The organism is Rhizobium indigoferae (genome assembly GCF_034554815.1).
Classification (GTDB): domain Bacteria; phylum Pseudomonadota; class Alphaproteobacteria; order Rhizobiales; family Rhizobiaceae; genus Rhizobium; species Rhizobium leguminosarum.
In genome coordinates, this window is record NZ_CP140639.1 from 1 (window position 1) to 57,671 (window position 57,671).

45 protein-coding genes and 9 pseudogenes (1 of these 54 running past the window's edge) are annotated in these 57,671 nt (G+C 57.1%); 24 read left to right on the forward strand and 30 right to left on the reverse strand.

What is annotated here, in order from left to right; genetic code table 11:
• Positions 1-2 precede the first annotated feature (2 nt).
• The 3 genes and pseudogenes from U5G49_RS35280 to U5G49_RS35290 form a co-directional block, all read left to right on the forward strand.
• Positions 3-188 (forward strand): annotated as a pseudogene (locus U5G49_RS35280) (IS5/IS1182 family transposase); the annotation flags it as partial.
• 37 nt (positions 189-225) lie between these two features.
• Positions 226-463 (forward strand): annotated as a pseudogene (locus tag U5G49_RS35285) (rhizopine-binding protein); the annotation flags it as partial.
• Between the two features lie 632 nt (positions 464-1,095).
• Positions 1,096-1,329 carry a helix-turn-helix domain-containing protein gene (locus tag U5G49_RS35290; protein WP_284200568.1) on the forward strand — a complete coding sequence of 78 codons (234 nt, stop codon included), beginning with the start codon at positions 1,096-1,098 and terminating at the stop codon, positions 1,327-1,329.
• A 158-nt stretch (positions 1,330-1,487) separates the two neighbouring features.
• Here the strand turns inward: U5G49_RS35290 and U5G49_RS35295 are convergent, their stop codons facing one another.
• The gene (locus tag U5G49_RS35295) at positions 1,488-1,574 is read right to left on the reverse strand and encodes a short-chain fatty acyl-CoA regulator family protein (protein ID WP_322790969.1); all 87 of its coding nucleotides are present in this window, start codon (positions 1,572-1,574) and stop codon (positions 1,488-1,490) included.
• Positions 1,575-2,209: 635 nt separating this feature from the next.
• Here U5G49_RS35295 and U5G49_RS35300 point away from each other — a divergent pair.
• The 5 genes and pseudogenes from U5G49_RS35300 (at position 2,210) to U5G49_RS35320 (ending at position 6,976) form a co-directional block, all read left to right on the forward strand.
• Positions 2,210-3,160, forward strand: a complete 951-nt coding sequence (locus U5G49_RS35300) for a PLP-dependent cysteine synthase family protein (RefSeq protein WP_284200567.1) — start codon at positions 2,210-2,212, stop codon at positions 3,158-3,160.
• Positions 3,161-4,051: 891 nt separating this feature from the next.
• The gene (locus U5G49_RS35305) at positions 4,052-4,402 is read left to right on the forward strand and encodes a transposase (protein WP_082935752.1); all 351 of its coding nucleotides are present in this window, start codon (positions 4,052-4,054) and stop codon (positions 4,400-4,402) included.
• Positions 4,399-4,743: an IS66 family insertion sequence element accessory protein TnpB gene (tnpB, locus tag U5G49_RS35310; RefSeq protein WP_003592504.1), complete on the forward strand. Its 345-nt coding sequence runs from the start codon at positions 4,399-4,401 to the stop codon at positions 4,741-4,743. Before U5G49_RS35305 ends, tnpB begins: the two co-directional genes overlap by 4 nt.
• A gap of 74 nt (positions 4,744-4,817) precedes the next feature.
• Entirely contained in the window at positions 4,818-6,410 is a 1,593-nt protein-coding gene (locus U5G49_RS35315) for an IS66-like element ISRle3 family transposase (protein ID WP_130820205.1), read from the forward strand.
• A gap of 141 nt (positions 6,411-6,551) precedes the next feature.
• A pseudogene (locus U5G49_RS35320) lies at positions 6,552-6,976 on the forward strand (ACT domain-containing protein).
• A gap of 373 nt (positions 6,977-7,349) precedes the next feature.
• Here the strand turns inward: U5G49_RS35320 and U5G49_RS35325 are convergent.
• Positions 7,350-7,661 (reverse strand): hypothetical protein, encoded by a 312-nt coding sequence (locus U5G49_RS35325; protein ID WP_193446683.1) that lies wholly within the window; start codon positions 7,659-7,661, stop codon positions 7,350-7,352.
• A 540-nt stretch (positions 7,662-8,201) separates the two neighbouring features.
• Between U5G49_RS35325 and U5G49_RS35330 the strand changes: the two genes are divergently transcribed.
• On the forward strand, positions 8,202-8,864 hold the full coding sequence (locus tag U5G49_RS35330; RefSeq protein ID WP_193446704.1) for a transcriptional regulator: 663 nt from the start codon (positions 8,202-8,204) through the stop codon (positions 8,862-8,864).
• A gap of 133 nt (positions 8,865-8,997) precedes the next feature.
• A complete protein-coding gene (locus U5G49_RS35335) occupies positions 8,998-9,558 on the forward strand; it encodes a hypothetical protein (protein ID WP_193446684.1) in 561 nt (186 codons plus the stop codon).
• Between the two features lie 191 nt (positions 9,559-9,749).
• On the opposite strand, the gene U5G49_RS35340 is transcribed toward U5G49_RS35335, so the two are convergent.
• Positions 9,750-10,136, reverse strand: a complete 387-nt coding sequence (locus U5G49_RS35340; protein WP_193446685.1) for a hypothetical protein — start codon at positions 10,134-10,136, stop codon at positions 9,750-9,752.
• 347 nt (positions 10,137-10,483) lie between these two features.
• Here U5G49_RS35340 and U5G49_RS35345 point away from each other — a divergent pair.
• Positions 10,484-10,654, forward strand: a pseudogene (locus U5G49_RS35345) (TlpA family protein disulfide reductase); the annotation flags it as partial.
• A gap of 38 nt (positions 10,655-10,692) precedes the next feature.
• Here U5G49_RS35345 and U5G49_RS35350 read toward each other — a convergent pair.
• From U5G49_RS35350 to U5G49_RS37240, 3 genes and pseudogenes are all read right to left on the reverse strand, one after another.
• Positions 10,693-11,010, reverse strand: a complete 318-nt coding sequence (locus U5G49_RS35350; protein ID WP_284200615.1) for a hypothetical protein — start codon at positions 11,008-11,010, stop codon at positions 10,693-10,695.
• A 117-nt stretch (positions 11,011-11,127) separates the two neighbouring features.
• Positions 11,128-11,433 (reverse strand): annotated as a pseudogene (locus U5G49_RS35355) (transposase); the annotation flags it as partial.
• A gap of 602 nt (positions 11,434-12,035) precedes the next feature.
• A pseudogene (locus tag U5G49_RS37240) lies at positions 12,036-12,260 on the reverse strand (coproporphyrinogen III oxidase); the annotation flags it as partial.
• Positions 12,261-12,286: 26 nt separating this feature from the next.
• Between U5G49_RS37240 and U5G49_RS35360 the strand changes: the two are divergent.
• Positions 12,287-12,529, forward strand: a complete 243-nt coding sequence (locus U5G49_RS35360) for a hypothetical protein (RefSeq protein ID WP_193446686.1) — start codon at positions 12,287-12,289, stop codon at positions 12,527-12,529.
• A gap of 106 nt (positions 12,530-12,635) precedes the next feature.
• Here the strand turns inward: U5G49_RS35360 and rpoN are convergent, their stop codons facing one another.
• The 21 genes and pseudogenes from rpoN to U5G49_RS35465 form a co-directional block, all read right to left on the reverse strand.
• Complete coding sequence (rpoN, locus tag U5G49_RS35365; RefSeq protein ID WP_193446687.1) at positions 12,636-14,183, reverse strand: RNA polymerase factor sigma-54; 1,548 nt, start codon at positions 14,181-14,183, stop codon at positions 12,636-12,638.
• A 321-nt stretch (positions 14,184-14,504) separates the two neighbouring features.
• Complete coding sequence (gene ccoS, locus U5G49_RS35370; RefSeq protein ID WP_193446688.1) at positions 14,505-14,663, reverse strand: cbb3-type cytochrome oxidase assembly protein CcoS; 159 nt, start codon at positions 14,661-14,663, stop codon at positions 14,505-14,507.
• Positions 14,660-16,945 (reverse strand): cation-translocating P-type ATPase, encoded by a 2,286-nt coding sequence (locus U5G49_RS35375; protein ID WP_193446689.1) that lies wholly within the window; start codon positions 16,943-16,945, stop codon positions 14,660-14,662. The genes ccoS and U5G49_RS35375 overlap by 4 nt, the downstream gene beginning before the upstream one ends.
• Positions 16,942-17,427, reverse strand: a complete 486-nt coding sequence (locus tag U5G49_RS35380; protein ID WP_193446690.1) for a FixH family protein — start codon at positions 17,425-17,427, stop codon at positions 16,942-16,944. Before U5G49_RS35380 ends, U5G49_RS35375 begins: the two co-directional genes overlap by 4 nt.
• Complete coding sequence (gene ccoG / locus U5G49_RS35385; RefSeq protein WP_193446691.1) at positions 17,424-18,992, reverse strand: cytochrome c oxidase accessory protein CcoG; 1,569 nt, start codon at positions 18,990-18,992, stop codon at positions 17,424-17,426. Before ccoG ends, U5G49_RS35380 begins: the two co-directional genes overlap by 4 nt.
• Positions 18,993-19,160: 168 nt before the next feature.
• A complete protein-coding gene (locus tag U5G49_RS35390; protein ID WP_193446692.1) occupies positions 19,161-19,346 on the reverse strand; it encodes a hypothetical protein in 186 nt (61 codons plus the stop codon).
• Between the two features lie 11 nt (positions 19,347-19,357).
• Positions 19,358-20,221: a cytochrome-c oxidase, cbb3-type subunit III gene (gene ccoP, locus U5G49_RS35395; protein ID WP_193446693.1), complete on the reverse strand. Its 864-nt coding sequence runs from the start codon at positions 20,219-20,221 to the stop codon at positions 19,358-19,360.
• Between the two features lies 1 nt (position 20,222).
• A complete protein-coding gene (locus U5G49_RS35400) occupies positions 20,223-20,375 on the reverse strand; it encodes a CcoQ/FixQ family Cbb3-type cytochrome c oxidase assembly chaperone (RefSeq protein WP_017969139.1) in 153 nt (50 codons plus the stop codon).
• A gap of 8 nt (positions 20,376-20,383) precedes the next feature.
• Positions 20,384-21,118 (reverse strand): cytochrome-c oxidase, cbb3-type subunit II, encoded by a 735-nt coding sequence (ccoO, locus tag U5G49_RS35405; RefSeq protein ID WP_193446694.1) that lies wholly within the window; start codon positions 21,116-21,118, stop codon positions 20,384-20,386.
• A gap of 8 nt (positions 21,119-21,126) precedes the next feature.
• Positions 21,127-22,749 carry a cytochrome-c oxidase, cbb3-type subunit I gene (gene ccoN, locus U5G49_RS35410; RefSeq protein WP_193446695.1) on the reverse strand — a complete coding sequence of 541 codons (1,623 nt, stop codon included), beginning with the start codon at positions 22,747-22,749 and terminating at the stop codon, positions 21,127-21,129.
• 1,115 nt (positions 22,750-23,864) lie between these two features.
• Positions 23,865-24,965, reverse strand: a complete 1,101-nt coding sequence (locus U5G49_RS35415) for an aspartate kinase (protein WP_193446696.1) — start codon at positions 24,963-24,965, stop codon at positions 23,865-23,867.
• On the reverse strand, positions 24,962-25,987 hold the full coding sequence (locus tag U5G49_RS35420) for an aspartate-semialdehyde dehydrogenase (protein WP_193446697.1): 1,026 nt from the start codon (positions 25,985-25,987) through the stop codon (positions 24,962-24,964). The genes U5G49_RS35415 and U5G49_RS35420 overlap by 4 nt, the downstream gene beginning before the upstream one ends.
• 451 nt (positions 25,988-26,438) lie before the next feature.
• Positions 26,439-26,756, reverse strand: coding sequence for a ferredoxin III, nif-specific (gene fdxB, locus U5G49_RS35425; RefSeq protein ID WP_193446698.1), 318 nt, complete (start codon positions 26,754-26,756; stop codon positions 26,439-26,441).
• 13 nt (positions 26,757-26,769) lie between these two features.
• On the reverse strand, positions 26,770-27,120 hold the full coding sequence (locus tag U5G49_RS35430; RefSeq protein ID WP_193446699.1) for a hypothetical protein: 351 nt from the start codon (positions 27,118-27,120) through the stop codon (positions 26,770-26,772).
• Between the two features lie 25 nt (positions 27,121-27,145).
• The gene (gene nifN, locus U5G49_RS35435; protein ID WP_193446700.1) at positions 27,146-28,465 is read right to left on the reverse strand and encodes a nitrogenase iron-molybdenum cofactor biosynthesis protein NifN; all 1,320 of its coding nucleotides are present in this window, start codon (positions 28,463-28,465) and stop codon (positions 27,146-27,148) included.
• Between the two features lie 53 nt (positions 28,466-28,518).
• Complete coding sequence (nifE, locus tag U5G49_RS35440; protein ID WP_193446701.1) at positions 28,519-29,940, reverse strand: nitrogenase iron-molybdenum cofactor biosynthesis protein NifE; 1,422 nt, start codon at positions 29,938-29,940, stop codon at positions 28,519-28,521.
• 53 nt (positions 29,941-29,993) lie between these two features.
• The gene (gene nifK / locus U5G49_RS35445; RefSeq protein ID WP_193446702.1) at positions 29,994-31,535 is read right to left on the reverse strand and encodes a nitrogenase molybdenum-iron protein subunit beta; all 1,542 of its coding nucleotides are present in this window, start codon (positions 31,533-31,535) and stop codon (positions 29,994-29,996) included.
• A gap of 96 nt (positions 31,536-31,631) precedes the next feature.
• Positions 31,632-33,116 (reverse strand): nitrogenase molybdenum-iron protein alpha chain, encoded by a 1,485-nt coding sequence (gene nifD, locus U5G49_RS35450; protein ID WP_193446703.1) that lies wholly within the window; start codon positions 33,114-33,116, stop codon positions 31,632-31,634.
• 103 nt (positions 33,117-33,219) lie between these two features.
• Positions 33,220-34,113, reverse strand: coding sequence for a nitrogenase iron protein (gene nifH, locus U5G49_RS35455; protein WP_105009837.1), 894 nt, complete (start codon positions 34,111-34,113; stop codon positions 33,220-33,222).
• Between the two features lie 849 nt (positions 34,114-34,962).
• On the reverse strand, positions 34,963-35,985 hold the full coding sequence (locus U5G49_RS35460) for an IS3 family transposase (protein ID WP_322790970.1): 1,023 nt from the start codon (positions 35,983-35,985) through the stop codon (positions 34,963-34,965).
• Positions 35,916-36,065, reverse strand: a pseudogene (locus U5G49_RS35465) (transposase); the annotation flags it as partial. The gene U5G49_RS35460 and the pseudogene U5G49_RS35465, both read right to left, overlap by 70 nt.
• 381 nt (positions 36,066-36,446) lie before the next feature.
• On the opposite strand from U5G49_RS35465, the gene U5G49_RS35470 reads away from it, so the two are divergent.
• From U5G49_RS35470 to U5G49_RS35510, 9 genes are all read left to right on the forward strand, one after another.
• Positions 36,447-36,905 (forward strand): TlpA disulfide reductase family protein, encoded by a 459-nt coding sequence (locus U5G49_RS35470; protein ID WP_193444974.1) that lies wholly within the window; start codon positions 36,447-36,449, stop codon positions 36,903-36,905.
• Between the two features lie 413 nt (positions 36,906-37,318).
• Positions 37,319-37,891: a hypothetical protein gene (locus U5G49_RS35475; protein ID WP_193444975.1), complete on the forward strand. Its 573-nt coding sequence runs from the start codon at positions 37,319-37,321 to the stop codon at positions 37,889-37,891.
• Positions 37,892-38,445: 554 nt separating this feature from the next.
• Positions 38,446-39,720, forward strand: a complete 1,275-nt coding sequence (gene ectB, locus U5G49_RS35480; RefSeq protein WP_193444976.1) for a diaminobutyrate--2-oxoglutarate transaminase — start codon at positions 38,446-38,448, stop codon at positions 39,718-39,720.
• 294 nt (positions 39,721-40,014) lie between these two features.
• Positions 40,015-44,673, forward strand: a complete 4,659-nt coding sequence (gltB, locus tag U5G49_RS35485) for a glutamate synthase large subunit (protein ID WP_284199861.1) — start codon at positions 40,015-40,017, stop codon at positions 44,671-44,673.
• Between the two features lie 237 nt (positions 44,674-44,910).
• On the forward strand, positions 44,911-46,320 hold the full coding sequence (gene glnA / locus U5G49_RS35490; RefSeq protein ID WP_284199862.1) for a type I glutamate--ammonia ligase: 1,410 nt from the start codon (positions 44,911-44,913) through the stop codon (positions 46,318-46,320).
• 84 nt (positions 46,321-46,404) lie between these two features.
• Positions 46,405-46,725 (forward strand): thioredoxin, encoded by a 321-nt coding sequence (trxA, locus tag U5G49_RS35495; RefSeq protein WP_284199864.1) that lies wholly within the window; start codon positions 46,405-46,407, stop codon positions 46,723-46,725.
• Between the two features lie 300 nt (positions 46,726-47,025).
• Positions 47,026-48,276: a D-amino acid dehydrogenase gene (locus tag U5G49_RS35500; protein WP_284199865.1), complete on the forward strand. Its 1,251-nt coding sequence runs from the start codon at positions 47,026-47,028 to the stop codon at positions 48,274-48,276.
• A gap of 33 nt (positions 48,277-48,309) precedes the next feature.
• On the forward strand, positions 48,310-48,690 hold the full coding sequence (locus U5G49_RS35505) for a RidA family protein (RefSeq protein WP_284199867.1): 381 nt from the start codon (positions 48,310-48,312) through the stop codon (positions 48,688-48,690).
• Positions 48,691-48,801: 111 nt separating this feature from the next.
• Positions 48,802-50,277: an NAD-dependent succinate-semialdehyde dehydrogenase gene (locus U5G49_RS35510; protein ID WP_284199868.1), complete on the forward strand. Its 1,476-nt coding sequence runs from the start codon at positions 48,802-48,804 to the stop codon at positions 50,275-50,277.
• Positions 50,278-50,472: 195 nt separating this feature from the next.
• Here the strand turns inward: U5G49_RS35510 and U5G49_RS35515 are convergent.
• A pseudogene (locus U5G49_RS35515) lies at positions 50,473-50,759 on the reverse strand (alanine racemase C-terminal domain-containing protein); the annotation flags it as partial.
• Between the two features lie 97 nt (positions 50,760-50,856).
• Positions 50,857-51,753 (reverse strand): annotated as a pseudogene (locus U5G49_RS35520) (IS630 family transposase).
• Positions 51,754-52,037: 284 nt separating this feature from the next.
• Between U5G49_RS35520 and U5G49_RS35525 the strand changes: the two are divergent.
• Both U5G49_RS35525 and U5G49_RS35530 read left to right on the forward strand, forming a co-directional pair.
• On the forward strand, positions 52,038-53,219 hold the full coding sequence (locus U5G49_RS35525) for a M20 metallopeptidase family protein (protein WP_284199869.1): 1,182 nt from the start codon (positions 52,038-52,040) through the stop codon (positions 53,217-53,219).
• Between the two features lie 146 nt (positions 53,220-53,365).
• The gene (locus tag U5G49_RS35530) at positions 53,366-54,535 is read left to right on the forward strand and encodes a M24 family metallopeptidase (protein WP_284199871.1); all 1,170 of its coding nucleotides are present in this window, start codon (positions 53,366-53,368) and stop codon (positions 54,533-54,535) included.
• A gap of 93 nt (positions 54,536-54,628) precedes the next feature.
• Here U5G49_RS35530 and U5G49_RS35535 read toward each other — a convergent pair.
• Positions 54,629-55,716 (reverse strand): IS3 family transposase gene (locus tag U5G49_RS35535; RefSeq protein ID WP_193445991.1). Its coding sequence is split into 2 segments (ribosomal slippage): positions 54,629-55,455 and positions 55,455-55,716, totalling 1,089 coding nucleotides; the frame shifts between segments, so codons are not numbered across the junction.
• An 874-nt stretch (positions 55,717-56,590) separates the two neighbouring features.
• On the opposite strand from U5G49_RS35535, the gene U5G49_RS35540 reads away from it, so the two are divergent.
• Positions 56,591-57,671 carry the 5' portion of an ABC transporter substrate-binding protein gene (locus tag U5G49_RS35540; protein ID WP_284200519.1) on the forward strand. Its footprint extends 23 nt past the window's final position, so only the first 1,081 of its 1,104 coding nucleotides appear in the window; it begins with the start codon at positions 56,591-56,593; the stop codon falls past the right edge of the window.

A 57,671-nucleotide genomic window follows, 5' to 3' on the forward strand; every position in this document is an offset into this window, starting at 1 on the left:
ATGAATGGCAGTTCTCTAACAGCTACGGCAAACGCTCGCCGGTCGAAACGGCAATCGGGCGATACAAGTCCATCATCGGGCGGCGTCTGCGGGCGAGGTCGCGGCCTGGTGAGCAGACCGAAGTCGTCATCGGCTGCGCCGTTCTCAACCGCATGCTCGATTGCGCACGTCCGAAATCTGCCCGCCGCAAGGCAGCCACGGCACGATCGGCCGTTTCAAAAGACCGGCAAGGATTTGAGCAGGGTCGTCGTCGTGAGCGACGTCGATGCCACGCAGGACGCGCTTGCCGCCATGCAGGTGGGCGATCTCGACGTTACCGTGTTCCAGGATACCGCCGGCCAGAGCAAGCGCTCGCTCGATACCGCACTCAAGCTTGCTAAGGGCGAAGGGTCGAAAAGAAGATCTACATTCCCTTCAGCTCGTCACGCCTGCCAACGTCAAGGACTTCGTCACCAAGAACTGAGGCGAACACTAAACACGATGCGGGGTTTGCTCGCATCTTGGCGTTCGAAGTTGCACTATCCTTAAGTTGCCAAGACTATGAAAGACCCCTGAGCTCAGGCCGCGCTTGATCCCGATGCGCCGTTCTTCGGCGATCTCTTCAAGACGACGGCCGATCAACAGCGCCCGGCAAGTTTCTCACACGCTCTGGCCAAACCTGCGGGCCATGAGCGTATCGCGCCGAGGCAATTCTCGAATGTTTGTCCATCGCTCGCCGCTTGGAAATGATCAGTAGATCACTTCCCACGAGCTTCCCTTCCGGGGCGAACGCTCCTGCCAGATCGGAAGCTGCTTGTGGGCCTTCGTGAGTGCGCGCGGCAGCTGGGAGCTGGGAGCTGGGAGCTGGGAGCTGGGAGCTGGGAGCTGGGAGCTGGGAGCTGGGAGCTGGGAGCTGGGAGCTGGGGTTACCTCTCGTCCGCTGCCATGCAAGGGTTGTCCGCCCTGATCGCGTCAGACCTGTACTCCGCTGCGTAAACTGATAGAAAGAGCGCCCGCGGAGATCGAAGAAACTGTCCGTTGCCGGACGCGGTCGGCAGCGGTGGAACTAGAAAACGGATGCACGTTTTCCGGCCGCCAAAAGGAGCCTTAAACGACATGAACGTGGTCTCGAAGATTGCGAAATCCCCAGTTGCCCCTTCTGTTGGCGCTCTGATTGCAGAAGCTCGCCTGGCTCGCGGCTATTCGCTGGACGACGTCGCAGAAACCACTGGTTTGACTGTGGAAGAGGTGACAGCTCTGGAGAATGACGCGGATTTCGACGCGTCGAGGATCCGAAGGACCGCATCCGCTCTAGGGATTCTAGAAAAGATATGCGATGCGCCGCGCTGACATCGCTGAACAGCTTCTTCCACGGCTCAACTCTTCAAGGAAGATGGGTGCAGCAACTCACGGGTCGCGCTTCAATTGCATGCTGTTCAATTCCGGCGCAGTTTTCAGGGGTAGGGCGGGGGAACCTCGGCTGTGAGGTTCGATCACCAACCGACTCTTCAAGGGGGAATGGTGCGGCTGGCGCAGTTCTTTCGCTCGCAAATTCGGCATGAGATGCCGATCGGAGCGCGCGCGCCCGATTCCAGGGTTCAGCAGTCTCTCGGGAAACTTCGTGGGAATCCGCTGTATGATCTCGTTGGATGTTTTGCATCGAGCCAGGAACTCCTGCTGGCTCATGTCCATCCACTCAATCAGATCTCAGTGCAACTCAACAGCCCGTTGCAGAACTTCGCCCTTTCGAGCGAAGATGACGCAACAGGCAGATTGGAAGGATTGTTCGAGAACGGCCCTCCAGCTTTGCTGACCTGCTAAAATATGGCAATGTTGCTTATGTCTTTAGCAAGATTGCTAGCGTAGTTCTAAGTTAGGATGCTCGCCAAAAGGAGCCCACAATTTTGACGCGGCCAGGTTTCCAGGGATTTTGCCACTCGTTCGATCCGTTAAGGCCACGACATCCTGGATTATCATGGAGCGCTCAATCCGCCGGTTTTCCCCACCTCGATCTTTGCCTTCGACCCTCAGATACGGAAGTGACCGTTTTGCTGGTAGAGCGGAAGGCTACATCTAAAGCCGGGGCGGCCGTCCAACGGATTAGACCCCCGAAAACCATCCCGCAACGCACACCGGCACAGTTGACGCCCCATCGAAAACTCAACACGCGGTTCACCCGGGTGGCTTGCCCAATAGACGCTAGACGATCAACCGGAAGGACAAATAAAACATGCAACTGAGCCCCCCGCCACCCGTCGAGTCCGCGCTCAACGCTATTGGCAATACACCGGTCGTACGCCTGCGTCGCGTCGTACCGGACGGAAGCGCTCAAGTCTTTGTGAAGCTCGAGTATTTCAACCCGACAGGCTCGTATAAAGACCGCATGGCAAAATCCATCATTGAAGAGGCTGAGCGCCGCGGGGATTTGAAGCCAGGAATGACAGTAGTCGAGGCGAGTGGGGGAAGCACTGGGTCCTCGCTCGCCTTCGTTTGCGCAGTGAAAGGCTATCATCTCATCGTGGCCTCTTCAAAGGCCTTTGCCATGGAGAAGTTGCGTACCATGCGCAGCTTTGGCGCGACCGTTGATCTGATCCACAGCCCGTCCGGTGAAATCTCGGCCGATCTAATTCCGTCTATGATTCGTCACGCGCAGGAGGTCTCCAACCGGTCGGACTGCTATTATTCGGACCAGTTTAACAACCGTGACGCCTTGATTGGCTACGAGGAAATCGGCCACGAGTTGGTCACACAATTTCCAGACGGTATCGACGCCTTCTGTGGCGCAGTTGGTGTGGCCGGAATGACAATGGGCGTGGCAAGGATTCTGAAGTCGCGCTCAGCGTCGGTTCGGATCGTGGTTCTGGAGCCGGCCACTTCACCTGTCATATCGGAGGGGTGGGCCGGAACCCACCATGTCGAGGGCATAGGGGTAGGCTTCGTTCCGCCTTTGCTCAATCACGATCTATACGACGAAGCGCGCAGCATTCCGGAAGAAGAAGCACGCACTATGTGCCACCAGCTGGCACGGGAGGAAGGATTGTTGGTCGGTACGTCCACGGGCCTCAACGTCACTGCGGCGATTCGTTTGGCCATGGAGTTGGGGCAGGGTAAGACGGTCGTCACGGTCGCGAGCGACACCGGTCTAAAGTACATGAATGGGAAGCTTTTTGCAGATGCCTGACAACGGTCGAACGACGGCCGGGACGAGGCTGGACCTTCGGTTGAATTGGAACCTGCGCGACAAAACGGTTGGCCCCGGCCCCTAGGCAAACGCGCCCCTCGTTGTATCGGTGGCGCAGTTTTTTGGAGCATCCTGTCAATGGGGCAGGGAAGGTCCATGATCGTGCCCACGAGTAAATTTCACATTCCGTCCAGACTCTGCCACGACGATCGCCAATCTAAACGGCGTCGAAGCCCAAGCCTGGCTTGCCCACCTTCTTGCCTGCGTTGCCGATGTGTCCATCAGAAAGCTGATCAGCTGCTTCGGTCGAACTGGTAATCGACTCATTGAACTCTTAGGCGGCATAGTCTGCGGCCCTGACGACGGCTTACGGCCTAACATTGTCGCATGAGTGATTTTTACCCCGACCCCGACGCAGGAGCCACCCTGTGAGTTACCGCGACACTAAAGGATGCCGGCGCTGTCGAGAGGTAACGGACCGTTGGATTTATAGGGGCGCATCGCGAAAGATGTCCGGATGACGCCAAATTGCGGGAAGAGCGAGTAAAGCGAGCAGAACCTTGCTTCATACGTAGCCATGCCTCTAAGAAGGAGTCAGCGTTGTCGTGCGAGTGCCGTGCGGCGTGACGGAATATCCTCTCTCCAAATGGGGTAGGCCGGCACGGGTGACCGCGGACGATCAAGACCGCCAGTCTTTTCCTCAAGCGCTCTAATATGTTGCGGGACCGCCGAAGGCGTAATCCGAAGTACTTTGGCGGCCCGCTCATCGATCGTAAGCGACAAGCTGACCCCATCTGGCGTCAGATGCGTTGGCCGCTGTATTGCGGACAGACGATTCACAAACTGTGAGCTTCTATGTCTGCGCCTAGCTCTGGAACTAGAAACTTCCATATGATCGAGGCTGTTCCGGAACGGCTTGAGGGCGCCCCACGGCAATTTCGGCGCCGCTGGTCCGATGATTTTAAAGCGCGGGCTGTGGCTGAGGCAATGGAGCCCGGCGCAAGCGTCTCGGCCATTGCGCATCGCATCGGCATACATCCCTCGCAGCTATTTGGCTGGCGTCGTGATGCTCGTGACGGACAACGATCCTCCTCGCAAGATCGGGCTGGTCAGACAGAGACTGGGACGATTGGCACACGTGCGATGATCGAGCTTATCATCGGCGACGTCGTTATCCGGGCCGACGCAGATATCGGCGAAGCACACCTGCAGCGGGTGATCCGAGCGGTGCGGTCGGCATGATCCCGTCCGGCGTGAAGGTCTTTCTTGCGAGCCATCCCATCGACTTCCGAAAGGGGCCGGACAGCTTGCTTTCGCTGGTACGGGATGCTGGCAGTGATCCGTTCAACGGTGCACTTTATGTCTTTCGGGCCAAGAGAGCAGACCGAGTCAAGATCGTGTGGTGGGATGGCTCCGGCGTTTGCCTCTATGCGAAGCGGCTGGAAAAAGCCCAGTTCTGCTGGCCCCGGATCGGCCATCATCGCGTCCAGCTCAATCATGCCCAGCTTCTGGCTTTAGTCGACGGAATGGACTGGAAGCGGGTTCGATCCACGCCGGTGAAGCCTCCCGAGATTGTTGGGTAAAACCGCTGCGGCGAAGTGAATCAGGTCCCTGAAAACATGGGCGGAGCGCGGCAAAATATGCTCTGATCATACCCATGACGCGGCCCGAGATTGAGCTCCCGGATGATGTAGAGGCTCTCAAAGCCATGGTTCTTGCCATGGCCGCAAAAGCAGCCCGCGTCGAGGCTTTGGAGAAGCAGGTTGACGATCTAGAGGCCCGCAACGCGGACGCCGATGAGCGCATCGAGCGGCTGACGCAGATCCTGAAGGCTTTCGATCGCGCCCGATTTGGCCGACGCTCGGAAAGGCTTGCGTCATCCACCGTCGATGACGAGCAGCATGCCTTTGTCTTCGAAGAGATCGAGACCGGCATTGCGACGATCAAGGCTCAGGTCACGAAAGGCCGCGGTAGCGCGGACAGCAAACGCGCTCCGCGGCCACGCAAGGGCTTTGCGCCTCATCTTGAGCGCGTCGAGGTCGTGATCGAACCGGAAGAGCTTCCAGAACATGCAGGTAAGACCAAAATCCTGATTGGAGAAGACGTCTCCGAGCGGCTGGATGTCGTGGCAGCGAAGTTCCGTGTCATCGTCACCCGCCGGCCGAAGTATGCCTTTAGGAATGAGGATGGTGTCGTCCAGGCGGCGGCTCCGGCACATATCATCGAAGGTGGCATTCCGACGGAAGCACTTCTGGCCCAGATCGCCGTTTCCAAATATGCCGACGGGCTGCCACTCTATCGCCAGGAAGCCATCTACGCACGCGACAAGGTCGAACTCGACCGCAAGCTGATGGCTCAATGGATGGGCAAGCTGGGGTTCGAGCTCAATATCCTCGCCGACTACATCCTCGATGAGATCAAGAAGGCCGAACGGATCTTTGCCGACGAAACGACCTTGCCCACACTTGCACCTGGTTCCGGATCAGCGAAGACGGCATGGCTATGGGCGTATGCCAGGGATGACCGGACTTTTGGGGGCAGCGGTCCACCGATGGTAGCCTATCGCTTCGAGGACAGTCGAGCCACCGAGTGTGTCGCACGACACCTGAGCGGCTATCGTGGAATCCTGCAGGTCGACGGATATGCCGCTTATAACAAGCTCGTCCGGAAAGATGGAGGCAATGACAGCGCCATCCTGGCCGGCTGCTGGTCGCACAGCCGGAGAAAGTTCTACGAGTTGCATGTCGCAAAGAGCTCGAAAATCGCTACCGACACCGTCGAGCGTATGGCGAGGTTATGGGAGATCGAGGAGCGTGTGCGCGGCCAAAACCCTGAAGCTCGTGTCGCTGCACGCCAGGAGATCTCCGCAGCGATCGTCCGTGACCTCTTCACTCTCTGGCAGGCGACCCTGCCGCGGGTCTCTGGAAAATCCAAACTCGCCGAAGCTCTGCGGTATGCCATCTCGCGTCGAGACATCTTCGAGCGCTTCCTGACCGACGGCCGCATCGAACTCGACTCCAACATAGTCGAGCGAGCAATCAGACCCCAAGCGATCACGAGAAAAAATAGTCTATTCGCTGGAAGCGACGGTGGCGGCCGGACTTGGGCGACCATCGCGACGCTCCTGCAAACGGCAAAGATGAATGCAGTCGATCCGCAAGCTTGGTTGACCCAGACGCTTGAGCGCCTTGCGAATGGATGGCCCAGCAGTGAAATCGACGCGCTCATGCCATGGAACTACGCCGCCTGAACGGCCCCGGCTTGTCGCTTACCATCGATCCAACATCGTCAATCTGCCTTATGCCAGTTAAGGAAATCTCATTTGTTCGCGCCCCGTCTTAGACAATGAACACCTAAGACATCATGATGATAGGCAAAGGAGACCGCTAAAATGACTATTGTGTCGCGAGACAAGTTCGAAATGCTGTCGAACATGACGCCCTCGCTCAAAGACGGCGAGTATGTGTTCTGCTCGATACCCAACGGAGGGAGCAAAGTCCACAATCTGAATCCGATTGGGACATTTCACGAAAGAGAAGGTTTGACAGTCATCCTTGAGAAAGGAGAGGCCCACGAAGCGGGGTTCGAAACTTCACTTGCGATGCGCCAGATCACCCTCAATGTGAATTCTGCGCTCGATGGCGTCGGCCTTACGGCGGGCGTTGCTGCCTCTCTCGCAGAAGCTGGCATACCGTGCAACATGGTGGCAGCATATCACCACGACCACATCTTTGTCCCGCGTGGCTAGCTCATCGAGCATTGCATCTGCTGGAAACGCTGCAACGCGAGTCCGCGCGGGCGATGCGCAAATGTTAACGAACAGTAATCCCCGCACATAGCCGGCGAAGCTTTACTAACTTCGCGGGCAAGCGGCAGCACGACCTGGGCGTTCCTCGCCGAGGCTCCATCGCGATCAACCCAGAAGCTGCGAAGATCGTCGATGCGGGCGATCATTGTTTTGGCGAAAGCCGTTCGCAATTGCCTACGCGGGCAACACATCGAGTTTTTAAAGAGCATGACAATGGACAATGTCGGCCGAGTTAGGGCACTCCACGATCTTTGGAATACGGTTAATGTGGAGATGTGCGATCAAATTTGCGGATGCCAACTGATCGAGGTCACGCGGATCAACGATATCTACTCACGTTCTCTATAAAACGGGAGTTTGGGCATGCCAACACCAACTCGCTTAATCGTCCTTCCGCACGTCAATCTTCTCATCCACCATGATCTTCAGCGCTCGGATCATGCCGGCGAGGTTGAGCAGAACACCCTCGACTTCGTCGTTATTCGCAGCAGCCTCTGCCATCAAGGCAGCGATCTCGAGCTCCCCCATCACAACACAATTTCCGCGGCTGGGGCGCGTGCTGATTTCCAGGCGCATCTCCCGCACCATCCTTACCGCGCGTTCGACTAGGCAGCGGTATTCGTCAGTGCTCAGCTTGTCGACCTCGTTAGCCGCCCGGGTCAGTTCAGAGATAAAGTCGGTCGTGTAGGACATTTGCAGATGATTTGCCGAGGGTAGGGCCTGTCAATGTTCGCCAGAAGGCCTGGGTAGTTGCCGGGTTACTCGCGGCCAGCATCGGGCTTACCGAGGTTACCGAATAGCTTTAAATATTGCGCGGTATTAAGTGAACATTATGGCCGAATGCCGCGATAATGCGACACTGGCACCGACAATCCGCGGGCGGTCGCACCGAAAGTAAGCGCTCGGCAGTGCGCCTCTTGATAAACGGACAAACGATCAAGATGCTGCCGGGGGTGGCCCGGACTCCCGCATCGATTTCGTCCGCTCAGAACGCGATGTAGTCAACAAGAATCAGTCACAATGAAGCGGCGTCAACGGAACTATTCCCGACGGCTGCGATTCTATCGTTTTGTCACAGTTGCGACCATAAGTGGTTCTCTGCGATTGGAGCCGCGTTTGAGCCGAATACTTAAAAAGGATAGACCGAATGGACTGCAGTCGTTATCTGAAAGGCTTGTTGCGATACTGAAGACGTCGCTGAAAAATTACCACAGACACCCGAGGTTTCTTAAAGTGAAAAAAGTGCAGCGCAGCTTTGCCGTCGAGTACAAATCAGGTCGGCGAAAACTCAATTCCAAACCGAATTCGATTTGGGGAGACACCGATCTCAAGTCCGTTGCTCAAGATCTGCAGGACGACGCAATGCCATTTATGTCATTAACTCCTCAGGCAAAAAGCAGCGAGATGCTTGTATCCGGAGAAGAACAGGCCGGACCGTTATTGACACTGCCGATCGGGCAGGAGACAAATGCATCGGCTTTACAGGAGACCACGATGGCCGACGAAAACGATACGATGATCAATGCTGACACACCGGCCGCCGCGGCGCCCGATGTATCGAAAAAAGTGCGCAAACCTCGCGCTAAGAAAGCAGTGCCTGAAACGGCCGCAGCCGTCGTTTCCGTCCAACCGGCAGCGGCTGCGAGTGCCGCAGCTGGCAAGCAAAAGAGAGGACGCAGGCCAAAGTCTGACGAAGGTACGGTGAGTGCCAAACGTGCGCCTGTCAAACGTGCTCCGAAGGCTATGCAAATAGCGGCTGCACCGCCGGTGGCGGCAGTTGATGAGATCGCGGACCTTCTTCAACTCGAAGAGGAAAACCAGAGGCTGCGCAAGCTGCTGGCGGAGAAGCTCCGTGCTGAAAATGCCGATCTGCGAAAGCGACTCAACCTCGGTTGATTGGCAGCAGACGGCCAAGTGCTGGCCGCATTCTCATGCTTATTGAAGTGTACATTTTGGCGGCGGTTCGTTCTGCCGCCAACGCTTTTGGCTCGCGGTATGCATACCGGGGTAGAATTCGAGGTCGAATAAAATGGCGTCTCCTTGGAACTTTCTTGCCCGGCTGGTGTCCCCGCGAAGGCAGCAGAGGCAAGAACACGGCTCGACCGATGACGCGAAGCCGGACGTATTGGCCATCGCCAAGCCGTCTGAAACAGCAGGCAACAACGAGTTGGACGCCGCAGGCCGTCAGGCCAACGAGAAGCCGGTCGCTAGCGATCAATCTGACGCGGTGTCAGCGGACCCGGATCATTCCGAAGATGCGACAAGCGGTGTTGATGGCGCGGCAGATATCGAAGGCGCTAGGCCCGTGGAGGCGGCTGATCTGGTCTTGTCCGATAACGCCGATACAGCCGCGCACGACGCACCAAAGCCCTCGCAGCCTGGCGAAGGTGCAACGCGAAAGCGCAGCAGACGGGACAAGAAAGCGGAAGCGATTGCAGTCGTTCTCCCACCTTCTTCACGTGTTCCCGCCGTTTCTGGCGATGCAATCAGCCTTGATGAAGAGATCAGGGTGCTCCGGGAGCAGCTGGCGCGCAAGCTCCAAATGCAAAACGCACAATTGAAGAGGATGCTGGAACGGTTCGAGCGCTGAAGCTGCAATAAACCCATTCTCCGGACCGCGGCTTGAGCAGCGTGGCAAACGCATTTCCTTAAGGTCGGCCAAAAACGCACTGGCGCCTCGTCGGGCAACAAAATGGAGCGACTGCGCCCACAATCGAGCGCCGGCTAACAACATTAGAAGTGCCCGTTCGGAGCCATCAACGCCAACGAGCCGCCTCGTGCCTAAAGTTGGATGGAGTCACACGTGGCTGGAATGATGGAAAAGCAGATCCGTTTCTGCGTCGCGGGCAATTCGGTGGAAGCTTTCGCCGTCTCCCTGCGGAGGATTTTAACGCCGGCAACGATCTTCAGCTCTTTGCTCATCGTGCCTGTTGCCTCGACGTGCACACACGCGGACTCCTCACGAGAGGAGTGAAGGTCGAGAAACTCGCGCTGACGCAGGCCCGGCAGGAAGGCGCTGGCCTCTTCAACAAGAGCGCCGCGCTCGCTCGGTCGAGAGGTCACGCTCGCGTTGCGGAACCCGGGTGCCGGACAGGACATACAAAGCCGTTCGCGAGGTTTTTGATGAGAGCTCGTCAATCCCGCGATCGCAATCAGCGTCGTGAACACCTATAATCGCATAGCGGTCAGCGGAACACTCCGCGCAGCGCTATTTTTCGTTGGGAACGAGGCGACTTTTGGCAGTGTCTTCGTATTGTGATGGGATGTACGGGTATGATCGGCGCGGTTGAGATTTTGTCGCTGTTGATGTTTCGCGGGCATGATTGATCGAAATCAAGGCGGCTCGACCCGACACCTAAGACGCACTTATTCCTGGCGCACGAAGCGCCGGATAACACTGGTGGAGAACAAAACATGACCTTCGGTTTGGGTATTGGCTCTCCAGCCCCGTCTATCAAAGTGCAGCACTGGCTGCGCGGCGATCCGCTTCCAACTTCCAGCTCGGCAAGATATACATCCTCGATTTCTTTTCGACTACCTGCAGTTATTGCGGGCCGGCGCTGTCCCACTTGGCGCAGCTGCAGGAGGAATACAGCGACATCGAAGTTGAGGTCATCGGAGTTGCAGCAAATGAGGAAGCTGCAACGGCGGACGAGGCCCGAGCTCAGGTGGACGCATGGGTGACTAAAAGGCTCCCGAATTCGAACATTCGGATCGCATTCGATCACTCAGGCGAAATGGATAAGTATTGGCTTGATGCCAGCCCTTCTTTCATGTTCCACAGGCGTTCGTTGTCGATCGAGACGGCAGCATCGCCCTTATCGGTCATCCGGATGCACTCGAGGACATTTTGCCAAAAGTGATTGACGGCACCTGGCGCGCCAGCGCGGAAGCAAAAAATGCCGAAATCGAGCGCATTGCTGAAGGCGAAATCAATGCTCCGGAGCGCGCGTTGCGTCGTCGAATCCGGGCGGCGACAGAGATTGAGGACTGGAAGACGGCGCCCTCGGCCATTGAAGAGGGCATCAGCCTTTTCCCGCACAGCATCTCCTTGCGCCAGTGGCATGTCGGGACATTGATCGGAGGAATGGCCGACATGGAGGCGGGCTGGATAGCATTAGGGCAATTTGCTCGCACTGCAATTGAACGAAACCCTGAAGATCACCGCGGTCAGTGCCTTCTCAGCCATGCGGCGCGGCTCCAGAAAGCTCGGGAAGTAGCTGCCAGTGCGTAGCTTTGGAATTCGAAGTTCAACAGTTCCAGCTCGGGTCTCCCAGTCGCGATCGCGATATCCGTTACGCTGAGCAAGTCGAAAGTCATTCTTCTCGCCGTAGGCCGCGCCGGTCTTCGCGCCAACCTCCAGCTCCATCAACTTCTCGGCCGCAAAGCCAATCATCTCGCGCAGCAAATCCGCATCAGCGCTCTTCTCAACACGCGAGCGCAGGTCCATCATGTCATTGGTCATCGGTGGTCTTTCCATCAGGTTGTGCTTGAACAACCCAACCCTACCGGAAAAAGCCGATGACCACCGCTATCGAGCTACACCACCTCTCGGGACATCATCTCTAGACTTTTTGAATTTTGGCTCACTGACTCGAATAAGCAACAGCTGGGATATAATTCCGTTGACGCCGTTTCATTGTAATGACTCTTGGGACTTATATCGTAGCTTGGAAGCGCTTGACGCGCTGATTCGGCCGGCAACGGTGTCCGTCAAACGCCCCGAGACTTCGGCGATGGTCGCCGCACCCTCCATATTGAGATAAAGGATCATGATCTGCCGATCAATTGACCCAAAGCGCCGGAGGATCGCCTTCATATGTGAAGCGCCTTCGTTTGAGCAGGTTGTTTCGGATGATAACTTGGATCACTTGATTCGTACTTCGTGACAACATTGACACCAACCATATCAGCGTATGGCCTCGCAACTTTGTCGGTCGCACATTTGGCGACGCAGGAGGACCGTGACCGCAGCGTGTGCTGGCCGCTGGAAGATTTCAGGCCACTCCAAAGTGTGGTTCCACAAGATGGGATGCAACCACAGCTGACAACCAATCAGCTGTCGCATTCGAGAAAAGTGATCGAATCAAAACCATGCGCCGCATACGACAGGGACATCAGCTTGTAGATCGCACATTAGCCGCTCGATGATTGCGAGCCGGTCTTCGCTGGTGAAGACAGCCCTTTGACGTGGCAATATGGCCTGATGCCCGGCTATACAAGCTTTGTCTCAGTTCGTTTTTGCGCGTAACCGTCGCATAGACGACCTATAGCTGACGCGCCGAAGCCGATTGAGGCAGGACTACACCGTCTAAACCATGGCGGCGCAGCTGATTGACCGCAGGCGCCGTCTGCTCCTCAATTTGGATCCGATTGATTGCTTTTTGAAAAACGAGAGCGAGGCTCTGAGCCCCGATGCTCACTCAGTTCACCCCGGCCGCTCCAAAGGCTTCTGCCATCTGGACGGTGATGCTTGGAGTTCCGCTGCCAAAATCCTAGAGCAGCGGTTGTATGGTCTGTTCCGCAACCAGGTGGATTCGTCACGGATCAGCGCAACGTAATTGAGGATCGAGGCGCCGGCGCGATCCAAACCTCACTCAAGGGCTACCTTCACAAAGTCGCGCCGCCGCTTAGAGCAGGATGCTTCGATCCGGGTCGAAGATAGCGTCAGAAGCCCGCGACCTTGGCGAGTGCCCGCTTCTCGCGGCGGCGCTGGACCGAAGAGGCGATGTTCATCGCCTCCCTGTATTTCGCAACCGTGCGGCGGGCGAGAACGACGCCGCCCTTCTTCAGCATGTCAACAATATCGTCATCGGAAAGCACGGCCTCCGGGCTCTCCTGCATGATCAGCGCGCGAATCTTGTGACGCACGGCCTCGGCCGAATGGTTGTCGCCGCCCGCGACGGCGGTGATTGAGACAGTGAAGAAATATTTGAGTTCAAAGAGGCCGCGCGGCGTCAGCATATATTTGTTCGACGTGACGCGGCTGACTGTGGACTCATGCATCTCGATCGCCTCGGCGACCGTTTTCAGGTTCAGCGGGCGCAGGTGATCGACGCCGTGCAACAGGAAGGCGTCCTGCTGGCGGACGATTTCGCTTGCCACCTTCATGATGGTATTTGCCCGCTCGTCGAGGTTGCGCATCAGCCAACTGACCTTCTCCTGGCAACTGGAGAGGAAGGCGCGCGCTTCGTCGTTCTTAGTCACCCGCGAAAAATAGGACTTGTTGACCAGCGGGCGCGGCATCGCATCCGGATTGAGCTCGACCAGCCAGCCGCCCTCCGAGGAGGCTCTGACGACCACGTCGGGTATGATCGCTTCGGAAACAGCTGCCTCGAAACCGCTGCCAGGCTTCGGATTGAGCTGACGGATCTCGCCGAGCATGTCGAGAAGATCTTCCTCGTCGACGCCGCAAAGCCGTTTCAGCGTGATGAAATCGTACTTGGCAAGCAGATCGAGGTTTTCGACCAGAGCCTGCATGGCCGGGTCGTATCGGTCCTTCTGCCGGAGCTGGATCGCCAGGCATTCGGCAAGGCTGCGGGCGAAAAGGCCCGGCGGATCGAGGCTCTGGAGGGTGGCGAGCACGCGCTCGACCTGAGCGAGGCTCGTGCCCAATCTCTCGCCGGTTTCGACGATATCGGCCTGCAGATAACCGCAGTCGTCGAGCTGGTCGACCAAATTCTGCGCGATCAGCCGGTCGGCCATATCAGGCAGGGCGAAGGGAATCTGTTGGGCGAGATGATCGCGCAGCGACACCTGACCGGCGACGAAATCGTCGAGATCGTAGTCGGCGCCCTCACCGCTGCCCGGCATCGACTTCCACTGGCTGACGAGTTCCGGCGCATCGAGGCGCTGCGGGGCTCCGTCATCAGGAAAGACATTGGTGTAATTGGCATCGAGTTCGTCGTTCAGCCGGCTGGTTCTGGCGCTGCCGCCATTGTCATACCAGTCGCTGGAGAGCGCCTCTTCACGATTGTCATAGCCATCGTCCCCGCCGGCATCCTCTGGCTGATGAGCATACTCTCCATCTTCGGCTTCGCCACCCGCCTCGTCGTCGTCCTGAAATTCGAGCAACGGATTCTGCTCCACTTCCTGGGCGATGAACTGGGTGAGTTCGAAATGCGTCATCTTCAGCAACCGGATGGATTGCATCAGTTGCGGAGTCATCACCAGGGACTGGTTCTGGCGCAGGAAAAGATTGGCGGATTGTTTCATGATAGAGTTCCACTGTTCGTGGGACCATGCCTGATCATGACCTCAGGTCACGGAGATCGATGCCTTCAGGTGAAACTAGACACGTGCTTGGCATCATGAACCACTTGGGGCAACTTTGGCGCCCCGGCGCGTATTAGCCTCTCAAGATTCGTGCCAAACCACTCGCTTGGATGCCGAAGATGATTATGGCTAAGTTTCAGATAGTTATGGTGAGTATCGAGCACGGTTGGGACGAGGCATGCGTCGCGAAGCCGACAAACGACGACAGTGCAGATTATCGCAAGCATCTATCTTCCTTTCGTGTTTGGACCCAGTGTGTCGTTAGGGTTTTCGTTGATCGGTTTCGTCCTCTGCGAGGATTCGCCAGGCGGCACCTTGAAGGTCGTCATACTGGTCGCTCTTCAGCGACCAAAGGAATGCCAGGAGTCCCATTCCTCCCATCAGCAGCGCGATCGGTATGAGGTAGATCAACATGTTCATGCGGCTTTGACCTGCGCGCTTCTGCCGATCCCCCCTCGAATTTGCATATCCCGACGCTTGCCGAACGCGTTCAGGCGCAGCGCGTTCGTCACGACGATGATTGAAGATGTCGACATTGCCACCGCCGCTATGAGCGGTGTCGCCAGTCCGGCGATGGCGATCGGCACAGCCAGGACGTTGTAACCGATGGCGAGAGCGAAGTTCTGCCGGATGAGGTTGGCGGAGCTTCGCGCAACGGCGATCGCTTCCGGCACAGCGTCGAGGCGATCGTTGAAGAAAACGAGGTCGGCGGCCTGTCTGCCGATATCGGAGGCCGTGGCCGGCGCCATCGAGACATGGGCCGCAGCAAGGGCCGGGGCGTCGTTGATACCGTCGCCAACCATGAGCACGCGGCGACCTTCGCCATTTAGCCTCTGGCATTCCTCGACCTTCTGTTTCGGCGTCAGAGAGCCCAAAGCCCTGTCGATACCCAAAGCATGCGCGGTATTGTCAACGACGGTCTGCCTGTCGCCCGACACGATCAGGGTTCCAAGGCCGGCTGCACCGAGCCGGTCGATGGCCTCGCGAGCACCCGGACGAAGCGTGTCATCAAAGAAGAAGCGAGCAAGATCGACGCCATTCTTCGACAAGACTACTTCCGAAAACGGACTATCGGCGGTAAGGGGCACGAAGCTGGTTCCGCAGGCAAACGCAGTGTTGCCCAATCGATAGACATCCGCTCCGTTCCTGGCCTCCAGTCCCCCGCCGGGGATTTCCGTGACGCTGTCGAAGGGCATAGGGGCGGCTTCGGCGTCCCGTACCAGAGCCCGAGAAAGAGGGTGCCGCGAATGCGCGGCCAATCCGCGGGCGATTGCAGTGGCGCTCTCTTCCGTGGTGTCCACTCCGACAAGGCGCGGACTGCCCATCGTCAAGGTGCCCGTTTTGTCAAAGGCTACGGTGTCGGTCTCGGCCAGTCTTTCGAGTGCCGAACCGTCCTTCACCATGATGCCCTTCCGGAAAAGCTCCCCCGCGGCGACGACCTGGACCACGGGCACGGCAAGGCCCAATGCGCATGGACAGGTAATGATCAGCACGGCTACCGCGACCAGCATGGCCTGCTTCCAGTCTCCGCCCAGAAAACCCCAGGCAAGAAAGGAGACCAACGCCAACAGATGCACGACCGGGGAATAGAGTGCCGCAGCACGGTCGGCGATCCTGCGATAGCGAGCTCTTCCGCCCTCGGCAGCTTCCATGAGGCCGATGATCTCGGAAAGAAGCGAATCCTTGGCGATTCTCGTCGCCCGTAACACGAGCGAGCCGGTCAGATTCATCGCACCCGAACTCACTTCAGTGTTGCTGACGACGGCAACGGGGCTGCTCTCGCCGGTGACGATGGAGAGGTCCACGTCGCTTTCTCCGCTGACGACTATGCCATTGACGGGAACCCGTTCGCCTGCGGCTATCGAGATTTCATCTCCAACCGCGATCTCTTCGACCGCAATATAACGTCGCGACCCGTCCGGATTGATCAGCAAAGCTCCGCGCGGGGCCAGTCTTGCGAGTCCGTTGATCGCTGCCCGAGCCTTTTCCCGCATGACATGATCGAGGGTTCTGCCGATCAGCAGGAAGAAGAGCAGCGAGACCGAAGCGTCGAACCACGCATGCTCGCCGTGATGGACGGTCTCCCACAATGAAACGGCATAGGAGAGCGTCACGGCGAGCGAGATCGGAACGTCCATGTTGGTGCGCCCGTGCCGGAGCGCATTCCAGGCCGATTTGAAGAAGAAGCGCCCCGCATAAACCAGCGCGGGCGCTGCTATCATCGCCGAGATCCAATGAAACATGTCGCGCGTCGCGGCATCTGCGCCCGACCAGACCGATACTGAAAGCAACATGATGTTAGCGGCCGCAAAACCGGAAACGCCGATCGCGAGGAGAAGCTGATTTCTGGTCCTGTCGTTCTCGGGAGCTGAGGGCGTGAAGAGATGCGCGCGATATCCGGCCGAGTTGATCGCTGCGAGGATCTTGGACGGATCGGTTGCGCGCGCCTCGATCTCTTCCTGGTAGACGCAGGTCACCCTTCGAGCCGTGAGATTGACTCGCGCTGTCTTGACGAAGGGAAGCGCCAACAACGCCCTTTCGACGGTGGAAATGCAGCCGCCGCAGTGAACGTCGGGAACACTCAGGTCCAGCTGACGCAATCCATCGCCGAGCGGCTGGCTGGCAAGGCGAACCTCTTCGGCACTGGATGATGTCGTGCTGAGGGCAAGTACGCTTTCCGCGTCCATGGTGCAGCAGGTCATTGGCCTAACTCCGCGGTATCGATGCGTTTTGCCTCATGCATGACGACCACGCCGCCGTTTCGCGATATGGCCTCAACGATCCAGTCACCTTCGGCTAGGCCATGCTCCGCTTCGAACCGCCCCGCGGCTGTTTTCCTGAGCGTAATGTGGAAGTCCTCGTGGTCTCCGACGGGCCGTTTGAAATTCAGAACGACGTCGTCGACGATCGCAGGCGATCCGCTCTTGTCGTGAATGTCGTAGCGGATCTCGTTGCCCCTTATGGAGAGCGTGCCCCCGATGCCGGAAGTGGCCATTGCCTTCATTGCGGCCGCTTTGCGGTTGAACTCCTGACTGGCGACATAGGTGTTTTCCACGACCAGACCGCTCCAGCTGGAAGAGGCATAGACGGCCATGGTGACGTTCACCGCGATCACCACGCAAAAGAATGCCGAGGTCGAAAGCAGCATGTGCAGGCCTGTAAAACCTTGAGCGGAGGTCTTCATTTGATGTCTCCCGGTGCATTGAACGCTGCGCGGTAGGTTGCCCGATCGGCATGATCGGTATCTTCCGCGACGAACAGAAATTCATTGATCGCGGCTCCGGTAGGCTTGCGCGTAACGAAGACCTTGAGCGTCGTGGCCGCGTCGGGTTCGGCATGGACTGTAAAGCTGCGAGCGTCTTCGTTGCTGAACTCGGGAATACGCATCGTCGCCCCCTCGAGCCCGACCAGGCTTATGTTCACATCCCTCGGCGTCGGCACCATGTTCAGGACACGAAGCGTGTAGCCATTGCGCAGAGAGCCGTCGCTTTCCAGAACATATTGGGGATTTCGGTCGTGAACGACGTTGAGTTCAAGGCGCTCGCGAAAGGCGAGATGGACCAGTATGGCCGTGCCGACCGACGCCCAGGCGACCGCGTAAAAGACGGTTCTCGGACGAAAGATGATACGCCAGTTGAAGCGTCGGATCGCTGGAACGAAGGTCCCATCCTGATTTCGAACCCTGGACGGCTGGACGGCCGTTCGTCCTTCGTCCGTGGCGAGCGACATGTTGCTCGCGTATTCGCTCAGCGTGGCGTAGGCGATCAGGCCGCGAGGCTTCCGCCGCTTCTCCATGAGACCGTCGCAGGCGTCGATGCAGAGCGCGCATGTGATGCACTCCATCTGCTGCCCGTCGCGAATGTCGATTCCCATCGGACACACCGCCACGCAGGCATTGCAATCGACGCAATCCCCGACCGGCAGGCCCCTGGCTCGAGCTTTCTTCGGGTAACGCGACCGCGGCTCGCCCCGCCAGTCATTGTAGGTGACGACGAGAGAATTTTCGTCGAGCATCGCACCCTGGATGCGTGGCCACGGGCACATGTAGGTGCACACCTGCTCTCGCATCAGACCGCCGAGAACGTAGGTCGTTGCGGTAAGGATGGCGACGGTGGTGTAGGCGGCTGCAGGCGCGCGGCCGATGAACAGGGAAACAAGCAGGCTCGGCGCGTCGGCAAAATAAAAGATCCACGCTCCGCCCGTGACGACGCCGATCAGCAGCCAGATCGAATGCTTGACGACACGCTTCCTCAGCTTGGCAAAGCTCATGGGAGCAGCGTCAAGCTTCATTCGCGCGTTTCGATCGCCTTCGATCGCGCGTTCGACGACGAGAAAGAGATCAACCCAGACGGTCTGCGGACAAGCGTAGCCGCACCATGCGCGGCCAACCGCGGAAGTGACGAGAAACAGGCCGAACCCCGCCATGACGAGGAGACCCGCTACATAATAAAATTCCTGAGGCCAGATTTCGATGAAGAAAAAGAAGAAGCGTCGTGAAGAAAGGTCGATGAGGATTGCCTGGTCAGGCGCGTAAGGACCGCGATCCCAGCGAATCCATGGCGCGAGATAGTAGATGCCGAGCGTGACCAGCATGACGATCCATTTGAACCGACGGAAACGTCCCTCTGCACGCTTGGGAAAAACCTTCTTTCGAGGTGCGTAGAGAGGCTGTCGGTTGCGACGGGCATTGACCGGCTCGACACTGAGCCGTTCGATGTTGTCGGGATCTGGTGGAGTGTAGAGGTTCATAGGACCTATCCGATTTCACCTGCCGTTGTCCCATCTGCCGCGCATCCGCCCTTGATGCAGATCAAGAGTGAGGGCCTTCCCGCGAAGCGAAACGCCACGCCTCTGGAGAGGCGTGGCCCTGAGCTGCGGGGAACAACCACAGCTGGGACGTCCTCGACAAAATTACGGTTAACGGCTTGTCTGCTCGTGGTCTTTGAGGCAGGTCAAACTGACGATCGAACTGCCGATCTTTGCCGGATCGTCCTGCTCGTATAATGGGGGCATCGTCCTAGCGCGCGGCGACACACGTGATCGTATGGTGGCGCGCGGCGTGCCGTAGAGATCGAGGATCGGGTTGTGGCGGTGAGATGCCATGGCTTGTCTCCTCACGTCCCGCCGCCAAGCGAATGCACGAAAATGGTAAGTTCCTTGACCGTCGTATCGCCGAGACGCCCTGCCCAGGCAGGCATGACGCCATGCTTGGGAGCCGCGACCTGCCGGATGATCGCATCCTCGCCACGTGCCTTCAGCCAGATCGCATCGGCGAGATCCGGCGCGCCCATGTCGGCCTTTCCTTTGGCGTCGTCGCCGTGACATGCGGCACAGTTATCGACGAAGACCTGTTTTCCGGCCTCTGCGAGACCGGGGTCCGACGGTGTATTGGTCAGTCCCCAGACGTAGGCCGCGACCTGCCTTGTCTGGACGGGATCCAGAACATCGGCAAAGGGCGGCATCTCGGAAGCATGAGTGTCCGTATCCCCGTCGAAGCGAATCCCATGCGCGATCGTCGCCTGGATGGCATCCAGGTCTCCGCCCCACAGCCAATCGTCGTCGTTGAGGTTCGGAAATCCCGGGCCGCCGCTTGCTCCCGAGCCATGGCATTGCGCGCAGTTCACCTTGAATGCAGATGCGCCGCCGGCGACCGCGAATTCGCGAAGGGCAGAATCGGAATCGATCTCGTGCACCGTCTTGGTGGCGATCAGATCATGAAGTGCCGTCTGCGATGCTTTGGCCTGATCCAGGTTCTGCTGCAGCTCGGCGCGGCTGGAAAAGCCCAGCATGCCCTTCGTGGCGTCGGTAATCATCGGGATCGCGGGATATGCAATCGCATAGCCCAACGCCCAGACAATGGTGGCGTAGAAGGTCCACACCCACCAGCGGGGCATCGGATTGTTGAGTTCGCGGATGCCGTCCCATTCATGTCCGGTCGTTTCGACGCCACTAAATTCATCGATATGTTTTTCCGACATCTCAATCATCCTTCAAGGGAATATCGGCGGCCTCTTTCGCCGTCTGCTTGCTGCCTGGGCGAAGGGTGAACACAACGACGCCCACGAAGAATGCCGCCATTGCCAAAAGGCCCCAGCTGTCGGCGAAGTGTCTCATTGCAGTGTAGGTTTCCATGGATCACCTCATCGGTAGCCGGTCGCATCGTCGTAGGTCGAAAAATCGACCAACGTTCCGAGCATCTGCAGGTAGGACACCAAGGCATCCATTTCGGTCAGCGCAGCAGGATCGCCGTCGAAATCGCCGGTCTTCGCCTTTGGATATCGGGCAAGCAGGGCCGTGGTATCTGCGTTCGGATCGGCTTGGGCCTTCATGTCGGCCTCCGCGTTCGCCAGCATGTCGTCGTCATAAGGCACGCCCACGTCCTCGTTGGCCTTCAGGTCCATTCCCACGTCCTTGACCGTCACCCTCTGCTCTTTGAGGAAGGCGTAACTCGGCATGATCGACTCCGGCACGACTGAGCGTGGATCGGCGAGGTGTTGGACATGCCATTCGTTGGAGTAGCGTGCGCCGACTCGGGCCAGATCCGGCCCGGTTCGCTTGGATCCCCACTGGAAAGGATGATCGTACATGGACTCGGCCGCGAGTGAGTAATGGCCGTAACGTTCGACCTCGTCGCGGAACGGCCTGATCATCTGGCTGTGGCAGAGGTAGCAGCCTTCGCGGATGTAGATGTTTCGTCCGGCCAGCTCGAGCGGCGTATACGGCCGCATGCCTTCCACCTTTTCAATCGTGTTCTGCAGATAGAAAAGCGGTGCGATTTCGACGATGCCGCCGATGCTCACGACGAGCAGCGAGCCGACGAGAAGAAGCGTCGCGTTCTTCTCGAGGATCTGATGTTTATCAAGTATCGATGCCATGTCTCACCTCATTCGGCAGGCTGTGCTTGGGGCACGAAAGTGGTTGGGATCGCAGCCTCGTCGCGCAGATGGCCGCGGATCGTCATGAACACGTTCCAGGCCATGACGAGACCACCCGCCAGGTAAAGCGTTCCGCCGACCGCGCGCAGCACGTAGTAGGGGAACATGGCCGCGACCGTCTCCGCGAAGGAATAGACGAGGAAGCCCTGGGAATTGTACTCGCGCCACATGAGCCCCTGCTGGATGCCGGCAACCCAAAGCACGGCGGCGTAGACGACGATCCCGAGGGTTGCGAGCCAGAAGTGCCAGTTGACCATCCGCAGGCTGTAGAGACGCTCGCGTCCCCATAGCTTCGGCGTCAGGTAGTAGATCGCCCCGAAGGTGATCATTCCCACCCAGCCGAGAGCGCCGGAATGCACGTGACCGATCGTCCATTCGGTATAGTGGCTGAGCGAATTGACGGTCTTCACCGACATCATCGGGCCTTCGAAGGTCGACATCCCGTAAAAGGCGATGGCGACGATCATCATACGGATGATCGGATCGGTGCGGATCTTGTCCCAGGCGCCCGAAAGCGTCATGAGACCGTTGATCATGCCGCCCCAGGAGGGCATCCAGAGCATGATTGAGAAAACCATGCCGAGCGTCTGGGCCCAGTCGGGCAGTGCCGTGTAATGCAGATGATGCGGACCGGCCCAGATGTACATGAAGATCAGCGCCCAGAAGTGGATGATCGAAAGCCGGTATGAAAAGACCGGTCGGTTGGCCTGCTTCGGCACGAAATAGTACATCATGCCCAGGAAGCCGGCGGTGAGGAAGAAGCCGACGGCGTTATGGCCGTACCACCATTGGGTCAGCGCGTCCTGGACGCCCGAGAAGACAGAATAGCTCTTGGAGCCAAGGAACGAGACGGGAACCGCCAGGTTGTTGACCACGTGCAGCATTGCTATGGTGACGATGAAGCTGAGATAGAACCAGTTTGCCACATAGATGTGCGGCTCTTTGCGCTTGAGGATCGTCCCAAGATACACGGCGAGATAGGTGACCCAAACGATAGTCAGCCAGAGGTCGACGTACCACTCAGGTTCGGCATATTCACGGCCCTGGGTGATTCCGAGAACGTATCCGGTCGCAGCCAGCACGATAAAAAGCTGGTAGCCCCAGAATACGAACCAAGCCAGGCTGCCGCCGAAAAGACGCGCGCGACAGGTGCGTTGCACCACGTAGAACGACGTCATAATCAGCGCGTTGCCGCCAAAGGCGAAGATGACTGCCGACGTGTGAACGGGCCGCAGCCTTCCGAAATTGAGATAAGGTGCGATGTTGAGGTCAGGAAAGGCCAGTTGCAGCGCGATAATCACGCCAACCAGGAAGCCAACCACGCCCCAAAACACCGTGGCGATCAAGCCATACCGTATCACCTCGTCGAAATAGCCGGACTTATCGACGTTGCGCTGTTGGCCTGCCGGCGAAAAGTCAACCCTCCTGACCATCAGCACAGCCCCCATAACGAGGCAGAGGCAAAGTATGCCCATGTGAACCGCAAAAAGATGATCATGCGCGAATGCGGCTGCTAGCAGCGCTAGAAACGCCGCGACCGCGATCACCATCGTTTCCGTTGTGTAATTCATGATGTCGTCCCCAGTACGCCGACGACCGCGTCGCGGCCGTCTTTCTCGCCAGTACTGTCATGAAGCCGCAAATTGCGCCTTGATCTCCGTCAACGAGATGGGACGGCGCTACAATCATAAAAACAAAGGCGTCTTCAGTCGTTGGCACATTCCGACTGTCCCACCGTCACGCGGGGGTGTTTTTAGGTTCGATCTCGCGTTTGGTGGATCAGTTCTCTGGATTGGCGGAACGCGCTCTGACCAGGTGGAAGAAAAGGCACGCTCTTGGCCGACATGCCGCAGGAAGCGCCGAATTAAAGGGCGCTGCACTTTGAGGTGAGAAGTCCAAAAGGAGGGCTAAGGAAATCTCCCTAACATCGGCTGGGATAGAGGTTTCGGGCGGCAACTTGTCGGCGGGGTGCGGGCCTGCGGGGTAGAATCGTGAAGGACGAGCCGATCGAAAGGAAAGCACCGCGCTTCGCTCGATCGTGTCAGAAAGGTCGCTACGGATGAGCAGCACATGCCTGTCTCTTCTGCCCGTCCTGGTTCGCCAATGTCGATGGAAGTCCGATGCGATGAGTGCGTTCCGGCAGGGAGCGTTCTCCTCCCGTCGTAAGGGAGCTTGCGCGAGTCGTCCGGCAGCTAGAAGGCGCGCTGAAGACCGACCGCGATGTCATCAAGGGGGGCACTATTCATATGGCACCGCGGCGCGGATTGCCGCCGGCCGCATCAATGACCGCGAATGCGAACTCAATACCTGCGCGATGAGTCTGGCGACCAGGGCTGCGCAAGGGCATCAAGAGCGCGCCGGAGCGCGAGGACGAGATGCTGGCGCACTGCAAGGTGAAGGGGTTTGGTTTCAGCCGCTTTGCACTGTCCTCGTCTACCACAACTGGAAAGCGGCGATCCAGAACCTGCGTTCGACAATAACTTTTTCGAATTCACCGGTCGCGTCTGTCCGGCGCCCTGCGATGAAGACTGCATGTTGAACGCGACGATGAGCCGGGGTTATCAGGGCGGCGAACAGGCGATCTCCGCTAGCGATCACCCGGCTACCAAGTCGAAGCATCCTGGGCCGATGGCCCGATCAAGCGACTTCGCCGCCGCCTCCATTCGGGCGTCGCCTGTGGCGCTGTTTAGTCGTTCTCTATCACAAGATCGCCAACGGCTGCAGGATACATATGTTCGTGGATGTCTTGCGCATGTACCATGGCGCTCTCGTAGTCAACGTGAAGGTGGACGCGCGACATCGCGCCATTAAGCTCGGTCACCACGACCTTTGATCCGATGGCAACGGCGCGCGTGCCTGCCGTGGCGACCAGGCGCATCGCAAAATCGATGTCGGTTATGATGCAAAGGCAGGGCCTGCCGTCCTCCTCAAAGCATATCGAGCTAATATCGTGTTGATCAAGAAGCCCAAGGAGAGTGTCGCGTTCTGCAACACTCGCGACAGCTAATACTGCTGTGTCGCGTGCTACTGTCACGGAACCGGAGTATCCGTGGCCTGTGACGATCGTGCCCGTCGCCGCTCCGTCACTAGTGAGTGCTTTGCAAACTATGGTGACCGCGTGCTTTCTAGCATAATCCACTGCCCTATGGTGAAGCACCTTTGCGCCCTGCCGCGACATCTGCGCGATTGTCCAATACCCAATCTTCGGGATTAATCGTGCCCCTGGTACAAGATGAGGATCTGCCGTGTAGACGCCCTTAACATCTGAATATATTTCGCAAGCTTGCTCTCCCAACATAGCTGCGATCACGACTGCTGTCAGATCGGAGCTGTTTCTGCCGAGAAACGTAAGTTTGCCCGAGTGATCAATCGCCTGACCACCCGCGGCAATGACAATGTCATGCTTCTGAAGTGCAGCCCTGATTGGCTGAGGATCCACGCTTTCTACTGACGCTCGGCCGAAGTCTGAATTCGTGCGTATCCCGAGGGCATAGCCGTTCAACGACGTTACGGGAATCCCAAGGCTGCTGACTGCAGCATCCAACAGGCAGGCACTTAGCATCTCGCCGGTGGCAAGCGCCGCATCGAGATTCGATGACGATGCTTCCCTGTTGACGCCAAGCATGGTTTCTTTCAGCTTGTCGGTCATTCCAGACATTGCGCTGACCACGGCGATAATCTTATTTCCTCCTGCAGTCCGCAGCTCAGCTAAATGCCGAGCAACTCGAGCGTAATGACAAGGATCTCGAAAACTCGAACCCCCGAATTTGACTATAGTCGTCTTCATGTTTCACCGATCAAGTTATTGGCGATCGCAAGCTGTGCGATGAGGAGTGCGTTGAGTGCGGCCCCAACCTGAAGGTTGTCGGCTACCACCCACATCCAAAGCCCGCGCGGATTCTCGGGATTAACTCGGACCCGTCCGACGTGAACATCTGCAGGATCTCCCAGAAAGCGCGGCGTTGGATAATCATTAGCATAAAGTCGAACACCTGGTTCATTTGCCAAGAGCTCACGGACCTGTTCTAGTCGAACATGATCGTCGAACTCGACGTATACCGCCTCGGAATGGCCCGTCCTTACCGGCACTCTAACGCAGGTGGCGGTTAACTGCAGATGAGGCATACCGAAGATCTTCCGTGACTCTTGAACCAGCTTGCGTTCCTCAAGAGCCACGCCTTCCCGGCAAATCTCTCCGATCTGGGGTATGACATTGAATGCGAGAGGGACAGGGAAGCTCTCCGCAGCGGGTCCGGCACTCCCCTCGAGCCAGGCTTCGGCACCGTCTTCTAGCTCGTTAATCCCGCGCAGGCCAACTCCAGACGCGGCTTGATAGGTAGTCAAAAGAACCTGGTGAACGCCGAACGTCGCCATCAACGGTCTCAGTGCCCGAACTAGCTGTATCGTGGAGCAATTTGGGTTTGCTACCATTCCAGACGGTGGACGAACCGTAAGTGAACACGCGTTAACTTGTGGTACGATGAGTGGTACGTCAGGCTTCATTCGAAAGGCATTCGAGTTATCAATCACCAAGGCTCCTTGGGATGCGAACCGAGCCCCCCATACGGCGCTTACGTCGCCGCCTGCAGAGAAGAATGCAATGTCGGTTTTGGTATCACCGATATCGCCGATGTCGCGGAGTGCCTCAACCAGGTATGTTTGATCTCGAAACTTGAGTTGGCGCGCACCCGAACTGGAGGCGAACAGCCTCAGTCGATCGATCGCAATCTCGCTTTTTTCCAATAGCTGGATCAGGGCCGTTCCGACCGCCCCGGTTGCTCCAACGACAGAAATATCTAATGCTCTCATCGGTATCCTCATTCAGAAGCTCGTGGTTGGATCTTGCTTTCAAATTTCGAAGCTCACTTCGGCCGCCCAGGGATGTAACCTAAGACTGTCGAACTCGGCGGCGGGTTTACATGCTCCGAGGTCGACCACATCAGGTCCGGACGGCTTGGGCATGACTGGTTTGACTCGCGACAGTCGCTTCGGCGACGCAAAGAATAATCACAGAGAGGTAGGTCGCGGCTTGATGCACAGTTCAATGCTTCCTGTCTTCAGATCGTTGGACTTTCGACCTAGTGTTTCCTGTGATGATCGCCTCCGAATGGCAGAGTGGATGCCCAAAAAGAGCTTCGCGTCGCATGGCTGGATTTACTTTCACGCAAAGCTGCCATGCTACGTTCTCCACGCGTTCGAACCGATGCGATTGTCTCGCACTGTGAATAGCGCCTGCGGCTTCTACCGCTCCGAACGGAATTCAAGATACTGAACGATGATCAACAGCGATATGAGTCTGGCAGTTCTTGGGGCAGACCCGGGCGCACGCTCCGCAGCCGATACAGCGGCCGGGATAATCAATGACCATGATCACGCGACTGAGCTCACCATTAAAGTCGTCCTGGCCATCGCAGACACCGAGCATTTCACCTGCTTCATCGATGCCGTAGGGATGCATGACCTCACGTGAGCAGACCTTGAAGCAGCGACCGCAGCCGATGCACGTCGCAGGGTTAATCGAATTCAGATATTCCGGCATCCATCGGGACCCGTCGCGAGTCACGGATGAGCTTGTCATAGATTCCTCCGATTTAGCGAGTTCTGCCGATGACAAATGTGACCGCCGAAGGCGCGCCCATTGCGAGACAAAATGCGAGCTGGCAGCTGTCTAACGCCGCTATCTTCGCCCCGGTGCAATCCTCACCTTCCCTTCGGTGTCTTCCGATCTCGTCGGAGATGTCTTCTAACCCAGCGGCTTGCACGAAGGTCCACGCGTCGCGTATCGCGTCGTAGATGGCCAATCGTTTGGCCGATTCAAACTGCGCTTTCAGTCCTTTCATAGCTTGAGTGGAGATCGCAATTCGCAAAGCGCCTACCTGCCGTTTCGGCAGTTGTTGGTGGAGTCTCCCATTGAAGAGCGAGAGGCGACGAATTGATCTCATTTGCGATTCCCGCCTGTCGGTTGAGTCAAGTGGGCCAGGGGTTCGGAGGGTGGTTAGCCTGAATGATGTTCGCGAAGTCGAAGATCACGTCGCGGGTCCCTCGGTACAAGATTGTAAGCTTGTGCTGGCTGCCGAAGCGGTCGAACATGGGGAACCCCACCCGCATCAGCGGGACGCCGAGACGTCTGGCAGCTTCTCGGCCGTGCGAGTGTGTGACGATAAGATCGGCTGTTGCGGCGAGACTTTCCAGATCACTGAGATCGCCGACTTTGACGGTCTTCGCCGGTACCATCTCGAGCGCCTTCGAAGTGCCGGTCGTGGTGACCGCGGCCGCAATTTCCGCACCCATGGCAGTAAAAAATTCGGAGAACTGGAAAAGTTGATCGGGCTCGGAAGCGATTGCGATCTTCTTGCCAGCCATATGGGAATGTCCGTCTAGCATGGCATCCTGCAACTGCATTCGATTGCGGCGGAGATTGAGCGGTGCCTGTCTCCGTGAAACAGCGGCAAGCACGCGAATAAAGCGATCGACGTTCTCGAGGCCCGTCAGCGATCTAAACAGCACGTAGGGCACGCCGGTCAGTCTCTGCAGCGCTTCAGCCGGTCGCCGCATATGCTCACCGATTGCGATACACTGCATCGTCGCACCGAGATCGCGGATCTCCTCCAATTTCGTGCCGCCATACGTTGTCGGCATCCATTCTTCCGGGATGGAGCCGTCGAGCGCTCCGGATACGTCGGGCAGAATAACCGGGTCGAGCCCGAAGCTTACGGCCGTCTCGCGCAGATGTTCTATGTCAGCAACTGTTAAATTCCAGCCAGGCAAGATCGCGATCTTCCTCGGATTACGATACTGCTTGTCAGGTCGCGCTATTGCCTTGATCATGGCGGTAACAGCTTTAGACCAACCCTCCTCTATCGCACCGTCAAAGTCCGGCGTGTTGGCGAGTACCACTTCAGTGCCCATAAGTTCGATCGCCCGCCTGCGTTTGATGTTTTCGAGGTCACCAGCGACATCCTCGTCGCGGGCCTCTACCGATGCGGTCGTGCATATCCCGATCAGTCGTGGCCTTGTGCGGGCTTTGAGGCTGAGAATTGCCTCTTCGAGACGATCCGCGCCGCCGACGATTATCGCGGCTTCGTTCATCGCCGTCGTTTGCAGCGGGATCGCTTCATTGAAATGCCTCACGAGCAGTGCGAGCGCGAAGCTCGTACATCCCTGGCTGCCATGGAGCAGAGGTATTGCGCCGTCGACGCCCAGAAAGGCGAAGGCAGCACCAAGCGGCTGCGACGACTTCAGGGGGTTGACCGCCGCCGACTTAGTTTGAGATACGACGCGTGCCATAGTACGACCTCAACATTCTTTGCGAGTGATCTCGCGGTTTTGGTTCGACGCGCTTACGCTTCTCTTTTCGCTCGCTTTTCAGCGACTAAGGCCGGCTCCCATGGCGCCGGCTCGCGCACCTGCGGCCACATCGGATTGTGGATTGCCAGGTCAATTTGTCGAGTAAGATGCACCATTCCCTCATAGCCTGCGTAAGCGTGATGACGCTCCTGATTAATGTCGAGCCAGGGCAGTTTTGCCTTTAGCGCTATATACTGGGTGCGTCCGCCCGAGAGCATGATGTCAGCCTTTCGTTCGAGTAAAAACGAGAATAGTTCGCGTGGCGCCATCGACTCGAATAGGAGGTTCTCCTCCTTCAGAGTCTGCTTGACCCGCTCTTTATCTTCGACCGTCGACTTCTTGACTGATGTGCCGACGACCTCCATTCCGATCTCCATCAAGGCGTGGACAATCGACCAGGATTTGACACCGCCTGTATTTAGAAGCACGCGCTTGCCCTCGAGGCGAGGCCGGTAGGCTTCTAGTCTCTTCCACGCCCTTTCCTCTTCTTCCGCTACAAGGATTTCCGTGCGATGCAAAAGCGCGGGATCGGCGCCCCTCTTTACAAGCAGATCGGCAATCCGCCGGAGTGCCTCCGAGGTGCCAGAGATGCCATAGAAGGAGCCTTCGAAAAACGGAATGTCCCAGCGTTCCTGCATCTCACGGGCCAGATTGACGAACGCTGTCGAACACACCGTCATCGCTGCGCGTGAGCGGTGGGCGGAGGCGACTTGCAGATAGCGCGCGTCTCCCGGAATACAGGCACGGACGCGGATGCCAAGCCTATCCAAGAGCGGCTTCACCAGCCAGAACTCACCCGAGAGGTTGAATTCGCCGAGTATGTTGATGTCGCAAAGGCCTGGTTCATCAGGCTCCACCGTGCCTATGACATGCTCGAGCAGCGCCTCGCCTGCTAGCTTGTTGCCGAGGTTCTTAGATCCGACAAAGCCCGGCGCATTGACCGGCACCACCGGTAAGGCAAATTCATCCGTCGCTCGCTTACAAACAACGTTGATGTCGTCACCGATCATCGCTGTAACGCAGGTTGAATAGACGAAGATTGCCGCGGGCGCATACCCATCCTTGATTTCCCGGATGGCTTTAAAGAGCTTCCGTTCACTGTGTCCCATCACAATGTCGATTTCCGTGAGATCAGTGGTGAAGCTGCTGCGCCAAAGTGTTGGACCTGACGAGGCAGCGCCACGGTTGTCCCAGGAATTTCCCTCGCAGGCGAGCGGCCCGTGAATAAGGTGCGCGACATCGGTGATCGGCTGCAGTGCGACCTTGGCGCCGTCGAAAGCGCAACCGCCCACGGCCGTTCCTGGGCCCATTGGCCTCGCGCAATTCCTTCGGCGCGCCTTAGGACCCCTGCTGCCGCTCCTTTCACTCGCGAGCTCGTGGAAGGCATCTTTGATTTTGGCGTTGTGCGAGGACATTCGTCTGCCTTCATATCTGGTTGACAGATAGGCCGCCTGGCCGGCCGCCGCTCTTAGCGAGTGAGGTCATACGAATAGTCTGTCACACCCGCGTGCATTGTTTCGCGATCGAGGTTGTCGAAGATCTTGTCGAGAATCGCCGTTAGAAGACGCAGTCCGCCTTGGTAGCCCATGAGGGGGAATCGATGATGATGGTGCCGGTCGAAAATTGGAAACATCAGCCGAACCAGTGGGGTACCGGTGTCCCGTTCGAGATACTTCCCATAAGAATTTCCGATCAGGAGATCCACCGGCTCGGTGAAAAGTAGCGAGCGCAGTGCCCAGAGATCTTTGCCTGGCCAAACCTGTGCATTCTTCCCGAAGGGCGAGGATGCGAGGAGTTCCTTCATCTCGTCTTCCCAAGCTGAGGTACCATTTGTAGCGAGGCAGTGGGTTGGCTCGCCGCCGGTCTCCATGATGAAGCGTGCCATCGCATAAACGAAATCTGGATCGCCGTAGATCGCGTATTTTTTTCCGTATAGCCAAGCTTGGCTGTCCGCCATCGCATCGACGAGTCGGCCGCGCTCCAGACGGATCGCCTCAGGAATTTCTCTGCTGGAAATCTCCGATATCACCATCAGAAGTTCGTCGGTAGCTTCGACGCCGAGAGGGTAGTGGAAGGAGGTCGCCGCTTGTCCAACGTCTCTGCAATAATCCAGCGTCTTGCGAGTGTTGTAATGCTGCAGGGACAATGTCCACTCCGCGTTCAACGCCGCCTTCACGTCACTGATGCTGGTCCCCCCGTCATACATCCGAAATTTGCCATCGGAAGGCGTATCGAACTGGTCTGACGAGTCCTGGATGAACACATAAGTCACTCGCATCAAGTCGAGCAGGCGTTTTAATTCGCGATTGTTCCCAACGCAGAAGCCATCAAATCCAGGAATGATGTTAATAGAAGCGGTGGCTTCCTTTCGCGCGGCATCCTTCCAGAAATTCTCCAGCACACCTTTTACCATGCTGTCGTAGCCATCGACATGGCTGCCGACAAAGGCAGGTGTGTGGGCGAAGGGGACATCGAAATCGCGCGGGACCGAACCTTCACTTTTGGCGTTTTCGATAAAACCATGCAGGTCATCTCCGATGACCTCGGCCATACATGTGGTCGACACCGCGATCATCTTCGGGTTATAGAGCTTGTACGTGTTGGCGAGACCGTCGACCATATTCTTCAGGCCACCAAATACAGCGGCGTCTTCTGTCATCGATGACGAGACCACCGATGTCGGCTCCTTGAAATGGCGCGATAGGTGCGATCTGTAGTAGGCAACGCAACCTTGGCTGCCATGGACGAACGACATCGTTCGCTCGAATCCCGCCGCTGCGAAGACCGCGCCGAGTGGCTGGCAGGCTTTGGCTGGATTAACGACAAGGGCTTGGCGGGCCAAGTTTTTTTCGCGATATTCCCAGGTCTTCGTGAATTCGCGTTGGTCAGACACCACGTGATCCGGGTGTGGGCATTCGAAGTTCAGCTTTTTCTCGGCCAACATTTGCCTGTATTCCGGCTCGCAGAATAGGGGCGCGTGGTCGAGAGTTTTCTTAGCTGATTGCGGCATAGGGGTCACCTCTTTCAATCTGGCCGCTGCTCAAAGGCGGTACAGAAACCTTCGTCGCTGGCCTTGGGCGTTTTTCCGCGCGAAACCGCTCGGTTCTCACTCAGCAACCGCCGCCCAAGCGCGGTCATTCTTCCAGGGCGCGTCGTAAAGACCCCAAACTGGATTGTTGATTGCCATATCCATGTCCCGGGCGAAAATCGCGAAGCCGTCATAACCGTGATACGGACCAGAATAGTCCCAGGAGTGCATCTGACGGAATGGAATGCCCATTTTCTGCACCGGGTATTTTTCCTTGATGCCGGACCCGACGAGATCGGGCCGAATGCCCTCGATGAATTTCTCCAGTTCGTAGCTAGTCACGTCGTCGTAGATCAGCGTGCCTTCTTTTACGTAATGGCCGGTGCGCTGATAGTCGTCGCCATGACCGAATTCGTAGCCGGTTCCTACGATTTCCATTCCGAGGTCCTCATAGGCGGTGATGACGTGACGAGGACGCAATCCGCCGATGTAGAGCATCACCCGTTTGCCAGAAAGGCGCGGCCAATATTTATCGATCACAGCCCAGACTAAGGGTTGGTATTTGGCTATGACTTTGTTGGTTCGAGCTTCGATCTCCGGCCCGAAATGCTTGGCTATGTTCTGCAGCGAGGCTGCGATCTGGAATGGGCCAAAGAAATTATACTCCATCCAAGGAATGCCATATTTTTCCTCCATGTGTCTGGAGATGTAATTCATCGACCGATAGCAGTGAATGAGGTTGAGCTTGGCTCTCGGCGCGCGCTCCACTTCGGCGAGAGTTGCATCTCCAGACCAGTTGCCGACCACGCGCAACCCGATCTCCTCGAGCAGGATGCGCGAGGCCCATGCATCCCCGCCAATGTTATAGTCGCCTATGACATTTACGTCGTAGGGACCTGACTCGAATTTTAAGTCTTTCTTGTCGAAGACCCAATCTCGAATTGCGTCGTTGGCGATGTGGTGGCCAAGCGATTGCGACACGCCACGGAAGCCTTCGCAGCGTACCGGCACAACAGTCGTTGCGTGTTCTTTGGCCTTTTTTCGCGCTACGGCCTCGATATCGTCGCCAATCAGACCGATCGGACATTCGGATTGCAGGGTGACGCCATTGCTTAGCGGGAAAAGTTCAGCGATCTCATCGATGACTTTTTCCAGTTTCTTGTCACCACCGAAAACGATATCCTTTTCCTGAAAATCGGATGTAAATTGCATGGTCACGAACGTGTCGATGCCCGTCAGGCCGACGTAATAGTTGCGACGTTGCGACCAGGAATATTGACCGCAGCCGACAGGCCCGTGTGAAATGTGAACCATATCCTTGATTGGTCCCCAGACGACACCTTTTGAACCGGCGTAAGCGCAGCCGCGGATCGTCATCACGCCTGGAACAGACTTGATGTTCGACTTTACCTCGCATTCGCTGGTCGCGTTTGCGTCCTTTTCGCTCGTTGCAACGCTAAGGTGCTTACTGCGGCGCTTTGCTGCTTTGTCCGGATATTGCGACAGCACATCTGCTATAAGCTTCGCATGTAAATCACTGTCATTGGTGTATTTGAAGGTCATTGACCCAACCCCTTGGAAAATCCGGCTGAAGCCTCATCGGCGAAACCATCCCTCACGGGATGGCGGGCGCTTTACATGTCGCTGCGCGCTAGTGTCAGTGTGATCACTGGGCAGCTTTCAACTTGGCATCCCTGGCTTGAAGTTCGGCAAGCATCTGCTCGTCGGTCTTCATGATCCCGAAATCGAGAAGCATGTCCTCAAGCTCTTCCATGGTGATGGGGGTCGGGATGGTGCCTTTGCCGGAGTTGTCATGTATTCTTTGGGCAAGTGTCCGGTACTCGGCCGCTTGCTGAGAGTCCGGCGCATATTGGATCACCGTCATCTTTCTAAGCTCGGCGTGTTGGACGATGTTGTCGCGTGGCACGAAATGGATGAGCTTAGAATTTAGTTTGGCAGCCAGCGCTTCGGCGAGGTCGATTTCGCGGTCGGTCTGACGCTCGTTACAAATGAGGCCACCCAGGCGCACGCTCCCGCCTGCAGCATATTTTAGAATGCCCCTGGCGATATTGTTGGCGGCATAGAGGGCCATCATTTCGCCGGACATGACGATATAGATTTCCTGAGCTTTGTTTTCACGGATCGGCATCGCGAAGCCGCCGCAGACAACGTCACCGAGCACGTCATAAGACACGTAGTCGACATCGTTGTAGGCGCCGTTCTCTTCGAGAAAGTTGATCGACGTGATAACGCCGCGTCCCGCGCAGCCGACACCTGGCTCCGGGCCGCCAGACTCCACGCATTTGATCCCTTTATAGCCGACCTTGAGCACGTCTTCGAGTTCAAGATCTTCAACCGAACCTCTCGTTGCTGCGAGATCAAGAACCGTATCCTGGGCCTTCGAGTTCAAGATCAGGCGCGTAGAATCAGCCTTAGGGTCACAGCCGACGATGAGGATCTTCTGCCCATGGTCCACAAGGGCGGCTAGCGTGTTTTGGGAGGTAGTGGACTTGCCAATGCCGCCCTTTCCATAGAATGCGATCTGACGCAGAGCTGCCATGCTTGGCGTTCCTTCATGTGTTCGAAGCAATGCGGTTATCCCGCAACGCGGATGCGGAGGCCGTTCCGCTGCCTCGCAATAGCTCTCAAGATTCGTGCCAAGCAGGTCGATTGAACTGACGAACAATAATTCGCTGCGATTCCAGTTATATGCGCGCAAAAAATGCGGGATTCAGGAAGAGAGCGTCTGTCAGGTAACCGACAAAGGTGATGACAATGTCGCAAATTGATTGTCACACTCTGAAGGGCGAACGAGTGGTACTGGCCCTTTGTGCAATATCTGACAAACCGAAAGGATGTCTCATTCCATGTGTATCTTCTACGGCTATTGTTCCAAATAGCCTATATCTATCGCCAGCGGCCGTAACGAATTTCCGATCACTTGCCGCAAAGCGCTGTGATTCGCGCCTCGTCTGGTGCCCTACATAAGGTTAACTTCCTGCTCTGCTGTCGGTCATGATAGTGGCAGTGACGTCAACAAAGCTCTCGCCCCTGCACAGGCGGTCAGCAACCAAGACCCTTAGACGGCAAAGAAAACGCCACTTTCTGACAACACGTCGTGCGGCACGGTCCTATTGAACACGGATCTGCTCGAATGCTCTTCAGCGTGGCACCGTCCTTACAAGTGGCTTAATGGGCATTAGCCCGGCGCAGATCGTTCAGAAAGTTCTGCCTTTCAGTGGCGTCCCATCCTTCGCCAGCTTCAGAAGAAATGATCTGCTCGTAATTTTGAGGCCTTCGTGGACTTTGACCTGCCACTGAACTTTCATCCAGCGGCGACTAGAGCCTCGGTGCTTTTTGAACCGCCCCAGGTTTCTGGACCAGCTGAGGCTTGAGTTTCCGGCTTCATTCAGGGAGGCGGGCTGGTTGCGCCTCCTGATTTCATCAGCGAGATCGGCACCTTATTGCCGATCGCACCATGTGGCCGAAACTCATTATACTCTCTACGCCAATCCTCCATCTTTTCGCGGGCATCCGCAAGGGTCAGGAACCAGTGCTGGTTCAGACATTCGGCGCGGAAGCGGCCATTGAACGCTTCAATGAACGCATTGTCGGTCGGTTTGCCGGGGCGTGAGAAGTCCAAGGTGACGCCTTTGGCATAGGCCCAAAGGTCAAGATCGCGAGACACGAACTCAGTCCCCTGATCCACCCTGATCGTCTTCGGATAGCCAACTTTCCGGCATACTCGTTCCAGGGTTTGCACGACATCTTCACCGCGATAGCTGTGACGTGGATCAAGCACCGGTACGTAACGCGAGAAGGTATCGACCACCGTCAAGACGCGCAGCTTCTTCCCAGTCGCGAGTTGGTCGTGAACAAAGTCCATAGCCCAGACATCGTTCGGACCGACTGCCATTTGCCGATCCTCCCGCAGCTTGGCTTTGACTCGCCGCTTCGGCGTCTTGTTGCGCAGTTGAAGACCCAAGTCCTTGTAAATGCGATAGGTTCGCTTGATGTTGGTGCCCCAACCCTCGCGTTCCAACAGCACATGCACACGACGATAGCCGTAACGGACACGCGTCTCGCAGATCTCTCGAATACGACGTTCCAGACCGGCCTGATCGGCACGGCGAGAGGTGTAGTGGTAGGTCGAACGATCAAAGTTCAGCGCCTCACAGGCACGCCGGATCGAGATCGCCCAATCGCGGCACATGCCCTTCACCACCTCCCGCTTGCGAGCAGGCCTTAGAGCTTTCGCCGGATGACGTCCTGCAGCATCTCGCGATCGAGCGTCAGATCTGCGACGATCCGTTTCAGCCGAGCGTTCTCGTCCTCGAGTTGCTTCAGCTTCTTCATCTCCGGCGGCAACATGCCGGCGTATTTTTTCTTCCAGTTGAAATAGGTCGCCTGGCTGATCCCCGCCTTGCGACAGATCTCCGCGACAGACACACCTTCATCACCCTGTTTCAAAATGAACGCCTTTTGTGCGTCTGAAAACTGCGATGCCTTCATCGTCTTCCGTTCCTTTCCAAGCCAGGAAAATGCACCGGAAAACTCTAACCAAAACTGGTCCAGTTTGAAGGGTTCAGATCAGGTTCAGATCACTTCTCCCCGTCGGGGGTCGTATTTGGCAAATTCCAAATGTCTTAATTAACTGGGGTACGTCACGGGTTACGGCATTGTCGCTACCTTTGTCGGTTACGCGACAGGGAGTTCGTTTTCTCAATGAAGTATTTTATGCCCACATAACTGGAATCGCAGCGAATTATTGTTCGCCAGCTCAATCGGCCTGTTTGGCACGAATCTTGAGAGCTATGCGAGGCGGCGGAACGGCCGACGCATCCGCGTCGCCGGATAACCGCGTTGGTTTGAACATGTCAAGGAGCACCAAGAATGCCCGACCTGAAGGTAGGAGACCTAGCACCCTCAATCAACGATCTGGAGTGGGTTCGTGGCGAGCCTCTTGAGACTTTTCAACGTGGCAAAGTTTACATTATCGCGTTTATAACAACTACCTGCCCAGCATGCGCGCGCGAGATGCCCCGTCTCAGGCAACTGCAGAAGAAATACCGAGATGTTGGTCTTGACGTCATCGGTGTCGTATTACTTGAACGCGATTCAACGGTGGCTGAGACTCGAGCCGATGTGGACGCATGGCTGAACCGGACGTGCCCAAATCTGAATTTTGGGATAGGGGTCGATTTAACAGGCCAAAAATACAGGCTCTGGATGGAGCCGAGCCATTCTACAGAAGTGCCTACCCCTTTCATCGTCGACCGCGACGGAAACGTCGCCGCTATCGACCCTACGGACCTCGATGACGCTGTGCCGAAAGTGCTTGACGGCCGCTAACGCAAGGCCACGCGGCATAGACGCAAGCTCAGGGCCAACCGAAGGCATGCAAAACACAGTGGAGTGCAGACATAGCTATTTGCGCATTGGCTCTTCACCTCCGTCGATTAAAGCGCAGGACTGGCTGCGTGGCAATCTCATTTCGGCCCTCAAGCCCAGCAAGATATATATCCTCGAGTTCTTCGCAACATGGTGCGGACCTGTGTACCGGGACTGGCCCGCCTGGTGCAGGTGCAGGTGCAGGAGAACTACAGGACATGGGACTCGCGGTCATCGGCGTTGCAGCAGATGAGGAAGCTGCGACAGCTGGTGAGGCTGGAGTTCACTGACACGTGGTTAACGGCAAAGTTCCCTAATTTTGACGCAGCTGGCGCACCAGCGAAGAAGCGAACGACCTGACAAAGGAGAACGGGATGGACGCCGCTGAACAATCATTGATCGGTCGCATCTGGGCGGCGATAGAGGCGAAGGATTGGAAGACGGCACTTTCGGCTCTTGACGATGGCGTCAGTGTTATCCCGGACAGCCTCTACCTATTCGAGTTATATGCGGACACGCTACTTGACGAATTGCAAGACATGGAGGCCGGCTGGCTGATGCTACGCAAATTTGTCCGCCTTGCAATTGAGAAGGACTCAAAAGACTGGCTTCTTGGAGCGATGTACCAACTCTTTGACTCATCGCATGATTACTCACGATTTCCCTTTGGTGAACGCTTGTCGATGGGCAAGGAGCTCTCCCAGCACATCCTGGCACTGTGTCAGCGGGAAGATGCCCACTCAAGGGCGGCATACTATGATGCCATGGCCCACTTCTTCCATGAGATCGGCAACAACGACGTGGCAGTGGAGTTGGTCGAAATGGCTGTGACTTTGGTAAAGGGACTGCCCCTTCAAGACGAAGTGAAGCAGCCCCTGCTAGCGCAATTGCTGAAGACACTAGCCGAGTACAAGTGTCACGAAGCACTTCGCAGGGCTCTGTTGTAGGGAGTGGAAACGGAACCTCTTGGCGCTGCTTGGGCGGCGTCCGAAAGAATCAAGGAAGAACCTCCGTCGCGGATACCCCGGCTTGGTGCGATAGTTTTGACAGATTGTAGAGGCTGACAAAGGCAAGCCGTGGTCACTTCTGGGCAGGCGACAAATCGCAATCGATAAACAGCCGGCTGAATCCTTCGATCACACCCGCCTCCCTTGCTGATTAAAAGTAGTCAGCAAAAAGATAAAAGAACTTGCCCAGGAGGTCCGCACGCCACAAGCGCCACCCATGCATGGAGACACGATGTACGGCATTGTCACGACAATTTGCAGGTTCAGCGACATGCCTGCTTCTCTCAGTCCCGTATTTGGGCGCCTAAATAGCTGGCATAGCAGAGATTAAATATGTGTCGACTACAACGAAGCAAACTGGCACGAAACTTGAAAGAAATGGGCCGGACGACGAAAGTTGCCAGGTCATAACCGTTGAGCCAAGCCGGAATTCCGATTGAAACCTGGCTTGTGACAGGAGACCGAAATTGCGGCGGTCAAAAAGGAGTAAGATCGTGTTCGCTGACAACAACTCCAACTCGCTTTCGGTGTTCGAAAACCTCGAATCGAACGTGAGGTCGTATTCGCGATCCTTTCCTACCGTATTCAGGAGGGGCGTTGGAGCCATTCTCGAGGACGAGAAGGGTTGCAAATACATCGACTTTCTCTGCGGCGCGGGCGCTCTCAACTACGGTCACAACGATCCCGAGTTGATAAATGCCACGGTGGAATACGTGAAATCGAATGGAACCATTCATGCATTGGACATGGCAACGTCAGCCAAACGAGAGTTTATGGAGTGTTTTGATGCGACAATTTTGCGCCCACGTGGGTTGAAATATAAATTTCAATTCCCCGGTCCGACCGGCGCCAATGCCGTGGAGGCTGCTTTAAAGCTCGCACGCAAGGTCACTGGACGGCATAGCATAATTTCATTCACCAACGGCTTTCATGGAGTGAGCCTGGGGGCGCTTGCGGTGACGGGTAATCGTTATTACCGCGGTGCGGCAGGCCTTCCTCCAGCCGGCGCCGTATTCATGCCCTATGACGGCTACTTTGGGCCTGATAGAGACACGTCGGAATACCTGGACGAAGTGCTTTCGGATGCAAGCAGTGGCATAGATCTGCCAGCAGCCATCATTTTGGAAACCGTTCAAGGCGAGGGGGGCATAAACGTCGCGAGCGAGAAGTGGCTGCGGTCGGTCGAGCGAATTTGCAGAAAGAACGACATTCTCCTCATCGTTGACGACATTCAAGCAGGATGTGGGAGAACGGGCAGTTTCTTCAGCTTTGAGTTCGCCGGTATATCGCCCGACATAATCGTTCTCTCGAAGTCGCTGAGTGGCTTTGGGCTGCCGCTGTCCCTTTTGCTGCTCAAGCCCGAGTTGGACGTATGGCAGCCGGCAGAGCACATCGGGACGTTCCGAGGCAACAACCTTGCGCTCGTGACAGCGACGGGCGCTTTGAGAAAGTTCTGGGCGAATGAAAATCTATCTGACGATGTCATGGAAAAAGGAAGCATCATGAGCGAGCGCCTGCGGCAGATCGCGCAAAGCACCCAAAATCACAATCTATCCGTCCGCGGAAGAGGCCTGATGCTGGCGCTCGACTGCGCTACAGGCAACGTGGCCGAAAGGATCGTTCGCAAAGCCTTTGATGAGGGGCTTGTGGTAGAGAGATGCGGTGCAGAGGACCAAGTTATCAAGTTTCTTCCACCTCTGACGATTGATGCGCAAACGCTTCAACGTGGTCTGGACATTCTGGACCTGTCTGTCCACGCGAGCGTCTGACTCTAGAAGCCGAAAATGGGACAGAGGCTCAATGCAGGGGTCAGCGAGACATGAACCTTCCTTCGAAGACGCGTTGACGTACCCGATCCTGTAGGTTTCGGACTGCACTCGAGATGATAGTTACTGAATTTAGGAAAGGAGATTTGCGTCGACAGGGCCAGCCGGCGCCGGACCGTTAAATCAATAATGTTGACCTTGCTGAAGCGTGTCATCAGTCCGTCGACGGGAGATTGCCGCTGATATTCCTCGCCGACATCGCTGGTGGGGAAGAGGAGCAGAAGAGGGGCGAAGTCAATGCCAACATTCAGCTCAAGTCCGACAGCCAAGAAGATTGCTGCCAATGCGATCAAGCCTCGTGCCCAGGGCCTCTACGATCCACGCAACGAGCGTGATGCCTGCGGCTTCGGCTTCGTCGCGCATATAAAGGGCCAGAGGTCGCACCAGAACGTCATGGATGGTCTGGGCATGCTCAAGAGACTGACGCATCGCGGCGCCGTCGGCGCCGATCCGCTGATGGGTGACGGCGCCGGCATCCTGGTGCAGATCCCCGACCGTTTCTTCCGCGAGGAGATGGCCGAGCAGGGCATCACCCTGCCGCCGGTCGGCGAATATGGCGTCGGCCATATCTTCATGCCGCGCGACGAAAAGCAGATCGAGCACTTCCAGAAGGTGATCAAGGACGTCACCCCCGAGGAAGGTCTGGTCTTCATCGGCTTCCGCGACGTGCCCGTCGACAATTCCTCGCTCTCCAAGGCGCCGGCCATTGCCGAAACCGAGCCGCATCATGTGCAGGTCTTCATCGGCGCCGGCGAGGATGCCGAAAACAACGACGAGTTCGAGCGCCAACTGTTCAAGCTGGGCAAGGTAATCTCCCACCGCATCAATGACGAGTTCGACGGCGAGGAGAGCAATTTCTATCTGGTATCGTTGTCATCGGTGACGGTCGTCTACAAAGGCATGTTCCTGGCCGATCAAGTCGATGCCTATTACAAGGACCTGTCTGATCCGCGCTTCGAAAGCGCGGTCGCCCTGGTGCACCAGCGCTTCTCGACCAACACCTTCCCGTCATGGAAGCTCGCGCATCCCTACAGCATGGTCGCCCATAACGGCGAGATCAACACGCTGAGCGGCAACGTCAAATGGATGGAGGCGCGCCGCCAGGCCTCGGTCTCCTCGCCGCTGTTCGGCGAGGACATCTCCAAGCTCTGGCCGATCTCCTACGAGGGGCAGTCGGACACCGCCTTTCTCAACGACACACTCGAATTCCTGGTGCGCGGCGGCTATCCGCTGGCGCATGCGGTGATGATGCTGATCCCGGAAGCCTGGGCCGGCAATCAGTCGATGGCGGCCGAACGCAAGGCGTTCTACGAATATCATGCGGCGCTGATGGAACCATGGGACGGACCGACTGCCGTTGCCTTCACCGACGGCAAGCAGATCGGCGCCATGCTCGACCGCAACGGCTTGCGGCCGGCGCGCTACTTCGTCACCGATGACGACCGCGTCATCATGGCGTCCGAAGCCGGCGTGCTGCCGGTTCCGGAGGAGAAGATCATCCAGAAATCGCGCCTGCAGCCGGGCAAGATGCTGCTGATCGATATGGAAGAAGGACGCATCATCTCCGACGACGAGGTGAAGTCGCAACTGGCGACGGCCCATCCCTATCCCAGCTGGCTCAACCGCACCCAGCTCATCCTCGAAGACCTGAAGCCGGTGGAGCCGCGGGCGCTGCGCCGCGACGTGTCGCTGCTCAACCGCCAGCAGGCCTTCGGCTACACTGCGGAGGACCTGGCGATGGTCTTGAAGCCCATGGTCATCAACGGCGAAGAGGCTCTCGGTTCGATGGGCATGGATACGCCGATCTCGGCGATGTCGGAAAAGCCGAAGCTGCTTTACGACTATTTCAAGCAGAGATTCGCGCAGGTGACCAACCCGCCGATCGACCCGATCCGCGAGAAACTGGTCATGAGCCTGGATTCCTTCATCGGGCCGCGTCCGAACATTCTCGACCATGAGGGGGCGCCGAATACCAAGCGGCTCAAGGTTCGCCAGCCGATCCTGACCAATGGCGATCTCGAGAAGATCCGCTCGACCGACCGTTTCGACACCAAGACGCTCGATTTCACCTATGATATTGAGCGTGGCGCCGAAGGCATGCCCGAGATGCTCGACCGGCTCTGCGAGCGCGCGGAAGCGGCCGTCAAGGGCGGCTATAACATCATCGTGCTCTCCGACCGCCAGATCGGGCCGGACCGGATCGCCATTCCCGCGTTGCTCGCCACTGCTGCCGTGCATCACCATCTGATCCGCAAGGGGCTGCGCACCTCGGTCGGTCTCGTCGTCGAGACCGGCGAACCGCGCGAGGTCCATCATTTCTGCCTGCTCGCCGGCTACGGCGCCGAGGCGATCAACCCTTATCTCGCCTTCGACACGCTGCTCGACATGCATGCCAAGGATGAATTCCCGAAGGAGGTGGATGCTTCCGAAGCCGTTCGCCGTTACATCAAGGAGGTCGGCAAAGGCATCCTGAAGGTCATGTCGAAGATGGGCATTTCGACCTACCAGTCTTATTGCGGCGCGCAGATCTTCGATGCAATCGGCCTGCAGTCGGAACTGATCGACAAGTATTTCTTAGGCACCGCGACGAAGATCGAAGGCGTCGGCCTCGAAGCGATCGCCGCGGAAACCGTCGTCCGCCATAACGCGGCCTTCGGCACCGATCCGCTTCTTGCCACGACGCTCGACATCGGCGGCGAATATGCTCAACAAATGGGCGGCGAAAGCCATGCCTGGACGCCGGATGCGGTCGTCGCCCTTCAGCATGCCGTGCGTGGCAATGCCGAGGATCGCTACCGCGAATTCGCCGATATGGTGAACAATTCGGCGCTGCGCATGAACACGATCCGCGGGCTCTTCAAGATGAAGAGCGCCGAGGCGCTCGGCCGCAAGCCGATATCGATCGACGAGGTCGAGCCGGCGGCCGATATCGTCAGGCGTTTCTCGACGGGGGCGATGTCCTTCGGCTCGATTTCCAGGGAGGCGCATACGACGCTGGCGATCGCCATGAACCGGATCGGCGGCAAGTCGAACACCGGCGAGGGCGGCGAGGAATCCGACCGCTACATGCCGCTGGCCGATGGTTCGATGAACCCGGAACGTTCGGCGATCAAGCAGATCGCGTCGGGCCGCTTCGGGGTGACCACCGAATATCTCGTCAATGCCGACGTGCTGCAGATCAAGGTGGCGCAAGGCGCCAAGCCTGGCGAAGGCGGTCAGCTGCCGGGTCACAAGGTTGACGCGACCATTGCCAAGACCCGCCATTCGACCCCGGGTGTGACGTTGATCTCGCCGCCGCCGCACCACGACATCTATTCGATCGAAGATCTGGAGCAGCTGATCTACGATCTGAAGAACGTCACCCCGACCGCCGATGTTTCGGTCAAGCTCGTCTCGGAAGTCGGCGTCGGCACGGTCGCCGCCGGTGTCGCCAAGGCACGCGCCGACCATATTACTATTTCGGGCTCCGACGGTGGCACGGGTGCGGCGCCGCTGACCTCGCTCAAACATGCCGGCAGTCCTTGGGAAATCGGCCTTGCCGAGACCCAGCAGACGCTGGTTAGGAACCGATTGCGTTCGCGCGTCGTCTTGCAGGTGGATGGCGGGCTGAAGACCGGCCGCGATGTCATTATCGGAGCGCTGCTCGGAGCCGACGAGTTCGGCTTTGCCACCGCGCCGCTGATCGCCGCCGGCTGCGTCATGTGTCGTAAGTGCCATCGCAACACCTGTTCGGTGGGTGTGGCGACCCAGGATCCAGTGCTGCGCAAGCGCTTCAAGGGCGCGCCGGAGCACGTCATCAACTATTTCTTCTTCGTCGCCAACGAAGTGCGCGAAATCCTCGCCTCGCTGGGCTTCACCCGGCTCGATGACATCACCGGCGCCTCGGAGCTCCTGGAGAAGGACGAGATGCTGAACCACTGGAAGACGAAGGGCCTCGACTTCAGCCGCATCTTCCACAAGGACGACGCTCCCAAGCAGGAGACGTTCTGGACGAGCCGGCAGAAGCACCCGATCGACGATATTCTCGATCGTGTGCTGATCGAGCAGGCGCAGCCGGCACTGACGGCCAAGACGCCCGTCGCCTTCGAGGTCGGCATCAAGAACGTCAACCGGTCTGTGGGCGCGATGCTTTCCGGCGAGGTGGCCAAGCGTTACGGCCATTGCGGATTGAAGGAAGACACGATCAACGTGACGCTTCGCGGCACGGCGGGGCAGAGCTTCGGCGCCTTCCTGGCGCGCGGCGTCACCTTCAACCTGATCGGCGACGGCAACGACTATGTCGGCAAGGGCCTTTCGGGCGGCAAGATCATCATCCGGCCGCCGGAGAATTCGAGGATCGTCGCCGAGGACTCGATCATCGTCGGCAACACCGTGCTTTATGGTGCGACCGAGGGCGAATGCTATTTCCGCGGTGTGGCGGGCGAACGTTTCGCCGTGCGCAATTCGGGCGCGATCGCCATCGTCGAGGGTGTCGGCGACCATGGCTGCGAATACATGACCGGTGGCGTCGTCGTCGTGCTCGGCGCCACGGGCCGCAACTTCGCGGCCGGCATGTCCGGCGGTGTCGCCTACGTGCTCGATGAGACCGGCGATTTCGCCAGCCGCTGCAACATGGCGATGGTCGAGCTCGAGCCGGTGCCCGAGGAGGACGACATGCTGGAGAAGCTGCATCATCACGGTGGCGATCTCATGCACAAGGGACGCGTCGACGTCTCTGACGACATGACGCGCCATGACGAGGAGCGCCTCTACCAGCTGATCTCCAAACATCTGCATTATACGGGCTCGGCCCGTGCCACGCAGATTCTCGACAACTGGGCCGATTACCGCCCGAAATTCCGAAAGTGCATTCCGCGAGGCCAGGGCCGCTTGCTGGTGAAGAGGGAAAACAAGTGAACGGAAGTGGCAGCGACAAAATCGTTTGGTTTTGTCCGACAATGTCGGGCCATAAACATTGTCCCAGAAAGTTAAAATCCTGTTTTATAAGTGTTTTCCGTTTGGCATTGAAATTGCAAAGATTGGTGTTGAGACAGGCGAGAGGAGAAATCGTCCCGACATCAAGCCCACTGAAAATGCTCCCGCTCCAACGGGTTAAGCTGACTTCTGATCAACACAGAGAAGGACCAGGCAACCATGGATCCCCTAAAAAGGCTGCTCAAGCTTATCAAAGATAACGACGTCGAAGAAATCGACTTCCGCTTCACCGACATGGACGGCAAGTTGAATCACATGACATACGACGTCGCAATAATCGACACGGACATAATGACTGAAGGTCTCAAGATCGACGGTTCGTCCTTTCGCGGCTGGAAGGCGATCAACGAGTCCGACATGACCCTTATGCCAGATCCGACGACCGCCCAGATGGACCCGTTCCTCTCGGTGTCCACGCTGACGATCCTCTGCAACGTTTTCGAACCTGTTACGGGTGAACGCTACAACCGCGACCCACGCGGCATAGCCGAAAAGGCTGAGACTTACCTGCGGACGACTGGAATCGCCGACAAGGTGAATGTGGGTGCCGAGCCCGAATTCTTCGTCTTCGACGACGTCAAGTATCAGGCCGATCCCTACAACACCGGCTTCAAGCTCGATTCCGCGGAGCTGCGGATCAACGGTGATAAGTCTTACGAAGGAGGTAATCTCGGCCACCGCATCCAGACGGAGGCCGGCTATATGTCAACGCCGCCGCAGGATTCTGGTCAAGAAATGCGCAGCGAGATGTCAGCACACATAAGATCGATGGGTGTGACAGTCGAAAAGCACCACCACGAAGTGGCTCCTGCCCAGCACGAGATCAGCACGAACTTCAACACCCTGGTTCGCTGCGCCGACGAGATGCAGATCTACAAATATTGCGTCCGCAATGTCGCTGAACTTTACGGCAAGACGGCGACATTCATGCCGAAGCCGGTCATTGGTGTGAATGGCTCGGGCATGCACGTGCACCTATCGTTGTGGAAGGGCGACAAGCCGATCTTTGCTGGCGACGAATATGCTGGCCTCTCCGAGACCTGCCTTTTCTATATCGGCGGGATCTTCAAGCATTCCAAAGCGCTCTGCGCCTTCACCAATCCGTCGACGAACTCCTACAAGCGTCTCGTCCCGGGTTACGAAGCTCCTGTGTCGCTTGCCTATTCGGCCCGCAACCGCTCGGCCGCCTGCCGTATTCCGTCTGGCTCCAATCCGAAAGAAAAGCGTGTGGAAGTCCGCTTCCCGGATCCGGCCGCTAATCCCTATCTCGCCTTCGCGGCCATCCAGATGGCCGGTCTTGATGGCATCCTGAACAAGATCGATCCCGGCCCAGCGATCGACAAAGACCTCTACGAACTGCCGCGGTGCGAAAAGTCAAAAATTCCAACCGTCTGTGGCTCGTTGCGCGAAGCAGTCGAAAGCCTCGACAACGACCGCGCGTTCCTCAAGGCCGGTGGCGTGTTCGACGACGATTTGATCGACAGCTATATCAAGCTGAAAATGGAAGAGATCACTCTCTTGGAGACAACCCCGCATCCGGTTGAGTTCCAGATGTACTATTCCGCCTAATGACAGAAAGGAGCGTAACATTCGGCGACATCATCATATTGAGATTGCACAATCACATGACACCCTAATTTGAAGGAGCCACCCATGTCCGTCTTTGAAGTTGATAAAGAGAACTTTCAGTCAGAAGTTCTGGAATCCGAAAAACCTGTTCTGGTCGATTTCTGGGGCGATGGGTGCCCCCCCTGCAAGATAATTGCTCCGGTCCTCGAAGAACTCGCCGTCGAGTTCGAAGGAAAGGTCAAATTCGCCAAGCTGAATGCCTATGAGAACCCAGAACTCGCCGCGCTGTACGGGGTAGAGTCTATTCCGACCCTTGCAATCTTCAAGCGCGGCGAACTTGTCGATATCTTCGTCGGTGCAAAGCCGAAGTCCGATATCTCGAACTGGATTCTGAGCGCTGTCTAAGCTGAGTCATATCGACCAATTGCTATCCATTGTTGAAAAGGCCGGTGCGACCGGTCAATTTCTATCTCAGTTGCCATTTCGAGGGTGCCATTGTCGGCTAGATGCGAGCTTTGAGGAGGTTGTCCATCCGGAGACCGGAGTTACTACACCTCGATTTTCCAGGATCACTCCGAATGAACGTCCGCAAGAATGACCGACAGACACGGCTGCATCGAGAGGAAATGGCTTTGGCCGTTGCCTCGACGACCGCTACCATAGGCAATATCGTCAGGAGCTGTGGGTTCATCTATTGGGGTCATTATGAGGGTCATCGTTCTAGGCGCCGGCATTGTTGGCGTCACCTCCGCTTACCAGCTGGCAAAGGCTGGTCACACAGTCACCGTTGTCGACAGGCAGAAAGGTCCGGCGCTTGAGACAAGCTTTGCCAATGCAGGCGAAGTTTCCTTCGGATACTGCTCGCCTTGGGCAGCGCCAGGTATTCCGATGAAGGCCTTGAGATTGCTATTCATGAAACATGCGCCGTTGATCCTGCGGCCTAAGATTGATGGCGCCATGCTGTCATGGCTCTTAAAGATGCTATCGAACTGCACTTCCGAGCGCTATGCTCTCAACAAGAGCCGCATGCTGCGGCTGGCCGACTACAGCCGTATCGCCCTCGCTGCTCTGCGCAACGAGACAGCCATCGAGTACGACCAACGTATGCAGGGAACGCTGCAACTCTTCCGCACACGGGCACAGCTCGATGCCTCCGCCAAGGACGTCAAGGCGCTTGCAGCCGACGGCATTCCCTACGAGGTAGTCGATCGTGATGCCTGCGCTCGCATTGAGCCGGCGCTTACGTATGTCCGTGACAAGATTGTCGGCGGCCTGCTAACACCGAAAGACGAAACCGGCGATTGCTTCAAGTTCACCAGTGCGCTTGCCACAAAGGCAGAGCAGCTTGGAGTTCGGTTCTCCTGGGGTGCGGAAATAAGGGGCTTGGATATCGAGGCCGCTCGTGTCCGCGGTGTTGTCACAAACGGGGAAATGATACCAGCAGATGCGGTTGTCGTGGCACTCGGCAGCTACTCCCCGTTACTTCTCAAATGCCACGGCATCAAGCTCCCAGTTTATCCGGTCAAGGGCTACTCCCTGACGATCCCTATCACTGACCCCTCGCGGGCGCCGGAATCGACGATCATGGACGAGACCTACAAGATCGCGATTACGCGTCTTGGTGACCGTATCCGTGTCGGGGGCATGGCAGAAATCTCCGGCTATACGAACGACCTGGGCCTAGCCCGCCGGAGCACCCTCGAGCATTCCGTCATGGATCTTTTTCCCGGTGGCGATGTAAAAGAGGCGACATTCTGGTCGGGTCTTCGCCCGATGACACCGGATGGAACGCCGACGATTGGTCACACCAAGATCGCGGGCCTCTTCCTCAACACCGGACACGGCACACTCGGTTGGACGATGAGCTCTGGCTCGGCCCGAGTCATCGCTGATCTCGTGTCCGGTCGAAAGCCCGAAATCGACGCAACTGACCTGGCGGTTAGCCGCTACGCCTAAACCACTGTCAGAAACCTCACGGAGGATAAAACTTTGATTGAACAAATTTCCACGACCGACGCTCCTGGAGCCGTCGGCCCATACTCACAAGCAATCAAGGCCGGCGATCTACTCTTTGTTTCGGGCCAGCTACCAATTGATCCGGCCACAGGCGAGTTCAATTCCGTATACGCCGTGGAGCAGACCGAGCAGTGCCTGAGCAACCTTCAGGCGATCGCTAAAGCCGCCGGTACTAAATTGTCGAGGACGGTCAAGACGACCGTATTGCTCACCGACCTTGGTGACTTCATCGAGGTCAACCGCGTTTACGCGAGCTTTTTCTCACCCCCCTTTCCCGCTCGCGCATGCTACGAGGTAAAGGCCCTTCCAAAAGGCGCGAAGGTCGAGATCGAAGCTGTCATTTCCCTGGTTTGATCGACCACAACAGCAAGGCATGTAGCCGGGGCGCTGACCGTCATCGCTCCGGTTTTGCTGTTCTGGACGGACGGGAAGAGACATGATCGGGGCACACCCGGAGGACGAGGAATGACACTAACGACAGCATTGACGCGTCGCCTGAAACGACCGGAGCTATTCCGTGATCTTGCCAATGACCTTGGTTCTTCGTCCGCGGATCTACGCAAGAGATTCGCCGTGCTGAACCCCTCCACCGGAGAATTGCTGGCCGAAGTACCGGACATGAGTGCCGATGATGCTCGGCTCGCCATTGAAAGAGCTCACGCCGCGCAAGAAGCGTGGGCTGGGCTGACCGCTCGCGCGCGATCAAATTTGTTGTGGAACTGGCACCGGCTGATTCTTGAACACAGCGACGATCTAGGGGCTATCCTGACCGCGGAGATGGGAAAGCCGCTGGCAGAGGCGAAATCAGAAGTTTTGCATGCGGCCGCCTATGTGCAATGGTATGCTGAGGAAGCTAACCGCATTTATGGCGAAACCATTCCGGCTCCATCGATTGATCGACGAATGCTGGTCGTCAAGCAGCCGGTTGGTGTGGTCGGCGCAATCACCCCCTGGAACTTTCCAGCCTCAATGGTGGCACGCAAGATTTCGCCGGCTCTTGCTGCCGGTTGTACCGTCGTCCTCAAGCCCGCTGAGCAGACGCCACTAATCGCCGCGGCCATGTTCAACCTGGCAAGACTGGCTGGCTTCCCCCATGGTGTATTGAATCTAATCTATGCGTCGGAAGGTGACGTGATTGGCCGCGAGCTCTGCTCCAATTCTAAGGTGCGGAAAATTAGTTTTACCGGTTCGACAGAGGTCGGCCGGTTGCTCATGCGCCAGTGCTCTGACCAGATAAAGCGTATCAGCTTCGAACTCGGCGGCAACGCCCCTTTTATCGTCTTCGAGGACGCCGAGATCGATGCTGCGGTTGACGGAGCGATCCAGGCTAAATTCCGCAACGCGGGACAGACCTGCGTATCCGCCAATCGGATTTACGTTCAGTCTCGAGTCTATGCTAAATTTGCGGAGAAGTTCACCGAGCGCGTGCGGTTGCTCAAGGTCGGAGACGGGTTTGATCCTAATGTCACGATTGGTCCGTTGATCAACGAGGACGCACTCACAAAGATTGAACTGCACATCACGGATGCGGTGCAGAAGGGGGGAAGGGTTCGCTGTGGCGGTCGCCGCTCTGCATCCTTTGGAACATTCTTCGAACCAACTGTGATCACGGACGTCGACAAAACCATGCGTGTGGCCCAGGAAGAGACGTTCGGACCGCTTGCACCACTCTTTCGCTTCGACGACCCCGATGACGTGGTTCGCGATGCGAACGATACAATCTACGGCTTGGCGGCCTACTTCTACGCTTCCAACCTCAAGCGGGTCTGGCACGTCGCTGAAGCGCTGGAATATGGCATGGTTGGCATCAACACCGGCCGCATGTCCTCCGAGGCCGCGCCGTTCGGCGGCGTCAAGCAATCCGGCATAGGACGCGAGGGTTCGCGACATGGCCTGGAAGACTACGTAGATATGAAATACCTGTGTATGGGCGGCCTTTAGAGCTCAAAGATGTACTGGGTACGTGCGGCACATCTTTTGTTCGAAGAACTTAGGGACTGCAAAGCTGGATACATGAGCTCACGGCTCACTGACCCGAAGCCGCTTATCCCGTCTGTTCAATGTTCCGAGCCCACTCACAAAAGGAACAAAAATGCTGTGCTGAACCGCGCCGGGTTTGCCGGAGGCTCGTGATCTGTCAATGGAAACCTGTCCTACAACCGGCAGGCGCCACCGCGACCGCTTAGGCTCTGCGCCGGCATAGCCTGCCGCGATCGTGGCAAGGCGTGTTCATTCTCCGCGATGTGAGTGCCGCTGTATCCGCCTTTGCGCCGGCAGGCACCGTTCGCGTCTGAACGACCGCAACATCGAGCTCAATCACTCGCTCCATTGGGTTTGGCATGCTGGAGCTCGGTGAACCGCCGTAAGGGCGATACCCGTTGACCGTGATAGTTTTCCCCGAGGAAGATCCCGCTGGAGTTTGCAGCGGGGTTTAGATCGCTCTCTATTCGCCCGACTGAAACCACTGGCACTCGCGTACCCACCCAACGTCCAAGCGTGAAATTCTAGAGCAGATGCTGTTTAATCTGGGTCATATCCTGCGGCCTTGAAGTAGTTGGCGCATTCTGCCGGCGTGAAGCGGGGCATCAAGGCGCCCACCGCAGGCCACAAAGCGTCGATCTTTCGCTCTACCCGAGCCCGCAACATGGCCTTCAATTTCGAGAATGCGTTCTCAATGGGATTGAAGTCAGGACTGGCATCGCGCACACTGGCTGTTTTGTGCGCAGGCAGATTATCCATCGCCACGACGTCCCCGGTCCGAAAGGTTGGCAGCAACACCTGCTCGACATATGCCCGGAAGACATTGCCGTTCATTGCTCCGTCGTAGACGAAGGGGGCGGTCATGCCTGTGAGGCGCAGCGCACCGGTGAACGTCGTTGTTTTCCAATGGCCGTGCGGCACGCCTGCTCGACAACGCTCGCCTCGAATTGCGCGTCCGCGCAGGCGCGCCATTTTGGTCGACGGTCCGGTCTCGTCTATAAAGATCAGCTTTTCCGGATCGAGATCGAGCTGGCCATCAAACCAGGCTCGCCGGCGCTTCAGGACATCCAGTCGATCCTGCTCCAATGCATGTGCGGACTTCCTTTAAACGTCCACCGGCGGCGTCGCAGCCAAGCACCGATCGCACTCCGGCTGATGCCGACCTGCCGCTCAACGCACAGACGCTCGACCATTTCGTCGAGCGTCACGTCCTTGCGATCGTCGATCATCTCGACAACGAACGCCTCGTGTGCATCCAAGCTCGAGGACCGTCGCCAACCTTGCGGCCGGGATGACGGTTCACCATCGCTGGCCCTTGCGATCCAGCGGATTGCCGTCGAAATCCCAACCCAAGGCGGCAGCCTGCCGTGCAGACATGCCCGCCGCAGACGCTTTCAATACGCGTAACCGAAGATCATCGCTCAGTGCTCGTGCCATCATCCACCTCTCCGCTGTGGATGTTGAATCAGCTTCGCCGCGCCACGTCACCTCACAATCGATTCATCGAGCGCAGGATCTGCTCTAATCCGTTGGAGGAAGGCCTTTCATCGCCTGCCAAAGTGAGAGCCGTACGGGGCCAATCTGGCCTCCCCGGCTCGTCAGATAAAACACTTGACGCACAAAACCAAATATTGCATCAATTGATGCATATACAACTCTTTCAACGTCACGCAGCTGATAAGTTCGCGGATCAGTCACGCCGGGAAGACCAAGGGATTAAAGTGAACGTTTTGACCAACAACCTGCTGTCAAAAACCGAGTGTGATGCGGTTCTGAAGTTACGACATGCAATGCATCGCGAGCCAGAACTGTCGAACAATGAGTGGAAGACCCAAAAAAGGATTATTGAAACACTGGAGGCGTTCGGCCTCGCTGGAGCGAAGACCTTTCATAATACCGGTGTTTATATAGATATCGAGGGGGCCGCTTCCGGACCCGGTCGTTCGGTGGTGCTCCGGGGCGACATTGATGCGCTCCCGATTCATGAAGAACGGGACGACCTCCCGTATAAATCCCGGGTGCCAGGCGTAATGCACGCTTGCGGCCACGACGTTCACGGATCGATCGCCTTGGGTACAGCCCTTGCTTTCCATCGAATGCGACAGAACTTCTCGGGTAAAGTGCGCGTCATTTTTCAGCCAGCGGAAGAGGCGGAACCGCTTGGGGGCCGAAGTGTCGCGGAGGCGAAACTGCTTGATGGTTTCGACTTAGCTATTGGGCTTCATGTACATACAGATATTCCAGCAGGTTCCTACGGCGCACGTGCCGGCGCTGTGACCAAATCTTCCGACCAATTTGAGGTGGAATTCATTGGAACTATGGCCCACGGGGCAAAGCCGAATGCGGGCGTCGATGCGATTTCCATTGCCGCAGCCTTCATTAATGAGGTCCAAAAGGTGGTGTCGCGGGAAATGCCCGTAGACGATGGCGCGATTATCACCATCGGCACCATCCATGGGGGCGAGGCGACCAACATTATCTGCCCGTCGGTCACGTTGACGGGGACGATCCGCACAAGCAGTTCCGAGCGCAGGACCCTGTTAGTTCGAAGAGTCGGTGAGATGGCTGAAGGGGTGGCGTCTATGCATCGCGGCCGCGCTCGGTTTTCATCGCTTGCAGGCGAGCCACCCGTCATCAACGCCGCCGACCTGGTCGCCCGTTTCCGTGAAACGGTCAGCAAAGTGGCAGGCAAGGACAAGTTCGTCGAACGACCGGCAAGCTCGGGAAGCGATGACTTCGGCTATTATTCTGATCTGCTGCCGTCCATCTATTTTTGGATTGGCAGTCAGGAGCCAGGCAACGATACAGGGGTGCATACGCCGACCTTTGGCGTGTCCGACAAGGTCGTGATCCCCGCTACGGAACTGGCGGTTCAATACTGCTTAGACCTCATACGCGAATGAATTTGCGTCGTCGCCGCTCCTATGTTCGGCGTGGTGACCCTCGGTGCCGGAGCGGCTCGATGATCCAAATCATCCGGGTCCTCCGAACCCCAGCGAGCGAGGCGAGCTCGTAGTAGTTTTTTCATGATGGCAGAGGAGTCGATGTTATGGCTATGCCCAAAGGGTCGCAAGCGTTTCCGCGGAGCGAATATTTGCAGCGCCTGTCCGCCGTCAAGACGGAAATGGGACGACGGGAGGTTGATTTGCTTGTGGTAATATCACCGGCGAACATTACCTATTTGACAGGTTATACCTCAAAGTCAGGCTACGTGCCACAAGCCCTACTAGTCTCATTCAGAGAAGAAGAGCCGACGTTCATCACGCGTCGAATGGATGCGCCAGCAGCCGTCCACCAAATGTTCATCGATCGCAGTCGTGTGGTCGGCTATGCCGAGGATCTTATCGCAAACCCCGATAAAGATGGCTGGGATGCCGCGATCGATCTCCTGCTTGATAGCGGTCATGGTCGGGGGTGCGTAGCAATCGAGGCACAGTTCCTGCAGGGCCCAACAATCGAAAAGTTCAGGAAGAGAGCGCCTGAAGCGAAAGTAGTTGATTTCGGCAACGCGATCAGTTGGATCAGAGGTGTCAAATCCGACCTTGAGATCATTGCTATGCGCGAAGCGGGAAAAATCGCGGACTCCGCCATGCACCGTGCTAAGGAGGTCATTCGGCCGGGCGTTAGCGAAGCTCATGCGTCCGCAGAGATTATTGCGGCGCTAATTCGTGGCGCAGATGGCAAGGTTGGGACCGATGTGGCCCCCTTCCACCTATGCGCCTCGCCCCGCACGTCGACATGTCATCTCTCTTGGACCGAAGACGTCTTTCAAGATGGTTCTCAAGTCAACTTAGAGATTGCTGGGGTGCGTCACGGATACACTTCAGCGCTCATGCGAACCTTCTCTATCGGTAAGCCCTCTGATCGTCTCCGGCAGCTGCACGACGGCGAGGCAGCTGGGTTGGAGGCTGCACTTGATGCCGTGAGGCCAGGCGCTACCTGTGGGGATGTGGCCGCCGCGTTTACCACAACGCTTCGTAAACACGGCTTCGAGAAGGAGTCTCGTTGCGGCTACGCCATGGGAATTAATTGGACAGAGCCGACCGCTAGCTTGAAGATTGGTGATCCCACAGTTCTGGTACCAAACATGACTTTTCACCTGATGCTTGGGAACTGGATTGACGAAGATCTCGGCTACGTAATCAGTGAGACCTTCCGTGTTACCGAGAATGGAGCGGAGGTGTTCGGCTGCTTCCCACGAGAAATCGTCCAGATTTAACGTTCCGTCATTGCCGGATGCTCAGAAGGGCAGGTGCGCGGCCACGATCGATATGGTAGTCCTCCCCGTTTTAGCGGGGTTCAGCGGTAGAATTCACGCGGCCATTTTCAGTTTCTGAGCGGGTGTGATGCCGCCAATGCCCATGTTGGGCCGTTCGTGGTTATACGTCCAAAGCCACTTCGTGGCGATCTCCTGCACCTCCGTTATGCTGTCAAAAATATACAGATCGAGCCATTCATGCCGGACAGTTCGGTTATAGCGCTCGACATAGGCGTTCTGCTGAGGCTTGCCGGGCTGGATGTAGTTCAATGCGATGCCTTGGGTCTCTGCCCATTCGACCAGTTTCGAACTGACATATTCAGGGCCATTATCAACCCTGATTGCCAGCGGCTTGCCCCGCCATTCGATGATCTGGTTGAGGCTGCGCACGACCCGCTCGGCAGGAAGTGAGAAGTCAACCTCGATCCCCAGTCCCTCTCGGTTGAAGTCGTCCAACACGTTCAGAAGCCTGAACTGGCGACCGTCCGCCAAGCGATCCGCCATGAAGTCCATCGACCAGATCATGTTCGGCGCTTCGGGCACCGCCAGTTCCTCTGGCTTCTCGCGCTTCAGTCGCCGCCGGGGCTTGATCCTGAGGTTCAGCTCAAGCTCCCGGTAGATGCGGTAGACGCGTTTGTGGTTCCAGCGATGGCCCTGGACATTGCGCATATACAGGAAGCAGAGACCGAATCCCCAGGTCTTCTTCACCTTCACAAGCCCAAGCAGCAGATCGGCGATCTGATCGTTGTCGAAATTACGTTGGGGACCATACCGATAACACGTCTCGCTGACGCCAAATGTCCTGCATGCCAGCGCGATACTTACACCGCGTTGCGCCACTGCTTTCTCGGCCAGCTCTCGGCGCTGAGATGGCCGCGTCATTTTTTTCCGAGAGCCTCCTTCAGCAGATCGGCTTGCATGCTCAAGTCGGCATACATCCGCTTCAATCGACGGTTCTCGTCCTCAAGAGCCTTCATCTGGCTCATCATCGAGGCGTCCATGCCCCCATACTTTGCCCGCCACTTGTAAAAACTGGCACTGCTGATGCCATGCTCCCGGCAAAGCTCAGGTACGGGGACACCGCCTTCCGCCTGGCGCAACACAGCCATGATTTGGGCTTCGGTAAATCGGCTCTTCTTCATCAAAATCTCCTCGAGCATCTTGCCGAGAAAATTCTACTTTTGAAGCCCCTTATTCGCGGGGAGGACTACCATATCACTGCATCGGCTATAGGGAACTTCATCCTGTTGCCGACTACTTTAGTATATCTTCCTCGGGCACTTGGTGAAAACCACGTTCGTCGATCGAACTCTTTTTTGCTGGAGTTTTGCGATGACCGATTCAACCCGGCTGGGGATCAGTTATCGCAGCGAGCGAGGAAAAAACCTCGTCACGTAAGCTGCCGAGAATGCAGCTCTGGCAAAACCTCACCGGTTCAGACGAAGTAGGTGCGTCGGTAGAAAGCCGACACAATAGTTGGCGCCCGAAGAACCGAACATAGCGCATGCGAACTAATCCAGGCTAGCAGTAACGGCATTCAGATGGCCGCTGCGACAGCTAATCTCGCACGCCAATGCTATCATGATCTTCTGGCCAATTTTCCTCACGCCAATATTTGCTCTGCGTTACACCGATCAGCCTGTCAAACCGGGCACATACTGAAGCCAGTTTACACGTCTTGGTGATCCCGATAGATAATACGCTTGACGCATAATGCTAGACTTAAAACATTTGTTGCAATTGTCGTCGTATTGGGTTAGGCATTGATAAAGGGCTTGCTTGAGCAAGCAATCGGACGCTCAGCGTTTGGGATCAGGCCGCCGGTGTTTACCGTGTCGGTGTCGAAATGGGAAGGATCCGGGCCGCTGCTACGCACCACACCCGGTGTCACGAGGCACGCGCAGTTTTCCAGCGGCCGGGCTGTCAGTGGCGTCATCATGCGTCGCGGCGCTTATGCATCGGCAATTGGAATCCGCTTGCAACAATGTGCAAGGGAACAACAGAGGGAGAACGAAAATGACCTTTCTAATAAATCGCAGGCGCTTGATGCAGGCGACATCATCTGTAATCGCGGTGGGAGCGTTGTCCTCCGTAGCCGGTCGTGCGCGAGCAGCGTCCACTGGCGAGTTGAAGGTCAACATGAGCGGCGGAAATTGGGGCGACGCGGTGATGAAGGCATACGTAAAGCCTTTCGAGGAGGAAACTGGCGTCAAAGTCACACCTATATTGGCGGATTTCACATCGACGCAGATCGCAATGATGGTTGATACTAAGAACGTCTCAGCCGATATCGTTAATTTGGGCCAAACGCATGTGCATCCTCTAAGTGCAAAAGGATACCTCGAGAAGGTTGATTACTCTGGTTGGAAAAAGGACGACTTAGAAGCCATCGCCGACTACGCGAAACAACCGAACGGCTTTGCCTCCTACGTCTACTCTTATAACATGGTGTGGAATACTAAGAAATTCCCCGCAGGGAAACCGCGTCCGACGTCGTGGGCCGAGTTCTGGGATGTGGAGAAATTCCCAGGCGTCCGGTCTCTCTTTACCGGAGAATATGGAACCGGTCCTTGGGAAGAGGCGCTGCTGGCCGACGGTGTTCCTATGGACAAACTATATCCGCTGGACATTGACCGAGTCTTTGCGAGCCTCGTTAAGATCAAGCCGCACATTCGCAAATGGTGGACGGGTGGATCCGAAATTCTCCAGATAATGCGGGACAATGTTGCCGAAGTTGTGCAGTCCTACGACGGTCGGGCGCTTTCCCTTATCGATGAGGGCAGCCCGATTGAGATCAATCGGAACCAGGCCAAGCTGACAACCGACTATTGGGTCATTCCGAAGGGCAGCTCAAACACGCAAAACGCTCAAAAGTTCCTCGAAATCACCGGCCGTGCCGACCGGCAGGCCGCTTTCGCTGAACTGATTGCCCAGGCTCCGACCAACAAGAACGCCTTTAAGATGATACCTGACAATGTTGCGCGAAAGCTTGCGTCGCATCCAGATTATGCAGCCTCCAGCTTCGCCCTGGATGCAAAGTGGTATGCCGAGGCAGGACCGGATGGAAAACCGAACAAGGATCGGCTTGTCGAGCGCT

Bases quoted from the DNA above. Each gene is read 5' to 3' on its own strand.
- U5G49_RS35290 (WP_284200568.1), top strand. From the start codon at position 1,096: ATGAACGTGGTCTCGAAGATTGCGAAATCCCCAGTTGCCCCTTCTGTT.
- U5G49_RS35300 (WP_284200567.1), top strand. From the start codon at position 2,210: ATGCAACTGAGCCCCCCGCCACCCGTCGAGTCCGCGCTCAACGCTATT.
- U5G49_RS35305 (WP_082935752.1), top strand. From the start codon at position 4,052: ATGATCGAGGCTGTTCCGGAACGGCTTGAGGGCGCCCCACGGCAATTT.
- tnpB (WP_003592504.1), top strand. From the start codon at position 4,399: ATGATCCCGTCCGGCGTGAAGGTCTTTCTTGCGAGCCATCCCATCGAC.
- U5G49_RS35315 (WP_130820205.1), top strand. From the start codon at position 4,818: ATGACGCGGCCCGAGATTGAGCTCCCGGATGATGTAGAGGCTCTCAAA.
- U5G49_RS35325 (WP_193446683.1), bottom strand. From the start codon at position 7,661: ATGTCCTACACGACCGACTTTATCTCTGAACTGACCCGGGCGGCTAAC.
- U5G49_RS35335 (WP_193446684.1), top strand. From the start codon at position 8,998: ATGGCGTCTCCTTGGAACTTTCTTGCCCGGCTGGTGTCCCCGCGAAGG.
- U5G49_RS35360 (WP_193446686.1), top strand. From the start codon at position 12,287: ATGGCGGCGCAGCTGATTGACCGCAGGCGCCGTCTGCTCCTCAATTTG.
- rpoN (WP_193446687.1), bottom strand. From the start codon at position 14,183: ATGAAACAATCCGCCAATCTTTTCCTGCGCCAGAACCAGTCCCTGGTG.
- ccoS (WP_193446688.1), bottom strand. From the start codon at position 14,663: ATGAACATGTTGATCTACCTCATACCGATCGCGCTGCTGATGGGAGGA.
- U5G49_RS35375 (WP_193446689.1), bottom strand. From the start codon at position 16,945: ATGACCTGCTGCACCATGGACGCGGAAAGCGTACTTGCCCTCAGCACG.
- U5G49_RS35380 (WP_193446690.1), bottom strand. From the start codon at position 17,427: ATGAAGACCTCCGCTCAAGGTTTTACAGGCCTGCACATGCTGCTTTCG.
- ccoG (WP_193446691.1), bottom strand. From the start codon at position 18,992: ATGAACCTCTACACTCCACCAGATCCCGACAACATCGAACGGCTCAGT.
- U5G49_RS35390 (WP_193446692.1), bottom strand. From the start codon at position 19,346: ATGGCATCTCACCGCCACAACCCGATCCTCGATCTCTACGGCACGCCG.
- ccoP (WP_193446693.1), bottom strand. From the start codon at position 20,221: ATGTCGGAAAAACATATCGATGAATTTAGTGGCGTCGAAACGACCGGA.
- U5G49_RS35400 (WP_017969139.1), bottom strand. From the start codon at position 20,375: ATGGAAACCTACACTGCAATGAGACACTTCGCCGACAGCTGGGGCCTT.
- ccoO (WP_193446694.1), bottom strand. From the start codon at position 21,118: ATGGCATCGATACTTGATAAACATCAGATCCTCGAGAAGAACGCGACG.
- ccoN (WP_193446695.1), bottom strand. From the start codon at position 22,749: ATGAATTACACAACGGAAACGATGGTGATCGCGGTCGCGGCGTTTCTA.
- U5G49_RS35415 (WP_193446696.1), bottom strand. From the start codon at position 24,965: ATGAAGACGACTATAGTCAAATTCGGGGGTTCGAGTTTTCGAGATCCT.
- U5G49_RS35420 (WP_193446697.1), bottom strand. From the start codon at position 25,987: ATGAGAGCATTAGATATTTCTGTCGTTGGAGCAACCGGGGCGGTCGGA.
- fdxB (WP_193446698.1), bottom strand. From the start codon at position 26,756: ATGACAAGCTCATCCGTGACTCGCGACGGGTCCCGATGGATGCCGGAA.
- U5G49_RS35430 (WP_193446699.1), bottom strand. From the start codon at position 27,120: ATGAGATCAATTCGTCGCCTCTCGCTCTTCAATGGGAGACTCCACCAA.
- nifN (WP_193446700.1), bottom strand. From the start codon at position 28,465: ATGGCACGCGTCGTATCTCAAACTAAGTCGGCGGCGGTCAACCCCCTG.
- nifE (WP_193446701.1), bottom strand. From the start codon at position 29,940: ATGTCCTCGCACAACGCCAAAATCAAAGATGCCTTCCACGAGCTCGCG.
- nifK (WP_193446702.1), bottom strand. From the start codon at position 31,535: ATGCCGCAATCAGCTAAGAAAACTCTCGACCACGCGCCCCTATTCTGC.
- nifD (WP_193446703.1), bottom strand. From the start codon at position 33,116: ATGACCTTCAAATACACCAATGACAGTGATTTACATGCGAAGCTTATA.
- nifH (WP_105009837.1), bottom strand. From the start codon at position 34,113: ATGGCAGCTCTGCGTCAGATCGCATTCTATGGAAAGGGCGGCATTGGC.
- U5G49_RS35470 (WP_193444974.1), top strand. From the start codon at position 36,447: ATGCCCGACCTGAAGGTAGGAGACCTAGCACCCTCAATCAACGATCTG.
- U5G49_RS35475 (WP_193444975.1), top strand. From the start codon at position 37,319: ATGGACGCCGCTGAACAATCATTGATCGGTCGCATCTGGGCGGCGATA.
- gltB (WP_284199861.1), top strand. From the start codon at position 40,015: ATGCCAACATTCAGCTCAAGTCCGACAGCCAAGAAGATTGCTGCCAAT.
- glnA (WP_284199862.1), top strand. From the start codon at position 44,911: ATGGATCCCCTAAAAAGGCTGCTCAAGCTTATCAAAGATAACGACGTC.
- trxA (WP_284199864.1), top strand. From the start codon at position 46,405: ATGTCCGTCTTTGAAGTTGATAAAGAGAACTTTCAGTCAGAAGTTCTG.
- U5G49_RS35500 (WP_284199865.1), top strand. From the start codon at position 47,026: ATGAGGGTCATCGTTCTAGGCGCCGGCATTGTTGGCGTCACCTCCGCT.
- U5G49_RS35510 (WP_284199868.1), top strand. From the start codon at position 48,802: ATGACACTAACGACAGCATTGACGCGTCGCCTGAAACGACCGGAGCTA.
- U5G49_RS35530 (WP_284199871.1), top strand. From the start codon at position 53,366: ATGGCTATGCCCAAAGGGTCGCAAGCGTTTCCGCGGAGCGAATATTTG.